The following is a 57,671-nucleotide window of genomic DNA, read 5'->3' on the forward strand; positions in this document are numbered from 1 at the left end:
TATTGGTGTACGGGTATATGGGTATCAGGCTTTCTTTATGGAGGCTATTGCTTTTTTTCATTGTACTTCACTCCACTCATCACCCTATTGGCCGTTGCGGGAATCGCTGCCATCCTGGAAGCTGCGGTACAAAGTTGGAAAACAGACTGAAGCTATAGGTAATTAGTGGAAACAAGCTCGGGTTTCTTCACATATACTAAAAAGGGAATCAGGATAAAGGAGGAAATAAAAAGTGAAGAAACCCTCTACAAATACACAGAAACAAGGAAACTCATCCACTAAGAAAAAAGGGTGCGGCTGTGGGTCAAAAGTGAAAAAAAGCTAAGACTGCTCAAATTGGGCAGTCTTTTTTTCATAAAAATTGACTTTATGAAAAAAATAAAGGTGAGTACAAACAAAAGAGGGGTCTGTCATGAATAAAAAAAGGATCATCATTCCACTTTCATTATGCGTTTTGATTGGATGTGCGAATAAGGAAGATGGAAGCGATAGTAAGATTGCACTTATGAAGAAAACCAATCCGCCCCCCATTGAATTAGTGGACAATCCAGAGACTGACAGTTACGGTCACGCCATCAAAAGGGAAATCTCCAAGATGGAGGAGCTTTATGATGTCGCTGTCATCCAGGGAAAGAAAGAAACGCTCGTTGTTTACAAGGTGAAACACTTGCACAGATTCAAAATGAAAAAGATCGAAAAGAAAATGGACCGCTATTTGGAAGATAAATATCCAAAAGAAGATTTTATATTATCCAGTGACTATAAAATCTTTCTCGAAACCATCCGCTTAAAAGAAAGACTGAAAAATGGGTCAATCTCAAAAAAGGATGCCGAAAAAAGATTCCAGGATATCGTGAAGCTGCAAAAAGAGAAAACGTAGGAGGAATGTTTCGTGGCAAAAACACAAAAAACCCCCGAACAAAAGAAGTACGAGCAGTTAGAAAAACAATATGAAACGAAGCGGCCCCTACTGAAAAATGTCGTGAAAGCATTCTTTGTGGGAGGCTTCATCTGTCTGATCGGACAGGCGGTAACGTATATGTACATCTATTATTTCAACTTCACTGAGCAGACTGCAGGGAACCCTACGGTTGCGACGATGGTCTTTCTCGCCATGCTCCTGACCGGCTTTGGGGTGTATGACCACATTGGCCAATTTGCTGGAGCAGGAAGTGCCGTCCCTGTCACAGGCTTCGGGAACGCCGTGATTTCTGCCGCCATTGAGCACAGAACAGAAGGACTCGTCCTCGGTGTTGGAGGGAATATCTTTAAACTGGCAGGATCTGTCATTGTCTTCGGGGTATTCTCAGCCTTTGTCGTAGCATTAATCAAGACCATTCTAATCCAGCTGGGGGTGATCTAATGCTGAAAGGGACACGTTCGTGGGTATTTCCTGGCAATCCGGCCATCCTTTCAACTGGTGTCGTCGGTGGGCCTTTTGAGAAAAAAGGAAATCTCACAGCCGACTTCGATCAATTTTACGATGATGTATGGATGGGGCAGGAAACATACGAGAAAGCCAACCGGACACTTATTGAAGATGCCGTTCAAATTGCGCTCGAAAAACAATCTCTGCAAAAAAGCGATATCCAATTTTTTTTGACCGGTGACCTGATCAATCAAATCACCCCTTCAAGTTTTGCAGCAAGAACCAGTGGAATTCCTTATTTCGGTTTGTTCGGGGCGTGCTCGACATCTATGGAAGGTCTCGCGCTTTCAGCGTTTTTAGTGAATTATCACGGAGCCCGTCATGTGGTTACGGGAGCTTCTAGCCACAACTCTGCTACCGAGAAACAATTCCGCTACCCCACTGAATATGGTGGCCAGAAACCCCCTACGGCACAATGGACGGTTACGGGTGCCGGCTATGCTGTAGTTGGAGATGGTACATCGGTCACCATGCCGACTCCGAGAGTGACATCCGCAACGATCGGGAAGGTTGTGGATATGGGGTTGAAGGATCCATTTAATATGGGTGGGGCCATGGCCCCGGCAGCTGTTGATACGATTGTTGGTCATTTTCAGGATCTGGGAAGGGACCCTTCCTACTATGATCTCATTATTACAGGCGATCTTGCCACAATTGGAAGGCAGACGGCTGTTGAAATGTTGAAACAAAAAGGCTACGCGATCCCTGATGGGTTATTTCAAGATTGCGGGATGCTGATATATGGTGAAAGTCAGCCGGTTCAATCAGGAGCAAGTGGGCCGGGGTGTTCAGCCACCGTACTTTACGGTCATTTATTGAATGAGATGAAAAAAGGAACGTACAAACGCATCTTGGTCATTGCGACAGGAGCATTGTTGTCACCCCTGACATTTCAACAAGGAGAGTCTATTCCTTGTATCGCCCATGCGGTGTCGATTGAATTTATGTAGATCTGAAAGGAGGAAACCAAGTGTTAGCGATGTTTTTTTGGGCCTTTACAATAGGTGGAATCATCTGTGTGATCGGTCAATTATTGTTTGATGTGGCGAAACTGACCCCGGCCCACACATTAAGTCTGCTGGTAGTCTCGGGAGCCATCCTTTCAGGCTTCGGATTATATGAGCCACTTATCGATTTTGCCGGTGCAGGAGCGACCATTCCCATCACGAGCTTTGGGAACGCACTCGTCAATGGGGCGATGCAGGAAGCCGGGGAACACGGATTGGTGGGAGTTCTTACGGGTATGTTCGAAGTCACAAGTTCCGGGATCTCATCCGCCATAATCTTCGGCTTTATTGGTGCGCTCCTGTTCAAACCAAAGGGATGATAGAGGTGAAAACAGATGCCTGAATACTTACAGGTGGCACTAAGAAGTATATTTATCCTGCTTTCCCTTTTTGCGATCACCAAATTGTTGGGGAAGAAACAGCTGTCGAAATTATCGTTCTTCGAATACATCACAGGGATTACAGTCGGGAGCATTGCAGGGACTCTTTCAATGGATTTGAACCTGCCCTTGAGTGAAGGGCTGATGAGTATCCTATTATGGTTTGCATTTCCCCTCCTGTTTTCTTTCCTGTCCCTGAAGAGCATTCGCTTTAGGAGATTTGCTGAAGGCAAGCCTACGGTATTCATAAAGGATGGAAATATCGATGAAAAAGCGTTGAAGAAGGAGAAGTATTCCGTTGATGAAATGCTTGAACAATTACGGAAAAAGGATGTGTTCCGCGTTGCCGATGTGGAATTCGCATCCCTTGACACGAACGGTGATCTAAGTGTTTTGTTGAAGAAAGAAAAACAACCCCTTGTCCGAGAAGATGTATTTGATATATCACAAAAATCCACCCCTCCCCAAGCCGTGATCACAGATGGGAAAATCGATCAAAAAGCCTTGGCTGAAGTGGGCTTTCCCTTGCCATGGTTGGTTCGGGAGCTGTCTAGACGGAAACTGAGGGTGGAGTCCGTCTTTCTGGCACAATTGGATTCTGAAGGCAACTTGACCTTCGACTTGTTCGATTGGACAAACACACAATAAAATATCCAAAAGCCCATACGTTCTCCTCTCTTAGTACATATGTTATAAGAGACTAGAGGTAAAAGAGAGGTGAAATTTTATGTATGGATATGGTTACGGTGGCTGTGGTTATGGTGCCGGCTGTGGATATGGCGGGGGGTATGGCTCAACGTTTGTATTGATCGTTGTGCTTTTCATTCTCTTGATTATCGTTGGAGCAAGTTTCTGTTAGAAAGGGGTACAAAAGGCAGAATCCTCATTGGAGAGATTTTGTCTTTTTGTTTTGTTTTTATATATTTCTTTTTTTCTAAAGAGTGACGTCACAGTTGATTTCCGCTGCAGGTGCTCGCTTTCCGCGGGGCGTGAGTTGAGCCTCCTCGGGCTTTGCCCTGCGGGGTCTCAACTTTCCCGCAATTCCCGCAGGAGTCGAGCACCTTCCGCTCCAATCAACTTAAAGCATAATGTTTAAAACATGATTAATATAAACACCTTTTCTTGAAGAACTAGGAGCTGCCTATCTTATACAGAAGTAGAAGGGTAGAGCTTGAATTCTGTAGTAGAAGTCATGTTTATAAAATTGGTTTTGTTCCTCCATCTTGGGCTCTGTCACTCTAATCCTGTTTGATGGCGAGGGGAACCGCGGAGACTCCTGCGGAAAACGGGCGTGCCGAGACCCCGGAAGCGAGAGCTGAGGAGGCTCGGCCGTACGTCCGCGGAAAGCGTAGCGGTTCCCCTTGCCATCCAACCGTACACTCATAGACAGAGCCTGAGCAGACGATATGTCTGTAAAACAGTAACCCTTGCTTAAAGGGATTTTGTTTTAAGGATGCTACATCCAATTTTTAATTATTTTGGTATTCAATTCACGCTCCTGGGTTTTTTACATATGATGCTTATAGTTAAAAGGAGGCGTGATGGAAATGAATAATAACTTTTTTAAGAATTTAGAGAAGAAGACAGGCGTTAACATGAACGAAGTGTTAGAGCTTGCAAACTCTTTACAAAATGCAAACTTTAAAGATGAAGCAACGGTTAGAAGCGTCATCAAACGTGTATCTAAAATCGCCAATAAACCTGTAAATAAGGAAATGGAAGATAAAATTGTCCAATCGATCGTGAACGATGGGAAGCAATTGGACTTTGGAACCATCTCCAACATGTTAAACAAGGGGAAAAAATAAAAGAAGACATCAAAATCAAGGAGAATGGACATAAAAAAACGTGAAGCCACGTATTTTATGTTAATTCTTCTTTCTTTTTTATAGGAAGTATTAAAGAGACAGGAAGGTATGCGTGAGTGCGTTTTTAACAATCTGAAATTGGGTAAATAAAACCAAGGAGGTCATAAAAATGGGATATATTGCGCCGATTCCTCACTATCAATACAAACAATATCAGGAAAGAGAAATCAAAGTTGATCGACACCACTTCAATTTTTTCCCCATACAACCGATTAAACCACTGAAAAATAAATCACAAGCTCACCCAGAAGGAGCAGGAGATCATGTTCCGCCTTCCATTCAAGTAAAGGTTCCATACGAGAAAATGAGTAAATCAGCCATCCCCTCCACTTTATTAGCACAGCTCACAGGAAAAGGAAAACACGTTAACGAATATGTGTAGTGAACCGATTCTATGGGGGTATTGAATTGAAACTACAGAAATTCACAGAACATTGCTTTGCATTTACAGGTGCGGTTACGATTGGTTATTGTGTAAAAGATGGGAAGGGGCTTTTAATCGATAGCGGATTGGATGATTCGGCTGTTAAGAAAGTGAAGAGGATTTTGGACGGAGAGGGACTTCCCCTCGATTATTGCGTGATCACCCATGCCCACGCCGATCATTTTGGCGGTGCCCGCTATCTTAAGAGTAAGTATGCTATTCCATTGTTTGCCCTTAAATTTGAAAAAGCGATCATTGAGAATTCCATTTTAGAACCCATCTATTTGTTCAATGGGGCTGTTCCAATAAATGGCTTAAGGAATAAATTTCTTGAGGGACAGGCAGTCGAGGTGGATGGGGAACTATTAATTGGTGAGAACATCATTGGTCCGTTTATCTTCGACGTCATTGATTTACCAGGGCATTCGCATAGTCAGGCAGGTCTTCTGGTTGATGGAATTTTATATGCAGCAGACAGTTATTTTGGCATTGAGACGTTAAAGAAGCATGTGATCCCCTTTATTGTGGATGCGGACCTTACACTGGAATCGTTAAAAAAACTCCTTCACATATCCTGTAAAGGAGCGATCCCGGGTCATGGCCGATTCGAAGAAGATATCACTCAAACAGTAAAGGAAAATATCGAGCTTCATGAAGAAAGAATGGACTCCCTTTTAGATGTGGTAAATACAAGCCCTAATGGAAGGACAATCGATCATATCATGATGGAATACTTGGACCTACATACGATCACTGTCTCGAATGTGGGGCAGTGGCTGCTATTCAGAACATCGGTCACAGCCTACCTCACAAGTCTTGAACGGAAGAAACTTCTGTCCTTTTTGATTCAAAACAATGAGCTGATCATTAAACCCCGTTAATATCCTTGTACCAACAAGGTTTTTCCATCTTCCCATTCTGCGTAAAGCACGTCTTTGGAGGAGTGGAAGCCTTGTTTTTTTATTTCACTCAATAACCAAGTATCTTCTTGTCCTGCAAGGGTCAAGTTATCATAGACAATTTCACCATCTACAATAAAGGCAAGAGGGAGGGTGGCTGCCTTGATGGGGAGTTGAAGATCCTGTCGCTGTACCATATCATATAGCGGCTTTCGGATGACGCTCAATGTCCCGTCTGATTCAAGAAGGGCATATTCACATTCTCTTACAGAAAATACATCCTTTGCCCGGAGTAAATGCTGAAGCTGATTCAAATCCAGATGATTCTTTTTGAGTTCATCATAATTAATTTGACCTTTATTGATGATTAACGAAGGCGTCCCCTCAAGCATATGCCGGAAACGCCTTGATTTTTGAGTGAAGTATTCAGTAATGAAGATCAGGCTTCCCCAAATCGAAATGGCGGCGAGAATTTGGAAGACGGTCGTTTTCCCGTCATAAAGGGAGTTTCCGACGAGCTCACCAAGAATTAAAGCGGAAATGAAATCAAAGGCTGATATTTGCGTGATTTGTGTTTTTCCTAAGACTTTAGTCAGAATGAGTAGAGCAAAATATCCGACGATCAATTCAATGGCAATGGACTTGATTTCCATAATGATCCCCCTTTCCATACCTTTCCCCATTATCGCCGGGAAGGGTGGTGAATATACGAAGGGACAAACAAAAAAGAACAGAGAATCCAGACCTGAAACTGGACTCTCTGTTCTATTCAAATGGTTTTTTTCATTGTTTTATGAGGAATGCCGGCATCGAGGAATTCCTCGGACGTAACCTGATATCCTAATCCTTCGTAAAAAGGGATGGCATATGTTTGGGCATTTAATTTCAATAGTGCTAATGGCTGCCTCTTCGCATACTCTTCAATGGCGACCATCATTGTACGCCCGGCCCCTTTTCCCCTGATGGATTTAAGGACGCAGATCCTTTCCACTTTCCCAACTCCGTCAAGAATGCGAAACCGTCCGGCCCCGACTGCCTTGTTCTGGTCATAGAGAACGAAATGCGTGGAGTCGTTTTCATACTCATCGATTTCTTCTTCCAGGGGAACCTGCTGTTCCTCTACAAAGACCGTCTTTCGAATATGGAATACCTCTTGAATCTGATCCTCTGTCTTGGCAACTTCGACGTTCACCGTTTACTGTTCCTTCCCTAATCGGAAAGTTTCGTACACGGTCCAGGAGCCGTTCTCTAACTGATAAAGCAAGTGGAAGCGGTCGATTATCTCCTCATGGTCGATGCCCAGCATGCTCAATGATCCGAAAATATCCGAATGTTCATCATTCGAAAGCTTTTGGGCAATGGTGATGTGAGGAACGAAAGCGAATTCCGGCTCGTCACCCATGAAGTTTTGATTATGCATGTCATCGTGCAACCCTTGAAGTTCAGGCTTTGACTCGACCTTGAAATAAATCACATTGTTTACAGGTTGGAAGGAACTTACTTTGTACACCTTTAAATTAAATGGATCGTATTTCTTTGAAATCACGGAAAGCTTTCCTGCGATATCTTTAATTTGATCGTCATCTGCACTAAAGACATTTTTCAATGTCAAATGTGGCGGAACCAATGCGTAATGAGGATCATAGCGTTTCCTATAAGAGTTCGCGATATCTTGTAGCTTTTTCGATGGGAAAATGACTATACCATAATTCATTTTCTTCAATCCTCCTCTATTTAACTAACATTGTCATATGTATAGTATAGCAAATTTTTCAAAAATTTAATATAGGGCGAACGAAAGAGCAATGGGATGATTACTGAAGCTTACGGCTGATCTAAAGAGACAAGGGAGGGACCCCTTGCCTTTTAGGTCAGCTAAAACATTAACTTCAATGCACGTTTTAAATCAGGCTGCCAATGCTTCCAGGTGTGGTCCCCGTCGAATTCATCGTAAAAAGAACTGAATCCTTTTTGATCGAATGTTTCATGAAGCTGTCGGTTTGGTTTTAAGAAGTCCTTAACTTTTCCATCTGTCGTCTTCACTTCGGTTTCCTGCATCCCTATTATATGGTAGATGCTTAATAGATGAGGCTGTGTGAAATCTTCCACGGCATCAAGGACTTTTTCGTTGACGAAAGGAGATTGTAGGAGAACCTTGCCGAATGTGTTCGGGTATTTCAAAGCAGTCATCAACGAGACGGTTGCCCCCAATGAATCTCCGATAAGGGCACGTCCCATCCCCATATGATAAGTCGGGTAATGCTCATCTAAATAGGGGACCAGTTCATGTGCCAGAAAACGGATATACGCATCGTTTTCCTCACCGTGGGGATGATACTTCCGTCTGCGATCCTCTACATCTTTATATGGAACCCCCACTATGATCATATTTTCGATTTCCCTGTTTGAAAGCAATTCATCCGCGAGTCGCGGAATCCTCCCGAGCTGGAAGTAATCTTTGCCATCCTGTGCAATGAGCAGGGTGTATTTATAAAGGGGAGAGTAGGTTGCCGGTAAATAAACCAGCATCTTCATCTCTTCGTTTAATTCTTTACTAAAGAGGTTTAATTCGGTTACATTTCCTCTTACAGTTGTCATGACGATAGCCTCCTAGAATCATTGTTAACGGTTACAGAAAGATTGTACCATAATCTCTTTCAGAATTCCCAAAAGCGGATTGCAATACGAAAATTCAAAAGAGTGTTATAATTTTCATACAATCAGGACTGTTTAGAAAGGGGAATAACCATGAATAAACCTGTTCATTCAAGAGATGTTACCAAAGCTGCACTCCAGAAATTGAAAGATCGTGGAGTGACCATAGAAGATATAGCCGAAATCGTCTTTGAAATGCAGTATCCATATAATCATGAACTTACGATGGACGATTGCATTGATAGTGTGAAGAGAGTCTTATTAAAGAGGGAGATTCAGCATGCCATCCTTGTCGGGGTAGAGTTGGACCAGCTTGCTGAAGAGAAGAAGCTTTCTGAACCTCTTCAATCGATCGTGGAATCGGATGAGGGCTTATTTGGGGTCGACGAGACCATCGCACTGGGAGCTGCCCTTGGATATGGAAGTATAGCCGTGACCACTTTTGGTCATCTTGACAAAAATAAGATAGGCATCATCCGTGAATTGGATACGAAAAACGGAAAGGGTGTCCATACCTTTTTAGATGATATCGTAGCAAGCATCGCTGCAAATGCATCTTCAAGGATCGCCCATAGCTTAAGGGACCGTGAAGAGAATATTTCAGAAGAAGATAAGTTGAAGTTCGAGGACGAGGAATTAATAGGCTGAAAGACAACCTGATATATAACAGAAGGGGACTGAAGAAAGAAATTCATCTTCAGTCCTTTTTGTGTGGACAAATATACGCGGAAGGTGAAAAGGAGGGTAATTCCTGTAACCGCTTTATACATTTCCTATACATTTCAAGGTTCAGGATAAAGGGAACTGTATGACATGGGAATTATATAAAAGGGTTTTTTATGAAAAATGTTAAAAGTTTATGTATTTGATTTGACAAGATTGTTACAGACTGTGTTACAATTATTTCGTTAACGTACAAAATTTAATAGGGGGGATTAGAATATGAAAAAACGCAGTTTATTTCTAAGCACTGCACTACTTCTAGTTCTATCTGTCGTTCTTGCTGCATGTGGCGGCGGATCAGGTGGAGGTTCATCATCTGATGGTGAAGGTAACAAAGAGGTTGACTTCATTGGAATTGCTACAGGTGGAACAGGGGGTACATATTACCCGTTAGGCGGAACATTCGCAAAGATCATTGAAGATGAAACCGGAATCAAGTCTTCCGCATCCACTTCAGGTGCATCTGCTGAAAATATGGCCGCTGTGAAAGACGGCAAAACTGAAATCGCTTTTACGCAAACGGATATTGCATCTTACGCGTCTGAAGGTACAGAAATGTTCAAGGACAACAAGGTAGAGAACGCAAGAGGTATCGCGACACTTTATCCAGAAACTATCCAGATCGTTACAACGAAGGATTCAGGTATCAAATCAGTGGAAGATCTAAAAGGAAAAGTCGTTTCTGTAGGTGAAGCTGGATCTGGTACATTACTGAATGCCACTCAAATCCTTGAGGTTCATGGTATCAAGCTGGAAGACTTAGAAGCTCGTAATCTATCATTTGATGATTCAACGACAGGAATCCAGGACGGTACAATCGATGCGGCATTCATCACATCGGGTACTCCTACTGGAGCGGTTGAAGGTCTGGCTGCGACAGAAGACATTGCGATCGTACCTGTTGAATCAGGAAAAGTGAGTGAGCTGATCGAGAAGTATCCTTACTACTCAGAAGATGAAATCCCGGCTGGGACATACAGTAAAGTGGATGATGCAGTGACTACGGTTGCCGTTCGTGCCATGCTTGTGACGAACGCTGATATTTCTGAAGATGTCATCTACGATGTAACAAAGGCCATTTTCGAAAACACGGATAAAATCACCCACGCCAAAGGAAAGCTGATCAAAGCTGAAGATGGACTTAAAGGTATGGGAATTGAATTACATCCTGGTGCAAAGAAATACTTTGATGAAAAAGGAATTTCAATGGAATAGTTTCACACCAGTAGATGGACGAAGGGATAGGCCGCTTAATACGGTCTATTCTTTTGTTTTGGTTCGAGCTAATTCCAAACCTTTAGCAAAATGGACAAAAAATGGAATGGTGGGGAATTCTTGATGAAGAAATTTTCATTCATGGGTGCGATTCTCCTAATTCTTTGTGTCGGAATCATCCTTTTTATACCCTTACAAACTTTTTTAGTGATAGAACCGAGAAGTACTGCGGGGGACCCGGTCCTTTTCAGCCTTCCCGACGATCATTCATTTTCGGTTCGCTACACACACTCTATTCATCTATCAGAAGTAGAGGAATTTTACCATCAAACATCTTCCAATCAAATTCAACAAACCCAATTACTCTATGAAGATACTGCCATTGGGATGCCGGCCAATGCAGAGGGAAATGAAACCTTTGAAGTGACGAAGGAAGGCAAATATTTAATTTCTAATATGGATAAAGTGTTCCCATTCATTGATATCCGGATCGGACAGGTCGTCGCCAATCACCGTCTTGTGATGGACGGAAAAGAATATCCTTTAGCCGACTATTTTGATAAAGGCTCCGTCGTTCGGGTTCAAATAATGAAACAATCACTTTATGATCAGTGGAAAGGAGTGACTGTAGTTGGAAAAAGATAAAGAATTTGAATCATTGACTGCAGAACAACAACAAGAGTTACTTGAGAAGTATGATCCTGAATCATCGACCAGGAAATTTCATCACGGGATATTCAAATGGATCATATTCTTCGGATTATTGGCATTTTCATTATTTCAATTAGTAGCATCCATCTTTCAATTCATCCCTAGGCAATTATTGTTATCCATTCACTTAGGGTTCGCTCTTTCTTTAGTGTTCCTCTTATTCCCTGCCCGGAAGAAGAATCTGAAGAAGGATAAGATCGCCTGGTATGACGTTGTTCTTTCAGTCATCTCGATTGGGATCGGTGCTTATTGGCCGATCATGCAGGATGACATCGTCAGCCGGGTGGGATTAATGACCTCCCTTGATTTCTATGTCGGTTTCGCTGCAATGATCCTTGTACTCGAAGCAACCCGTCGTGCAGTGGGGTTACCGATTACCATCATTGCTTCTGCCTTCATCCTGTATATGTATTATGGCAGACTGATGCCTGGATTCCTTGCCCATAGAGGATATGACTGGGATGATATCGTTAAAACGATGTTCTTTACAAGTGAAGGGATCCTTGGTACGCCCTTATATGTATCAGCCACCTTCATCTTCCTGTTCTTATTGTTCGGGGCATTCCTGGTGAAAACCGGCGTCGGACAATATTTTAATGATTTGGCAGTGTCCATTGCCGGGAAACGTGTAGGAGGGCCCGCAAAGGTTGCGATCTTCTCCAGTGCCCTTCAAGGGACGATCAGTGGAAGCTCAGTAGCAAACGTCGTGACGTCGGGTTCTTTCACGATTCCTATGATGAAGAAGCTCGGGTACCGTAAAGAGTTTGCAGGAGGGGTAGAGGCTGCTGCGTCGACAGGTGGTCAGCTGATGCCTCCTATCATGGGAGCTGCCGCTTTCCTGATGGTCGAGTTTATCGGGGGAATTTCCTATTGGGATATTGCTAAAGCTGCCTCGATTCCTGCCGTCCTTTATTTTACCGGGATTTGGATCATGACTCACTTTGAAGCGAAGCGTATCGGTCTTCGTGGATTATCAGATGAAGAAATGCCCAACCGTAAAGAAGTATTCAAAAAGATTTATCTGCTGCTTCCGATACTGACAGTCATCATTCTGTTGGTAAGCGGAATGAGTGTCATGCGTGCTGCACTGTGGTCGATTGTAGCCACTATCCTCATCAGTGCCATACGTAAAGATACAAGGATCGGCTTCAAGGATGCTGTGGATGCCCTTGTTGACGGTGCCAGGACTGCCTTGTCTGTAGCCGTGGCAACAGCTGCCGCCGGTATGATCGTCGGTGTTGTAACGAAAACGGGATTAGGATTGACTCTGGCAAATGGATTGGTGGACCTGGCTGCAGATCTGACCAATACAACAGAAGGTAAGCTGATCCTTACATTGATATTTACGATGATCGCGTCGATCGTACTCGGCATGGGTTCTCCGACAACGGCGAACTATGTCATAACATCCACCATCGCTGCTCCTGCGATTATTCTATTAGGGGCACCGGAGCTTGCGGCTCATTTATTCGTGTTTTACTTCGGGATCATTGCTGATATCACGCCTCCAGTGGCGCTGGCTGCATTCGCCGCGGCCGGGGTATCGGGAGGGGAGCCGATAAGGACAGGGGTCAATTCCGCTAAATTGGCCATCGCCGCCTTTATCATCCCCTATATGTTCGTCCTGTCACCTGAACTGTTAATGATCGATACGACCATTCCTAGATTACTTTGGGTCGTCTTCACGGCCGTAACGGGGATGATGGCGATCGGGGCAGGTATGATCGGATATTGGTACCGTCGAGTGTTCGTCATAGAACGTTTCCTTTGCGTAGCAGCCGGATTATTACTGATTTATCCTGAGGGGATGTCAGACATTATTGGTCTGGTATTATTCGGTATCATGCTTGCGCTGCAATTCTTTATTAAGAGAGAAGATAAAACACCAACAAGAGCAACGGCATAACACAATAAGAGGCTGTTACCCCATTCATGGGCTAACAGCCTCTTATTGATTTTGATCAAGTCTTGATATCATTCGGTCAGAATGAAAAAGGATTGGAGAAGCGGCTAGGATGTCATGAATCCTGAAGTTGCGCACATCTCGCCTGAAATAGCAATAAGCGGTGATATAATCCTTTTCAACTCTTTTGACCAGTATTCTCCTTTTTGAACATTTCAGCTCCGAAGTCATGTATATAATTTCAATGGGACATCGATCCATCAACGATCGCTCTAATATCCTCATTATGTGGAAGCCCCTCTCAGTAGGATGTATTGACATTGTATGCGAACGAATGTTCTTTTATACATGAAATCTGGAATAGGTGAATTTCTTTAGAAAAATCCATTGACAATTCTCTTGAATTTACTATAATAGAATATGTACCTTACATCGCGACTTGTTAGCTCAGTGGGAGAGCACTTCCTTGACAGGGAAGGGGTCGTGGGTTCGAATCCCTCACAGGTCATACATAGAAAAAAGGATGCATCTTATAAGATGCATCCTTTTTTTTGGACGTTTAAAAGTTAAAATTGAAAAAGGACTCTGCTGAATTCGGGTAAGAGTCCTTGTCAAAATCATATTAATAATGATAATCGTATTTAGTTCAGTTCTAACTCTTCTTCAAAATAAAATGTGCCTGGATGTTCCTTTACGATATAAGAATACCGCTTCATGTTCTTAACGTATTGCCATTTCAATATTGTCACTGTTTCTCCTGTTTCCTTGATCGTAACCATAGAACCATTACTGAACCGATTTTTTGTGGATTTCATTGGGCACTCCCTTTCATATTTACTCATTATACCACAGTTTACCCTCCATTTTAGAGTCCCATGAGTGATAAACTTGATAAAACGATCACGTTCCACCAAAAGGACCAGAAGGAAGAAGAAAGGGAAGCGCATTCATGTTAAATAGTGGAATGCACCCTCGGCAAAAAGGGTTTTAAGATGAAGGAGTTAAATTATGTCAGAGGTCTGACTTTAAAAACTTCCCTCTCAGGAACTTGCTTATTTGTTTCATTACTGTTATTCTATAGAAGAATTATTTTTGTCCGGTATACGAGGGAAGAACAAGATTTGGTTTTCACCTGATATCGCAAGAATAGTAATATATTGTGTGTAACGCACTTTAGGAGGCAACAAACATGGAAAATGGTAAAGTAAAATGGTTTAACGCAGAAAAAGGTTTCGGATTCATCGAAGTAGAAGGTGGAGACGATGTATTCGTACACTTCTCAGCGATTCAAGGTGAAGGTTTCAAATCTCTTGACGAAGGTCAAGAAGTATCTTTCGACGTTGAACAAGGTGCTCGTGGACCACAAGCAGCTAACGTACGTAAAGCATAATCTAACTTTACACATCCAAAAACAGACTCATTCGTGAGTCTGTTTTTTTTATGGATTCATGCCTGTTTGGTTCGTGTGGATCTACTCATCTAATGAATAGACGGAATTTTTAAAACTTTATATCTTTTTCCTGCATCCAACGCTAAAATAAAACTATAAGCAGGCAGATTGGAGGGAATGTGAATGGAGATGAAAAATTCTGTTGCGGTGATCACGGGGGGAGCATCCGGACTGGGAGAAGCCACGGCACGAAAAATCATGGAAGAAGGGGGAAAGGTTTATATCCTTGACCTCAATGGGGAGAGAAGCTCAACGTTAAAAAAAGAGTATGGGGACTCCATGCACTATCATGAAACCGATGTAACAAATGAAAAAAGTGTAAAAGAGGCCCTTGAGAGAGCCATGGAAGATTTCGGAGGATTCAATACAGTTGTGAATTGTGCAGGTATCGCACCTCCTGGAAAAGTGGTGGGGAGAAAAGGAGTCCATTCCCTTGAGGAATTTTCCAAAGTAATTGAAGTGAATTTGATCGGTACGTTCAATGTCATTCGGTTGACTGCAGAAAAGATGATGCAAAACATACCGAATGAGCATGGGGAAAAAGGTGTGATTGTGAATACTGCATCTGTTGCCGCATTTGACGGACAAATCGGTCAGGCTGCGTATAGTGCATCAAAAGGAGGAATTGTTGGAATGACTCTGCCGATTGCCAGGGAGCTTGCCAGGGACGGCATCAGGGTCATGACGATTGCACCGGGATTATTCCATACCCCTATGTTTGACACTCTTCCAGAAGAGGCAAGACAATCCCTTGGGAGCACGGTTCCTTTCCCTAAAAGACTTGGTTATCCATCTGAATATGCCCAGTTGGTGAAAAGCATACTCGAAAACCCGATGTTGAATGGTGAGACGATACGCCTGGACGGAGCCATCAGGATGCAGCCTAAATAACCAGTGAGTGAATGCATGTTCATTCATTTATAAATGAAAGCGCTATCCTTTAGACACCAATACGAAATGAGGGAGAAACGTATGAAACATCCTTATTTAACCGAAGAACACAGTATATTTCGTCTGGCTCTGAGGAAGTTTCTACAAAAGGAAGCTTATCCTTTTTATGAGGAGTGGGAGAATAATCGGATGGTTCCGAGATCTTTCTGGGAGAAGATGGGGGAGCAAGGGTTTCTTTGCCCGGACATTGAAGAGGAATATGGGGGAAGCGGGGTCGATTGGGGCTTTTCGGTCATCATTAATGAAGAATTGGAAAGAGTGGGTTCCGGTTTGATTGGAATAGGGCTTCATAATGATATCGTCGTTCCTTATATCTCAGAGTACGGGACAATACAACAGAAAAAGAAGTGGCTTCCTTTATGTGCGAGTGGAAAGATGATCACAGCCATTGCCATGACAGAGCCGGGGACAGGTTCTGATTTAGCCGCCATCAAAACGACAGCTGAGTCAGACGGGGACCATTATATTGTGAACGGGCAAAAGACTTTTATCACAAATGGTATTCATGGAGATCTGGTGATTGTTGCGGTTAAAACGGATCTCCACAGTAAACCGCCTTATAAAGGTGTCAGCCTGTTGGCGATTGAAAGGGATACTCCAGGGTTTTCCAGGGGGCGGAAGCTTGATAAGATCGGATTACACTGTCAGGATACAGCCGAACTCATTTTTGAAGATTGTAAGGTACCGAAAGAAAACCTGATCGGAGAGGAAGGCAGTGGCTTTCACTATTTGATGAATAAGCTGCAGCAGGAACGTCTTATTGTGGCGATTGCAGCCCAAACGGCTTCGGAAGAAATGTTTTCCCTTACGATGGAATACGTGAAGAGCCGTCAAGCCTTTGGAAGGCCCGTCAGTCAATTTCAGAATACCCAATTCAAGTTGGCAGAAATGGCCACTGATATTGAAATGGGCAGAGCTTTTTTGGATGGGTTGATAGCCGAGCATATGCATGGAAAGGACGTAGTGACAAAGGTATCCATGGCCAAGTATAAGCTGACAGAAATGGCCCGTCACATTGCCACAGAATGCATGCAGCTTCACGGTGGATATGGCTATATGGAAGAATATCCGATCGCCAGACGATATCGGGATATACCGGTTGCAAGCATTTATGCCGGTACAAATGAAATCATGAAAGTGATCATTGCGAAGAATCTGGGGTTATAGAAAGGGAGAGTGGGATGAGAGAAGTTGTCATTGTTGAAGGGATCCGTTCTGCGGTTGGAAGAAGAAAGGGATCGTTGATGGGGATGAGACCTGACGATTTGGCAGGAGAGATACTTAAAGGATTGGTAGAGAAGTCGGGTGTTGATCCGGGTTGTATCGACGATGTCATTCTTGGATGTGTCACTCAGTCTGGAGAACAGGCAGGAGATATTGCCAGGGTGGCTGCCCTAATAGCGGATTTTCCGATTGAAGTGCCCGGCACAACCATTGACCGTCAATGTGGATCGAGTCAGCAGGCCGTGCATTTTGCATCACAAGCCATCCTCTCCGGGGATATGGATGTCGTCATTGCAGGTGGGGTGGAGAACATGACCAGAACGCCGATCGGATCTAATTATCAAGGTGCAGATTTTAGTGAAAAGTTAACGGGAAAACATGAAATCATTCATCAGGGGTTATCAGCTGAACGAATTGCTGAAAAATATGGTTTTACCCGTAAAGAATTAGACCGGTTCTCCTATGATAGTCATCAGAAAGCTTTAAAGTCCCAGGAAGAAGGACGCTTCGATCGTGAAATTTATGGTGTGAAAGTACAAGGGGAAGACGGAAATCCATTCTTATTCACAAAAGATGAAGGACCAAGAAAAGAAACGTCACTCGAAATACTTGGGAAATTAAAACCTGCATTCAAAGAAGATGGCGTCATTCATGCTGGGAATGCCAGTCAAATCAGTGATGGCGCTGCAGCCCTTCTTCTTATGTCGAGGGAAAAAGCCGACGAATTGGGATTGAAAGCACGTTTTAAGATTCATACCCGTGTAGTGGTGGGATCTGATCCGACCCTGATGTTAACGGGGCCCATCCCTGCAACCAGGAAAGCCCTGCAAAAAGCGGGGCTGTCTGTCGAAGATATCGACATATTTGAAGTGAACGAAGCATTTGCCCCAGTGGCACTTGCATGGTTGAAGGAGATCGATGCGGATCCATCCAAGTTAAATCCGAACGGAGGGGCAATCGCCCTCGGCCATCCATTAGGGGCCAGTGGAGCAAGAATCATGGTGAGCATGATGCATGAGCTTGAACGCACGGGAGGAAGATACGGACTGCAAACCATGTGTGAAGGACACGGTATGGCCAATGCCACAATCATCGAGAGATTGGAAGTATAATCATTGAGAGGGACGGACCTTTAAAGGTCCGTCCCTCTCAATGATTATACTTTTTTAATGGAAATGGCATCGCGTATTTTTTGCAGGGAGGTTTTGGATAGGTCCTTCCGTTTTTTCATGATGTTCACATAAAGGGCATCTACAATGCTCAGCTGACTGATTCTTGACGCAAGGGCTTCCCCGCGGTATTCAGTTTCCTGTGAGACGGTGAATAACGGAATATCGATCCTGCTGCTCAAGGGAGACTTAGCAAAATGAGTGATGCCGATCGTGGTGACATGATTTTTCTTCGCAACCTCCAGTACTTCCAATAGATCTTTATTGGCCCCTGAATGGGAAATAAACACAATCACATCTTCTTCTGTCAGTTGAGAAGCGGATATCAGCTGCATGTGGGAGTCATTATAAGCGTTAGTGGTCATACCGGTTCGGAGAAACTTATGATGGGCATCCATGGCAATGAATCCTGAACCGCCTGTACCATAAAATTCGATCCTCCTTGCACAAATCATCGCTTCAACGGCTTGCCGGAACGTGTCTTCTTTCATGATGCGCAATGAGTCTTCAAGGCTCCTCATATTGGACCGGAACACCTTCTGGGCGATGACCCCTTCAGTATCCTCTTCCTGGATGGTTTCATGGATATCCTTGATCGGTGCCACAAGATCAGAAGCCAGTGAAATCTTCATCGCCTGGTAGCCTTTGAAGCCTAATCGTTTGCAGAAGCGGAAGACGGTGGCATCTGCAATTCCGAGATCTTCTGCCACGCCACTGATGGTTGAATGGATAATTTTTTCAGGATTAGCAATAATAAAATCAGCAATCATCTTTTCTTTTTCACTGAACTGAGAGTAATGGGACCGGATTCGTGGAAAACAATGTTGAGCCTGCTCATCCATGATGGTAGAATACCTCCTATAAGACTTCTGTGAAAATAATTTTAACCTATTTTACGAAATAAAAAAATATTATTTCATAAAAATCCACCACGGAAATTTATTTCGTATTATAATAATAACGGTGAAGTAATCTATATAATCGTACTTGAAAGGAATGATCGTAATGACAAAACAACAAATAGGAGTAGTCGGCGTCGGAGTGATGGGAAAGAGCCTAGCCTTAAACTTTGAAAGCAGGGGCTATTCAGTTTCTATATATGATGTGTCGGATGAAAAGGTAAAAGAAGTACTGGACGAGCATCAAGGAAAGAAATTGGTTGGAACACATGATGTAAGTGAATTTGTTCAATCACTGGAAGTACCGCGTAAAATTCTCATCATGGTACCTGCCGGGAATATTACGGACAAAGCGATCGATTCATTGCTTCCTCATCTGGATAAAGGGGATATCCTCATTGACGGTGGGAACACCTACTTTGAAGATACCATCCGCCGTAATAAGGCCCTGGATGAGAAGGGAATCAATTTCATCGGTGCAGGAGTTTCCGGCGGAGAAGAGGGTGCGTTATACGGACCTGCCATTATGCCAAGCGGCCAGAAAGAAGCGTACGATTTAGTCGAGCCTTTCCTCACAGCCATCGCTGCAAAGGTAAAAGGAGATGCATGCAGTACATATATCGGCCCGGACGGATCCGGCCATTACGTGAAAATGGTTCATAACGGAATAGAATACAGTGATATGCAACTCATTTGTGAAGCGTATTACTTAATGAAGAATGTACTGGGGTTAAGTGCAACAGAACTTCATGAAATATTCAAAGAATGGAACGCCGGGGAGCTTGACAGCTATCTGATTGAAATTACAGCCGATATCTTCACGAAAGTGGATGAAGAAACAGGCAAGCCCCTTGTAGATGTCATTTTAGATACTGCCGGTCAAAAAGGGACAGGAAAATGGACGAGCATCAGTTCCCTTGAATTAGGAGTGCCGTTATCGATCATCACTGAATCCGTATTTGCCCGTTTTATTTCAGCCATGAAGGAAGAGCGTGTGAAGGCGAGCAAGATCCTGAGAGGACCTAAAAATAAAGAGTTTACAGGTAATAAACAGGAATTTATCGAAATGATCCGCAAGGCGTTGTACTTGAGCAAGATCTGTTCTTATGCACAAGGATTCGCACAGCTTCAATCGGCTTCGGATGAGTACAACTGGGATCTTAAACCGGGTGAAATTTCCATGATCTTCAGAGGCGGTTGCATCATCCGTGCCGGCTTCCTGGGAGAAATCAAGAATGCCTATGATCGTGATCCAGGCTTAACGAATCTGCTCCTTGATCCATATTTTAAAGAGATTGTTGAAAATTATCAGGATGAAGCAAGGGAAGTAGTGGCAACAGCCATCAAGCTGGGCATTCCTGTACCGGGTCTCGCCAGTGCATTAGCTTACTATGACAGCTATCGTTCTGAGTCACTGCCGGCGAATCTGCTGCAAGCACAACGGGACTATTTCGGAGCCCATACGTATCAGCGTATAGACAAAGAAGGTACTTTCCATACAGATTGGTTAGCTGAATAATATAGAACCGCCCTGTGGGTCATCCACAGGGCGGTTTATTTATTCGTCTTTGGTATCGTGTTTTTTCTTTTCGTCACGCTGGTCCTTTTTTAGTTCGTCGATAGGGATGGGATCGACATTTTGTTCACTTTCATGCTGATCAAGGATACTTTCCTGATCCTGCTCGGCATTTTCCGGATTTTGATTCGTTCTTTTGGTCATGATGTACATCCTCCTTTAAATGATAGGTTCTTATACCATACCCCCGGCACAGGGAGAAAAACCTCCTATGGAAGATAGAAAAAAAGAAAGCCGCCATAAGAAGGCGGCTTTCTGACTTGTGTTAGATTTTCACATCAATTTTAGCGTTTTTCTTTAAATCTTCAACATGTTGAACAAGCTTTTCTTGCTTCTTCTGTTGTTCCAGCTGAGTCTTGATCTGTGGTTTTACATCTTCAAACTTCGGAGCATCCTTTGCTTGGTCCTGTCCTTGTTGACTTGCATATTGATCATAAAACTTCTTCATTTCATCTTCTGTTACTTCGTCGACTTTGATTTCTTTTTCAACGTAGTTGGTGTACTTAATATTTTCAGCAATCTGAGTTTTCAGCTCATCCATGGTAAATCCGGCTTTCTTCATGGCATCTTCGAATTGCTTTTCATCTTTATATTGCTTTTTCACTTCGTCGAGTTGCTTATTGATTTCATCATCCGTCGCTTTATAGCCTTTTTCCTCGGCCTGTTGCATAAGGAGTGTTTGACCGACTATGCTGTCGATGGTTTGATCTTTGATTTTTTTAACAGCATCTTTACTTGTCGGGTCCTGTCCCATTTGTTGATACTGCATCTGTGATTGAGTCAACACATTGTTGAAATCTTCACCTTTGATTTTTTCGTCGTTGACGATGGCGACGATCTTATCTTTTTCCACCTTTTGTTCATCCATTTTCTTTTGCATTTCTTCCATCTTTTTCGCTTGCTCTTCTTGAGCCTTTTTGTCAGAAGCCTCTGTTTTTGGTTTATCGTCAGCTTTTTGGCTCTCCTCATTCGAACCGCAAGCGGCTAATCCAATTGTTAATAATCCTACTAGTAAAGTCGTTAATAGTTTCTTCATAATAGACTCCTTTCAGAACTAAGGTGTGATTCTAAAAAAAATCACTTAATGGGCATTGTAAATGAAAAACCTGCAAAAAGAAAGTATTTAGGTTAAAATATATTGATTGTAATCTGGATGAAACACAGAGTATAAAGCATATTCTCCTTCCGTACATTGATATATAGGGAATACAATTACTACTAAAGTGATAAAGCAGGAGGAATATTACATAGATACGTTCAAAAAAAGAGGTTGTTTAAATCGAGTCTTTCTCCATTTAAACAACCTATCAAAAATATTGGGGACCAAAGAATACTGTCAAACAACCTTCTATTTGGATTATAGAGATGGTCTTCATATCCCTCAACCCACATATATGTAAACGTAGACGGACTACTGTCCGTTTGGAAGCACTATTCCATCATCTTCTTTCCTTTTCAGGGAAAATAATAATTATAAGCATAATCCAGACTAATTTTAGATAAGGTTTCGAAAATTTGAATTAGCGAGTAGTAGTTGATTTCCGCTGCAGGTGCTCGCTTTCCGCGGGGCGTGAGTTGAGCCTCCTCGGGCTTTTGCCCTGCGGGGTCTCAAGATCCAGCTACGGTGGCTAGCCCCTCGAGGTCATAAGCTAAATGGTCCAAGAAGTCACAAGGACGCCTTCTTAGCCCATTCATCTTATGCTTGTCGGGGCTGAGCAAGCCACCTCCGCTTTTCAAGCTTTCCCGCTATTCCCGTCGGAGTCGAGCACCTTCCGCTCCAATCAATACATTAAGATGGTCTTTTAACCTTTTGTAATAATTGTATACCCCTTCAAATCCATTCAAAAGCGAAAACCACTGATTAATAAGAGAAATATATGCTATTTATTGTACGTAGGGTTTCGAAAATCTTTGAGCTCAGTCTCCAATAGCTTAAATAGAGGGTGAGGGGAACTGCGTAGACTCCTACGGAAAAACGGGCGTGTCGAGACCCCGGAAGCGAACTGTGCTGAGGAGGCTCGACCGAACGTCCGTGGAAAGCGAAGCAGTTCCCCTCACCCTAAAGCTCATCCTCGTTGACAGAGCTACAGAACTTAGTAATTGAATAATTTACACCAATCTCTGCGGAGAGAGCAAAAATAAAAATGAAAAGATTACTTGTAAATCTATTTTGAATCATATATGATAGTTAAGGACACAACATTTGGTGTCTGTTTTTATTTTAATAACTATATATTGATTATAACCTGTAAATAAGGTGTCTGATGAGACTTAAAAGGGAATCCGGTGAGAATCCGGAGCTGTCCCCGCAACTGTATGTGCTGACGAAATAAGGAACTGCCACTGTCGTATCGATGGGAAGGCCTTAGAGTAGGGTGAAGCGCGAGTCAGGAGACCTGCCTTATTTAACACGTGTTATCTTCTTCGGGAATTGGGAGGATAAAGCGAGGATTACAATAGGCGTCAGGTCTATTTATATCTCCGTATTGTTTAAAGCCCGTCCTTCCTGAAGGATGGGCTTTTTTTGACTCCTTCCCACATTAAGAAACGGGAGGAATGAATCATGACATTCACAATGGTAAAACAAAAAGAAGTGGAAGGCATTCTCCACAGCCTTAGCAGACAGTTTCCCAACCTGGATTTCACAGATTTCGATAAGAAAATCACCATGTATGCAAATCAGCAGGAGGAATGGACCAGTGAACAGCTTCATCATTTCATGATCCTGACAGCGATCGAACGTATCACCGCACTCGAACCGGATTGGACCTATGTGGCTGCATCCTTGTACATCAAGGATTTATATGAGGGCATATCATTTTCAAGGGGGAAATCAGAAGAGAATCTATCCGGCTCATTTTATGAAATGGTCAAAGAATTAACTGAAGCTCACCTTTATTCCCCGTCACTACTGGATTCATATAGCAAGGAAGAAGTGGATTACTTAGGTTCCATTCTGGATTTCGACAGGGATCAACTATTTACTTACATAGGGATCGTTACGCTGGCTGAGAGGTATTTAACAAAGTCCCATAATGGAAAAGTGCTGGAGCTTCCTCAAGAGCGATTTATGGTCATCAGTATGACGTTATGCATGAATGAGGAAAAGGAAAAAAGAATGTCATTGATTGAAGAAGCGTATTGGGCACTATCCAATCTGTATATGACCGTGGCAACCCCTACTTTTGCAAATGCAGGAAAAAGCCATGGCCAGCTATCCAGCTGTTTCATTGATACGGTTGAGGATGACTTAAGGAGCATTTATGACAGTAATACTGACGTTTCCACTCTTAGCAAGAATGGAGGGGGCCTTGGAATTTATTTAGGGAAGGTCCGCAGCAGGGGAAGTGATATAAAGGGCTTTAAAGGAGTGAGCTCCGGGGTCATACCGTGGATGAAACAACTGAATAATACGGCGGTATCCGTCGATCAACTGGGTCAGCGCCAAGGGGCGATCGCCGTTTATTTGGATGTATGGCATAAAGATATCTTCCCATTTTTGGATACGCGGTTGAACAATGGGGACGAAAGGCAGAGGACCCATGATCTTTTCACGGGAGTCTCCTTACCGGATCTGTTTATGGAACAGGTGGAGAAGAGGGAAGAGTGGTATTTATTCGACCCTCATGAAGTGAAAGGAGTCATGGGCTTTTCCCTTGAAGACTTCTATGACGAAACATCCGGTGCTGGTACTTTTCGTGAGAAGTACTGGGAATGTGTCGCTCACCCCACCCTTTCTCGGGAAGTGGTGCCTGCCATTGAAATCTTCAAGCGCATCATGATTTCTCAGCTCGAAACGGGGACTCCGTATATGTTTTACCGTGATACCGTTAACCGTATGAATGCCAATCCACATAAAGGGATGATCTATTGCAGTAACCTGTGTACCGAAATCGCTCAGAATATGAGTGCGACTGTGATGGAAGAAGAGGTGATACAAGATGGGAAGATCGTCACATATAAGTCTCCGGGAGATTATGTCGTTTGCAATCTCGCGTCCATTTCTTTAGCCAAGACCATCCTGGATGATGAGCTTGAGAGAGTGGTGGCGATAGGCGTAAGACTGCTGGATAATGTGATTGACTTAAATGACCTTCCCGTCCTGCAGGCCCAGATCACCAATCAGCGGTACAGGGGGATCGGATTAGGGACATTCGGATGGCATCATCTCCTTGCCCTGAAGGGATTGAAGTGGGAAAGCAGTCAGGCGGTCGACTATTGTGATTCCCTTTATGAAGAGATTGCTTATTACACGATAAACGCAAGCCATGAACTGGCAAAAGAAAAAGGAAGCTATCCTTATTTCGAGGATTCGGACTGGGCGACGGGAGAATATTTTCTGAAGCGGGACTATTCAAGTGAAAGATGGATTGAATTGAAGGATGGGATTAAAGACAAAGGGATCCGCAATGGGTACTTAATGGCGGTAGCCCCCAATTCCTCAACCTCGATCATTGCGGGGTCCTCTGCGAGCATCGATCCGATATTCAGGCTCCAGTATTCAGAAGAAAAGAAAGATTACAAGATTCCAGTGACCGCTCCTGATCTGTCTCCGGAAACGACCTGGTATTACAAGACCGCTTATCAAGTGGATCAACATTGGAGTGTGGAACAGAACGAAAAGAGGCAGAGACATATCGATCAGGGGATTTCATTTAATCTGTATGTGCGTAATGACATCAAGGCTAAAGATTTACTGGATCTTCACCTGGACGCATGGAAGTCCGGATTGAAAACCACTTATTATGTAAGGTCTACGTCCGTATCCAATTTTGAAGAATGCGAAAGCTGTCATAGCTAGGGAGGAAGAGGGAAAATGGAAGAATTGAAACAGCGGGTACTGATTGACTCAATGGCCCCAAATAAATCGACGGGTATCGTAAACGGGAAAAGTTCCAATATATTAAACTGGGATGATGTGCGGTATCCCTGGGCCTACCCAAAATATAAAAGAATGCTAGGGAATTTCTGGACTCCATTTGAAATCAATATGGCAAAAGATATCAAGCAGTTCCCTACTTTGCCTGAGAACGAGCAGGAATCCTTTCTTAAGATCATAGGTCTCCTGGCGCTTCTTGACAGCGTTCAAACCGACTATGCGGGTAAAGTGGCAGATTATCTGACGGATTCGAGCCTAAACGCCCTGATGATCATCCTGGCACAGCAAGAAGTCGTACATAACCATTCCTACAGCTATGTGTTATCGAGCATTGTGTCGAAAAGAGAGCAAAATGAAGTGTTTGACTTTTGGAAGAACGATCCCATTCTGTTAAAAAGGAATGAATTTATCACAAATGGCTATAAAGGATTTGTGGAATCACCGACTGTTCAGAATCTATTAAAGTCAATCATTTATGATGTCATCCTGGAAGGATTATTCTTCTATTCAGGATTTGCTTTTTTCTATCATTTAGCAAGAAGCCAAAAGATGGTCGCAACGAGCACGATGATCAATTATATCAATCGTGACGAACAGCTCCATGTCGGATTGTTTGAAAAGATATTTAAAGAAGTTTTGAATGAAAATCCCTCTTATGAGACGGAAGAGCTGCGTACGTTCGGGATGGAAACATTTAAACAGGCAGCGCTCCTCGAAATGGAATGGGGGAGGGAGATCATTGGATCCCATGTGGAAGGGCTTCTGATGAGTGATGTAGAGGATTATATTAAATTCATGGCCAATAAAAGATCGAAGCAATTAGGTTTTGACGAACCATTCGAGGGGTACAGAACGAATCCGCTCAAATGGATCATAGCGTATCAGGAAGTGGATAGGGGAAAGACCGATTTCTTTGAACAAAAATCGAGGCAATATACGAAAACATCGGATGCCAATGGATTTGATGAGCTATAAAGGAATCATAATAAAAAGCGAGTCGGCATGACTCGCTTTTTGTTATCTCTTTTCAATAAAAGGACCATAATCCCTTCTTTTATGTTGAACGGCCACCCATTTCACCGTCGTGAATTCTTCGAGTGCCCATTCCCCGTTGAAGCGTCCGAGTCCTGAATCTTTCTCACCGCCGAATGGCATATGGGGCTCGTCATTCACCGGTTCGTCATTGATATGAATCATCCCGGTTTCCACTTGATGAGCCACATTCGTCGCTCTCTCAATGGATGAAGAATGGACTGCTCCGCTTAAGCCATAAGGATGTTCGTTAGCTAGCCCTACAACTTCTTCTTCGGAATCGAATGGTATGATGGCTGCCACTGGTCCGAAAATTTCATTCTTTGCAATCGGCATTGAATTTGTCACATGGGTCAGAACGGTCGGATATAATAAGTTCTTTTCTGCATTTCCTCCTAGGGCCACTTCAGCCCCCATTTCCTTGCTGCTTTCAATATCTTTCAATATCCGGTCTACTTGATTTTGATCGATCAATGGACCGATTTGTGTCTTTTTGTCCGAGGGATCTCCAACATGTAATTCTTTTACCCTGGAAACGAAGGCATCCACAAATTTTTCATACATCCCTTTTTGAACCATGATCCGGTTGATGCTCATGCAAATTTGACCCTGGTGATAGAATTTACCGAAAAGGGCTGATTCAACAGCCTGATCGAGGTCTGCATCATCAAGTACGATAAAGACATTATTGCCACCGAGCTCTAAAGCCGTTTTCTTAAGATTTTTCCCTGCAAGTTCCCCGATGCGGCGTCCCACTTCCGTAGATCCTGTAAAGGAAATCAAGCGGGGGATGGGGTGGGTCACGATATCATCCCCGATTTCTGACCCTTTTCCTACTACAACATTAAGAAGTCCTTTGGGAAGTCCGGCTTCTTCAAATATACTTGCAAATAATAACCCGCCAGTCACAGGGGTATGTGTAGCTGGCTTAACGACAACCCCGTTTCCGGTAGCCAAAGCAGTCGCAATGGAGCGGACAGCCAGATGGAAGGGGAAATTCCATGGGCTGATGATGCCGACGACTCCAAGTGGTGCCCTGTATACCCTGTTTTCCTTACCGGGAATTTGGGAAGGCAGGATTTTCCCTTCCATCCTATAGGGATACGTTGCAGCTTCCTTCATGCTATTAATGGAGACGGTCACTTCCCCTGCAGCTTTCATATACGTACTGCCTGACTCCTTGATGAGCCATTCAATGATTAAATCCTTATTTTCTTCAACAACAGAGACCGCCTTTTCCATAATGGCTCTCTTGGTTTGAGGAAGCTCATTTGCCCAGGATTTTTGGGCTTCCTGTGCTGATTGATACGCTTTATCGAGATCTTCTTTACTGGCAGCTTTAATGGATCCGATTTCAGAATGATCAAAAGGATTCTGATTCGGTATTGTCTTTTCACTGCTTCCATCAAGCCATTCACCATTGATGAAAAGTTTATCAAATTGTGTATTCATAAAATCCATTTCCTCCTTGTTGTTTACATATCCTGCTGGGTAGGGCGTACAATGATTTCATTGACATCTACATGATCAGGCTGCTCCACGGCATAAGAAATCGCTTTGGCGATATTTTCACTGTCCAGTGGCTTCATATCCCGATCCTTGAAAGCGGCTAAAATATCTTCGTCTGTAATGGTCTCAGTCAGTTCTGTCGCAACTGCCCCGGGACAAATAATCGTTGTACGAATGTTATGTGATGCATTCATTTCCTGTCTCAAGCCTTCTGTAATCGCCCTAACAGCATATTTGGTTCCACTGTAGACAGAACTGCCAGGCATCACTTTATGTCCGGCTACGGATGAAATGTTAATGATATGTCCTGACTTCTGATCTTCCATATAAGGAAGAACCGCGGATATCCCATAGAGTACCCCTTTAATATTGACGTCAACCATCTGATCCCATTCTTTGATTTTTCGTTTATTTATCAGTGAGAGGGGCATGAGGCCTGCATTATTGACCAATACATCAATCCGTCCGGCTTCTTCTACCGTTTTCTTTGCAAGTTGTTCCATTTCTTCGACGTTCGTCACGTCTGTGACTTGATAAAAGGCCGTTCCGCCCATTTGCTCTATTTCATCCTTCAATTCCTTCAATCGTTCTTCCCGTCTCGCTGCAAGCATCACCGTGATATTCTTTGACGCCAATTCCTTTGCTGTTGCCTGACCGATCCCACTGCTCGCTCCCGTAATGATCGCTACCTTCTTTGAACTCATACTCCTTCGTCCTCCTTAAAAGTCATTAACCTTATTTACCTCTTTATTGTTTACACGATTCATGGAGGATTCAAACAATGTAGAGAGAGTTGAGAAATTTTTTGCTACCTTTTTCCAGAGAGACTTGTTTTTGAGATAGTGTCTACGTATGCTCTGTCAACCAATATGTGTGCTGGATGGTGAGGGGAACTGCTCCGCTTTCCGCGGACGAACGGCCGAGCCTCCTCAGCTTCGCTTCCGGGGTCTCGGCACGCCCGTTTTCCGCAGGAGTCTGCGCAGTTCCCTTCACCATCTGTACAAGATTAGCGTGACAGAGCTCATTAGAAACAATAAGCAAGCGACAGAACAAGCTCTCTAACATTTGAAGCTAATATTCCTTTGCGACAACTTTATGAATGCTGGCTAGCATAATGTATAGATATATATATTTGTCTTTTTTAAAAGCTCATACATATAGAGTTGATTGTAGCGGAAGGTGCTCGACTCCTGCGGGAAACGCTGGACAGGTGAGACCCCGCAGGCGTAGCCGAGGAGGCTCACCGCCAGCCCCGCGGAAAGCGAGCACCTGGAGCGGAAATCAACCAGCACTTTCCCCTCGAAACAACATGGTTTTCGAAAAAGCCTATTCGAAATAACGAATAGAAATGTTTAACTATTCCAGCCCTGGGAATATACAAAGTAGATTAGTGAGAGGAGAGGTTGGTTGCATGGCAAATCATTCCACAGAAGAAAAGATGGAGTCGAAGGTAAGCAGTACGATGGATCGAATGTCCAATGATAAAAAAGAGGACATTCTTTCAAACTTTGATCATTTCAAAGAATACTTAGGAAACAAGGTTTCCTTAGCAGATAAGCTGGGGATGAATGAAGAGCAGCAGGCAAAGGCAGCACAGAAGGTAGGGGACTATCTTGCAGCTCATGAAGAACCGAAAAACAGGGAAGAGAAGCTGTTATATGAATTATGGAAAGCAGGAAATAAAGAAGAACAGCATATGCTTTCTCACATGCTCGTAAAACTTGTTCACGCAGAATCGTGAGCAAACAAAGAAGGGCATCCGTCCGGAAGCCCTTTTTTTGCTACATATGTATTTCTGGATCTACCTTCACCGATACATTCCCCTTGAGGGCACGGGTGATCATACATGACTGTTCAGCTTTCAGCATCAATTTCTTTGAAAGTGCGATGTCTTTTTCACTGGCAGCAGAACCGAGTGATAGGATCGGCCGATGAATGATTTCTTTATACGTGATGACCCCTTTTTCCACTTCTACAATCCCTTCAGATGTCATGGTTAAGTCTTTTTTCTCTATATGGCTTCTTTCCAGCATAGCAGCAAGCGTGATGATATAACATGTAGCTGCAGCTCCAAGGAGCATTTCATCAGGGTTTGTCCCGATTCCTGGACCGTCCATTTCAGGTGGGATCGAAATTTTCGTATGAAAATGTTCAGAGCTCAAGGTGCCTGTATCATTCCTGAGACCCGGCCATTCAGTAGAGATATGAAACGAGTGTTTTGCCATACATAGAATCCTCCCAGAAAACAAGTTAAGAATATTGTATACACATTGTGAATGGATGGCAAAGAAAAAAGACTCTACTGAGTAGAGTCTTTCGGTAAGCATAAATTATGCTTTAGTTACGTTAGCTGCTTGGTCTCCACGGTTTCCTTGAACGATTTCAAAAGAAACTTTTTGACCTTCTTCTAAAGTTTTGAATCCTTCGCCTTGAATAGCTGAGAAGTGTACGAACACGTCGTCTCCACCTTCGCGCTCGATGAATCCGAAACCTTTTTCTGCGTTAAACCATTTTACTGTACCTTCTAACATAATGTTACCTCCTCGTGTGTTCTCCACACAATGTATTACTATTCTTGCTCATGTAACTTCAAGGCGAAAAGCTTTAAAAACTTTGTCCATCCTTCCATTCCGAACAAAAATAATTCTATTACATATTATCAGGTAAATTTATTTATGGCAACCCTGAGGATTACCATAAATAAAAATAGGCTAAAAGAATGTGAATAGTACATGTATTCTGAAAACGTTTAAAAAGTATGTGTTAAAGCTGAATCAAAGGTTCGTGCGCACGTTCCAAAGCTCAGGGAAAAAGCGGTGGTCAAGCACTTTTTTTAAATACCCGACACCGCTGGAGCCACCGGTACCCATTTTATGACCGATGATTCTTTCGACTGTTTTCATATGGCGGAACCGCCATTGCTGAAGCCAATCCTCAATGTCGATTAATTTTTCAGCCAACTCATAAAGGTCCCAATATTGATCAGGATTTTTATAGACGGTTGTCCAGGCTTCAAGTACCGACTGGTCTTCGCTGTAGGGTTTTGTATAATCACGATTCTTTACATCTTCATGAATTGGCAACCCTGCACCCGCCAAAGCAAGGATGGAAACATCATAAAGGGAAGGGGCCTCATAGGCTTCGGTAAGCTGGGCCAATAACTCGGGATCTTTTTTGTAAATTTTTAGAACATGGCTGGTTTTATATCCCAGGGCGAATTCAATCATCCTGTATTGATAGGATTGAAACCCGGAGGCTTGACCAAGGCTGTCCCTGAATTGGATATACTCTGATGGGGTGAGGGTCGATAACACGTCCCATGCATGGATGATCTGGGATTGTATCTTTGAAACCCTGGCAAGCATTTTAAATGCAGGGGACAGTTCGCCTTTTTGAATGGAGGCGATGCTTGCCCTGGTTTCATGCAGGATCAGTTTCATCCATAGTTCACTTACTTGATGAATGATGATGAACAACATTTCATCGTGGTGACCGGATAAACGCTTTTGACTATCCAATAATGTATCCAGTCCCAAATATTCACCATACGTCATTCTGTTAATAAAATCCGTATATACTTCTTCATTCCCCATGGAATCGTTCTTGTTAACCATAAAGATTCTCCCTTTCTTCTATGTAGATTCAGAGATGCAACTGATTGATCCCCTTTAATATATATTTCTTGAAGGGAACACGTAAATCCTCCTTCGGTTTTAAGGCCGGTATTTTATTAAGAACCTCCATTTAATATGAAATGGTCATTGAGGATGCGCCATGTGGTCCATGAATTCAGTAAAACGGTTCAAAGTGGATTGAATCGTATCTTAAAGGGGAAAATGATAGTATCTTTTCCTGCGTAGGAGTTAAAACCATGATGATCATACAACATATTAAGACGGTGACTGCTCGATTTTTCAAGGAACGCTTCTTCGATCATTCAGCGCAGTTGGCCTATTACTTATTGTTATCCATTTTTCCATTTTTGATTTTCGTGTTTTCATTAATCAGTTATCTGCCCATATCGGAGACCAATGTGCTGCTCTTGATCAAACCATTTGCCCCTGATAAATCATACGCCATCATCCAGGATAATATTGAACGCATTCTATATGACCAGAGAGGGGACGTCTTATCGGTTTCCATTTTCTTCACCTTCTGGCTTTCTTCGATGGCGGTCCAATCGATGGTCCGTTCGTTGAATCAGGCATATAGGATTGAAAGGAAGAAACCTTTTTTCATCGCATTGTTGTATGATCTTCTATTGACTGTCGGCTTCATGATCCTCATTTCGTTTTCCCTCATCGTACCGGTTGTCGAGGAGTATGTCCGGCATGCACGATTCACAGAAGGGAAAATTAACGGAGATTGGAGTCAGGCATGGGTGATCGGCAAATGGGGATTGAGCTCTGTCTTTATGTTCATCCTCTTTGTCTTTCTGTATATGGTCGTTCCAAGTAAAAGGATATCGCTTCTCCATGTCATCCCTGGCGCATTGGTTGCGACATTCGGGTGGCAGGGAGTGTCGTGGCTGTATGGAACGTATGTGAAGTTGAATGATTATTCCCAATTTTACGGTCAGCTGGGGAGTGTCATTACGCTGGTGGTTTGGTTTTATATATCCTCAACAATCCTTCTGATCGGGGGCTTGTTGAACGGTAGTGTAGCGGAGAAAACATTGAAATAGAAATCGCCCGGCTATCGTGCCGGGCGATTTCTTGTTTTTATATATGATTTTCTTCCCTCATCATGATCACGAGTTTCTTGGATATGGTCAGCAATACAAATCCCAAGATGATGGCGGCAGCGCCAATGACGGCGAATATTTCTAAATAACCCAGTGTTGCAGTGAGGGAAGCAAGTTGACCTGCAAGTAAGCTTGCCACCCCTATGGCAGCCATCCAAACCCCCATCAGGAGGGAGGCGATCTTTACAGGGGCGACTTTACTGACGAGAGATAAACCGACAGGGGAGAGAAATAATTCCCCCAACGTATGAAGCAAATACGTAAAGACGATGAACAGGAGATTGGCTTTTACTGTGATGTTTTGTTCATCTGAACCGGTTTGCATGACCGCAGGTATGAGGACCATGAATCCCAGACCGAGTAGGATCATTCCGATTCCCATCTTTGTGGTCATATTTAAATCGCCTCTTTTTGAGCGGGAAAGTCGTAACCAGACACTTGAAAGGATCGGTGCCAGGATGACGATGAATAATGGATTGACGGACTGGAACCAAGCAACGGGAATGGTATAACCAAACACGTCACGATCAATGAAATTTTTTGTGTAAAGAGTGAAAGAGCTCCCTGCCTGTTCAAATCCTGCCCAGAAAAATACGACAAAGCATGCAAGGATGAGAATGGCAGTGGTACGCTGCTTTTCCTTTTTGGTCAAAGGTACATTCCTGTCTTCATTGGCTTCTTCCGCCAACAGTTTATTTGGTTTCAACCCTACTTCCCCCAGGTATTTATTGTTTAACGTACTAAAGATGATCTGCCCGGTGATCATTCCGATGGAAGAGGCAAGGAATGCCCATTTGAATCCATAATGCATCGTTCCGTCCGTCATGGTCGTAAGGAACAGGTCCTCTGCAAGAAAACCTGCAATGAGGGGAGCGAATAATGCTCCCAGGTTGATTCCCATATAAAAAATGGTAAAGGCGGCATCTTTTCGTTTATCGTTCCGTGGGTATAGCTCCCCTACGAGTGTGGAAATATTCGGTTTGAAAAAACCGTTCCCAAGAACGAGGAGGGCAAGTCCTGCATATAAGCCGATTTGGGAGTGGGTCAGGAAAATAGTGAAATCCCCACATGCCATGGTGATTCCACCAATGGTGATCGCTTTCCGCAGCCCGATATATCGATCCGTCAGCCATCCTCCTAATATAGGGGTAAAGTATACACTGCCGGTATAAATACCATAAATGGACAATGCTTTTGCGGGATCGACCCCCAAGCCACCGCTTACAAAGGCTGTCGTCAAGTACAGAACGAGGAGCGCCCTCATTCCATAGTAACTATACCGTTCCCATAGTTCTGTAAAGAATAACAGATAAAGACCTTTGGGATGTTTTTTACCTTGAGGTAAACGTTCTAATGTAGATGAGTTCACGTTATCACTCCTGTATTTTTAACATGTGATTAGGCCAGGCAGAAAAGGGAGATGAGTAAACTTTTTTCCAAATCCTTTCATAGTATCCCCGTTCTTTTCATAGGCATGTACAAAAAGGGCGGTGGAAAAATTGTTCACTGGGTGTTTGTATTGCGGTCATTCTAGTTTGACAGAAAACGAATTATACATGAAAGAAGAGTATGGAGAAGCAAAATGGAACGTTACGGGACAGAGAGTGGGAGGGGATATGGTCATGTATAGCTGTGATCAATGTGGTTTCCTTCACCCATTCATTAAGAAGAAACGAAAGAAGTTCGAAAGGGAAGGTATGAAAAAATCCAGGGGAATTCGATGGAATATTCGGTAAACAGCATTTGTAGTCGTGTTGCAGTTAACGGTATAATATGGGAAGGGAGGGAGACAAATGAATACATATCCAGATACGAAGAAAACCATTCAATTGATAAAGGAACTTGTGGAAATCCCAAGTCCTTCAGGAAACACGGATACAATCATGAATTTTGTTGAGGAATATTTCACCGACTTACAGGTGGAAATGAAAAGGAATCGAAAAGGTGCCCTCATCATCACCCTGCCTGGTGAAGATACATCGAGGCATCGCATGCTCACGGCACATGTCGATGCATTAGGTGCCATGGTCAAGGAAATAAAAAGTGATGGACGTCTACGGTTATCCATGATTGGTGGATTCAGATGGAATGCGGTGGAAGGGGAGTACTGCAGGATAGAAACATCTACAGGCAAATCCTACAGTGGAACGATCCTCATGCATCAAACCTCTGTCCATGTCTACAAAAATGCAGGCGAAGCAAAACGGGACGAAACGAATATAGAAGTTCGGATCGACGAAAAAGTACGGAATGCTAAAGATGTAAGAGAGTTGGGAATAGAGGTTGGGGATTTCGTTTCATTCGATCCCCGTGCTGAAATCACGGAAAGCGGGTTCATAAAATCCCGTCACCTGGATGATAAAGCAAGTGTAGGGATGCTTATGCAGTTAATACGCCATATTCAATCCGAAGGAATCACGCTTCCTTATACGACCCATTTTCTGATTTCAAATAATGAAGAAATCGGTTATGGCGGAAATTCGAATATTCCTGACGAAACGATTGAATATCTGGCAGTCGATATGGGTGCAATCGGTGACGGTCAATCCACGGATGAGTTTACCGTATCGATTTGTGCGAAGGATTCAAGCGGACCTTATCACTATGGTCTGCGCAAGCATTTAGTCTCATTGGCTGAAGAGAATGGGATTGAATATAAAGTGGATATTTATCCTTACTATGGATCAGATGCCTCCGCTGCCATACGGGCAGGGTTTGATATTGTCCATGGATTGATAGGGGCAGGGATTGATGCGTCTCATGCATACGAACGCACACATGAATCCTCCATTCTTCACACGGAAAATTTGCTTTGGCATTATGTTCGATCCAGGATGGTCATTGAATGAACAAGCAGCCTTCCATCATCTTCTTATAGGTGATGGAAGGCTTTTTTTGTTTGGGGTAAATGTAAACCGGGTATGGTGACATTTGTGTGATGAAAATTTGTTTTGATTTTAGGAGGTATTTCTCTTATCAAAGCTTAGATGTTAAGATAAAATAAAAACACTATTAACTTAAAACGAGGTAAAAGAATGATTACATATAATCTGTTAGAAAGCATTAAATTAAAAACGGTATACGGTGAACTTCCTTATGAGATAACGGACATTCACGTCGATTCCAGGAAAGTGACAGAAGGCACCATGTTTGTATGTACGAGAGGTTATACAGTGGATGGGCATGATTTCGCTGCAATGGCCGTTGAAAAAGGTGCGACCTTAATCGTGGCTGAAAAGCAGCTTGATATTGATTTAAGTAAGGCGGCATTAGTCGTAGTAAAGGATACTTTCAAAGCTTTGGCTCAATTATCGAATAAATACTATGATTATCCTTCTCAGAAACTTACCGTTTTCGGTGTGACGGGCACAAATGGAAAGACCACGGTCAGTAACCTGATCCATTCCATCCTAAAACGAGCTGGTCAGAGTTCTGCATTATCCGGAACGATCGGGTTTAATCTGAATGGGGAATTGCTTCCCAGTGAAAATACGACATGCGATAATTTAACGAATCAACAGATGATGCAAAGTGCACTGGACCGTAAGATTGAAAACTTCACCCTGGAGGTATCCTCTCACGGACTGGCACTCGGTAGATTATGGGGAATCGACTTTGATGTGGTCGCATTTACAAACCTAAGTCATGATCACTTGGATTATCATGGGACGATGGAGCATTACGGATATGCGAAAGGTCTCTTATTCTCCCAGTTGGGGCAGGACCTTCAAGATCCAAAGTATGTCATCCTGAATGCGGATGATGAATGGTACCACCGATACAGCTACATGACTCCACATGAAGTCATCAGTTACGGGCTTGACGCTCATGCAGACTTCAAGGCGGTGGATATTGAATATTTCAATGATATGACGAGGTTCACGTTGAATTCACCCCAAGGAAGCTTTGATGTCGAGATGAAGCTCTTAGGGAAATTCAATGTCTATAATGTACTGACTGCCATGGCATGTCTGTACGCAAGGGGCATGGAAATCACAAGACTTGTGGAAATCATCCGTGACCTGCCTCCGGTGAATGGGCGAATGGAAAAGGTGGACATCAAGGCACCGCTTTCTGTGTACATCGATTACGCCCATACACCTGATGCGATTGAAAATGCCATTCAGTCCGTCCTTCCTTTCAAGGAGAATAAAATTATCTTCCTGGTAGGTACAGGAGGAAATCGTGATAAGACAAAACGTCCGACAATGGCAGAAAAAGCATCACTCGCAGACTACGTCATCCTGACCACCGATGATCCAAGGTATGAAGAATACGACAGTATCTTGAACGATCTGGAAAAAGGCATGCAGCATGAACATTATGCCCTCATAGGGGATCGTGCTGAAGCCGTTAAACATGCCATCGAGGTAAGTGAACCGGGAGATATCATCATCTTCGCAGGGAAAGGGCATGAGGATTATCAAATCATCGAGAATACAAAATATCCCCACAGCGATAAAGAGATTGCTGCGGAAGAAAGCAAGCTCAAATACGGGATATCTGAATAATCCCGACTATGGAACAGACCAATGCAACAATTTTTGGTCTGTTTTTTTTGTGGATGAGGATAGACGGAATTCACAATCTTTGGTAAATTTATAATACATATTAAAAGATGAGAGAATGAAGCATATGAAGTTTTCCTTATATTTAAATGACTATGAAACAGAAAAATTGTTTTCCACTTTAAGATGGCTGTTTGTCCTGATTGCCACGCTCATCTTTTACATACCTCCATTTTCAGAAAATATTACAACGAACAAAACGGTCTTCCCTTATTTATTGGTATCAGGAATCATTTATATGCTGGTGACTCAAATTGCATTGATACGGGCGAGGGAGGACAAGCGCAGTCTTCAATTCATACTGAAGGCAGGTATCGTCTTTGATTTTCTGGCACTGATTTGGCTGATGGTCTTATCACAGGGAATACACAGTCCCCTTTATCCGATATCCATTTTATTCGTGATGCACGCGACGATTTACTGGAGGACGAAGGGGGCACTCATCTCCCTGTCTGTATTCAGTGTAGCGTATGCCGTGATGGGCTTTATGACGGTCAACATCCTTCAATTCCACCATTATTTCACTTTGACGTCCAACTTGTTCTTTCTATGGATCATCGGTTTATTCGGGGCATTGATCATGTTAAGAGAGCGGTCTCATTATGTCCAAAAAGAAGCCTACCATAACCTTGCCCATAAGGACTATTTATCAGGTTTGTTTAATCATCGTTCGTTTCAGGAAAGATTCAGAAGTAAGTTGGAAGAGAAGGAATCCTTTATCCTATTGCTGGGAGATATAGATGATTTCAAAAAAGTGAATGATGAGTACGGTCATTTGATGGGGGATGATGTCATCCGGAAGTCAGGGGAAATCTTTCGTTTTCATGCCAAAGCATACAATGGGAGAGCCTTCAGGTATGGCGGAGAGGAGTTTATCTTTATCTTACCCGAGATGGAGGAGCGTAACATCAAACGGTTTCTTCAGGAATTATATGGACAGTTAAAAGATTTGGAGCCAATAGCCATCTCTATGAGCTTCGGTCAGTCTCAATCAACCGAAACCCTGGAACCTGAAAGACTGATCTCACTTGCGGACGAACGATTGTATCAGGCAAAAAATGCGGGCAAAAAAAGAACCTGCCTGGCAAATGGTGCAATGTTCATGCCGTGTCACCCTAAACCCCATAAAGAAAAAGAAGCCATCCGCTAGTGGATGGCTTCTTTGATGAGACGGTGAATTAAATGAACATCCCGGCAATGGCAGCACTTAATAATGAAGCAAGTGCACCTGCAGCGACTGCTCTTAATCCTAAGCGGGCAATATCTCCTCTGCGGTTTGGTGCAAGGTTACCTAGTCCGCCAAGTAAAATCCCAAGTGAGGAAAGGTTGGCGAAACCGCATAATGCGAAGGAAATAATCGCGACTGTTTTATCGGACAGGTTCCCGATTTCCGGAGCGAAAGCTGAATACGCAACAAATTCATTGATGACAAGTTTCTGCCCAATGAAGTTTCCTGCTGTAACCGCTTCATGCCATGGTACTCCGATTGCGAAGGCAAGTGGTGCAAATACGTAACCAAGAATAAGCTGAAGTGAAAGGCTGTCAAATCCAAACCATCCACCCACTAATCCAAGTAATCCATTGATCAAGGCGACAAGAGCGATGAAGGCAAGTAGCATAGCTCCGATGTTTAAAGCCAGTTGCAGACCTACGCTTGCACCGTTGGCGGCAGCATCGATCACATTCGCTGATTCCGAATCCGCTTCCATTTCTAACGCTTCAGGTTCTGGAGATTCGTCTGTTTCAGGGACGAATAACTTGGCCATGACAAGTCCTGCAGGCGCAGCCATGAAGCTTGCAGCAAGTAAGTATTCCAGTGGAACTCCTAAAAGAGAGTAACCAACCAGGACAGATCCGGCTACGGATGCCAATCCTCCTGTCATGACGGCGAAAAGTTCAGATTCAGTCATTTTCGCTAAGAAAGGCCTTACGACTAATGGTGCTTCTGTTTGTCCGACAAAAATATTCGCTGCGGCAGACAATGATTCCGCTTTCCTTGTTCCCAACAGTTTAGACAAACCGCCGCCTAAAATCTTAATGAAAAATTGCATGATTTTAAGATAATAAAGAACTGAAATTAAAGCTGAGAAGAAAATAACAACAGGAAGGACATTGAATGCAAAGATGAACGCAATGTTTGATTCCTCAGTGTAAAGTCCTCCAAATAGGAACGTGATCCCCTCGTTGGAATAATTGATGATGGCATTCACCACTTCGGTCAATCCTTTAAGGGCGTCCTGTCCCCAAGACGTCTTTAACACGATAAAAGCGAAAAATAACTGTATGGCAAGTCCTCCAAGGACTGTTCTGACATTAACCCGCTTTTTGTTCTTAGAAAATGCAAATGCAATTCCCATAACGACAATAATACCCATGATACCCCATAAATATTGCAATTCTTTCACCTCTTCGATAAGTATGATTGAAACTTGATGCTTTCGGGTTTTTATTTTACAATTCTTTCAGACGTCTGACAACCTACAATTGCAAGATTTGTCGAAAGTTGTACGGACAACATCGTCAATAGTATGCGCAAATACAGCGTTTTCATGAAAGGGGATACAATAATGAAGATCAGAAAAAATTTTTTGGAAGGATTGGAACAAAAAGTATATATATATGAAAACAAGAAAGAAGAGTTCTTTTTGATTGCGGTACCTAGCATCGAATGGTCGTATTCTTTCTTTTATCAGGATGAAGAGATCCAATCCAAATTACTCCATTCATTAATGGAAAGGATTCCAAAGGAAACAGCTGAGACATTAAGTTCTCGAATTGTCCAATGGACCACTGAGATGTAACAAACGACTTAACATTCTTGAAAGCGGTAAACCATGGCTTCTTATTCCATTCTTTGTTGCATTGTTACTTTAGAACGAATATGATGAGAAAGTGAGAATGACGAGAAAGGATTTTATGAATGAAAATAGACTTTATACAGGAAGTACAGTCAAGACGGACTTTCGCCATCATTTCCCACCCGGATGCTGGGAAAACAACCTTAACAGAACAACTTCTATTATTCGGAGGAGCGATTCGCGCCGCTGGAACAGTTAAAGGAAAGAAATCAGGTAAGTTTGCAACCTCTGACTGGATGGAAATCGAGAAGCAGAGGGGGATTTCAGTCACTTCTTCTGTCATGGCCTTCGATTATGATGATTATCGTGTGAATATCCTGGATACACCAGGTCACCAGGACTTTTCCGAAGACACCTATAGAACATTGATGGCGGTTGACAGCGCTGTGATGATCATCGATTCAGCGAAAGGGATTGAAGCACAAACCTTGAAACTATTCAAAGTTTGTCGAATGAGAGGCATTCCGATCTTCACCTTCATCAATAAGCTTGATCGCCAAGGTCGGGAACCACTTGAGTTATTGGAAGAGCTTGAAGAAGTACTGGGAATTCAATCGTATCCAATGAACTGGCCGATAGGAATGGGGAAAGAATTCTTAGGAATCTATGATCGCTTCCATAATCGCATCGAGCAATTTCGAGTAGAAGAAGATGATCGCTTTATTCCATTAAATGATGAAGGTGAAATAGAGGGAGAACATCCTCTTAAAGAAAGCAATCTCTATAATCAAACTCTTGAAGATGTTTTGTTGCTGAATGAAGCTGGAAACCAGTTTTCCCGTGAACGCATAGCGAATGGAGAATTATCTCCAGTCTTTTTCGGAAGTGCATTAACCAATTTCGGTGTTCAAACATTTCTGGAAACATACTTACAGTTTGCTCCATCCCCGCAGCCAAGGAATTCCGATGCTGGAGAGATTGAGCCGACAGCAGAGGATTTCTCCGGGTTTGTATTCAAGATTCAAGCCAATATGAACCCTGCTCACCGGGACCGGATTGCCTTTGTCCGTATTTGCTCAGGTCAATTCGAGAGGGGGATGACGGTCAATCTATCCCGTACAGGAAAGTCGATTAAATTGGCGCAATCCACCCAGTTTCTTGCAGATGATCGGAGTACGGTGAATGAAGCGGTCAGTGGGGATATCATCGGGGTATATGACACGGGTACGTATCAAATCGGTGATACACTCGTCCAGGGAAAGCAGGGTTTTCAGTATGAAAAGCTGCCTCAATTTACCCCTGAACTCTTTGTCCGTGTCACAGCTAAAAACGTGATGAAGCAGAAGCATTTCCAAAAAGGGATCCTTCAGCTCGTACAAGAAGGAGCCATCCAGTATTATAAAACACGCACGGAAGATATCATTCTTGGAGCGGTTGGTCAACTTCAATTTGAAGTATTTGAGCACAGGATGAAGAATGAATACAACGTTGATGTGAAAATGGAACCGATCGGGTCTAAAATTGCCCGGTGGATTGAAAACGAAGAAGATGTCAAGGAGACTATGTCAAGCTCCAGAAGCATGCTGGTCAAGGATCGACATGATAATCTTGTTTTCCTTTTCGAAAACGATTTTGCCATGAGATGGTTCAATGATAAAAATCCTGATATCCGATTATATAGCCTAATGTAATGACACTTAGCACTTCTCCTGACACTGGAGAAGTGCTTTTTCCATTTAATAAAGTTTTATGTTTTGGTTGTGGTGCGTTCGAATGAGCGCCTGCTGGTTGATTTCCACTACAGGTGCTCGCTTTCCGCGGGGCGTGAGTTGAGCCTCCTCGGGCTATGCCCTGCGGGGTCTCAACTTTCTCGCGTTTCCCGCAGGAGTCGAGCACCTTCCGCTCCAATCAACTGACCGAGTTGAATTTTATACTAGTAAAAATATAGTCGACTTAATGTTTTTAATACCTTAATACCATCAGTTTAAAGTATTAAGAAGCAATGCATGTGAATTGTTTTAGTGCTTTTTTCTTAACTTGATTTCATTCTATTTCATATAGCTCTGTCAGATAAGGCTTAGTTAAAGGGTGAGGTGAACTGCGGAGACTCCTACGGAAAAACGGGCGAGTCGAGACCCCGGAAGCGGTTTTTGCTGAGGAGGCTCGGCCGAACGTCCGTGGAAAGCGGAGCAGTTCTCCTCACCCTATAGCATATATTAAGTTGGCAGAGCATTTATCAACTTAAAATGACGATAATCTATACGTGAGAAAAACTGAAACAGCTGATTTATGTAAAATTCACTATCATTAAGTAATTTTTCCTAAAATAAAGGGATATCACTGGTGTTAACAGGGTATTAAGTCTTAGTATATAGGTATGGGTATTTATTGACGTTACAGGGGGAAGGAAGAGATATGATGCAATACGCTTGTGCGAACTGTGGAATAGAGATGGAATATCATGAAGCAGGATTTTTATTTTTACATAACGAAAAAAGGTTGGACTTACCGCTGACAGGATCAGTTGATAGGACAGAAGAAGGCATGTATGTTTTACAATATGATAATCTTGATGAGGTCTATGGGAAATTATCAGATATAGAGACCGAATTAGTTGAGGAAGAATGGACATGCAGTTTTAATTGTTCAGAGGAGCCCGGTCCCTTCCGTCCTGCTCGAGAATTCCTGGAATTAATTAAATATAGAGAAATGGTAAAGCTGATTCAAGGGGGGCAATTTACAAGTCACCTCCAGCCAATCATTGATCTTAGCGACTTCAGTCTTTTTGGCTATGAATCGCTCTTACGCTCCAATAGTGGCGATAAGCGTATCAATCCAGGGGAGTTGTTTGAAGCCGCTTCGCGAACCGGATTTCATTCCATGCTGGATCAGAAGGCAAGGAAATCAGCAATCGAGTCGAGGCGGGGCCAAGTGGAACCTGGTACGAAGAGTTTTATTAATTTTCTTCCTTCGACGATCTATAATCCAGAATTTTGTTTGCGCCACACCTTCAAGATTGTGAATGAATGCAAAGTGGATCCTAAAGATCTTGTATTCGAAGTGGTAGAAACGGAGAAGATTGAAGATGTAGAACATTTAAGGTCGGTACTTGATGTATATAAGAGAGAAGGGATGAAAGTCGCCCTTGATGACGTAGGTTCAGGTTTTGCTACGGTTGAAATGTTAAGTCTGCTGCAGCCGGACTATGTAAAGATCGATCGATCCTTCATCAACCACTGTGATCGGGATGAGGAGAATCAGGAATTTTTACGTGAAGTGATGAAGATTGCCGGAGAATTGGACATTTTGGTCCTGGCAGAAGGGATTGAGAGAAAAGAAGAATTACTTTTCTGTAAAGAAATCGGGATCCACTATGCGCAAGGCTATTTCATAGGTAAACCACAAGAAGAAGCGCTGGAACCATTTGCAGAATCTCAATTCGTTTAATCGTGAATCCCTTCCCTGCCTATTTTCGGGAGGGGTTCTTTTTGTCAGGGGGATATTGGGGATGAAATCGTTCCTTGACAATTTGAAAGAACATGATATTATATTACTATAAAATACTTTAGTGCATAAAAGCTTAAAAGCGTTTAAGGGTAAAAGAATAGTAGAACCCTTAAACCAAATCAATCACATATCATTGTCTTGAACAACGGAGTAGGAAATAGTGCGACAGCAAACAGAGACTGGACGTCAGCTGGAAGTCCAGGTCCGCTTTTTTCCGAATTACATTGTTTATAAATTCTCTAAGTGATTTAGGGGATTTATCCAAAGACAACCTTTATGAAGTGGAAGTAAATGATGTCATGGATCAGTCGATTCTATGCATGTCATGATTTATTTCAATTAGGGTGGTAACGCGGAGAACTCTTCGTCCCTATCAGGGATGGAGGGTTCTTTTTGTCATACAATCCCATCACGGTCACATCTTACAGAAGGAAGTGTTAACATGTTAAACATTCAGAGCGTTCATAAACCGTCCGTTCCAGAAGCATCCGCAGTATTACTTGCTGTTCTGGGAATCATCAGTGTCAGCATCATCGGAGTGGGAGCGGTCCCTCATATTCCGATCATCCTTTCCCTATTCTTTTTGATGGTCTATGGACTGATACGGAAAGTGAAGTTCAAAGAAATTGAAAAAGGGATGATTGCCGGTGCGCAGGGTGGGTTAGGTGCCATTCTATTATTTTTCTTTATCGGACTGCTTGTAAGCAGCTGGTTGATCAGTGGGACCATTCCCACATTGATGTTTTACGGATTTGAATTTGTCACTCCACATTATTTTTATGCGATTGCCTTTTTACTTACATCCTTAAGTGGAGTAGCAATCGGAAGCTCACTGACAACGGCAGCGACCATCGGTGTGGCTTTAATCGGAATCGGGGAGGCTATGGGATTATCCATGGCCATCACGGCAGGTGCCATCGTTTCAGGTGCTTTTTTTGGAGATAAGATGTCTCCTTTATCGGATACAACCAATCTTGCGTCATCCATCGTCAAGGTGGATCTGTTTACCCATATTCGAAATATGGCCTGGACGACCGTACCCGCCTTTATCATTACATTGATTGTATTTGGTTTCCTTTCGCCCGGGACCAGTAAGATCGATTTGGCACAGCTTGATGCGTTGCAGAAAGGTTTAATGGAGACCGGCCTAATCCACTGGTACAGCTTGGTTCCTTTAGTGCTGCTGGTAGTGCTGATCGTATACAAAACACCTGCATTATTCACACTGGCCATCACGATAGCCGTTTCTGTGTTCTTATCTTTTTTCCACGGGACGTTGAAGGTAAATGAATTATTCCAGGTGCTATTCGAAGGCTTTACCTCGAAGACAGGGGTGGAATCCGTTGACTCACTGTTGACAAGAGGGGGAGTGAACAGCATGATGTTTACCATTTCCCTTGTCATTCTCTCACTGAGTCTCGGTGGATTACTATTTAAACTGGGTATCATCCCGGCGCTGCTTCAGAAGGTGTCTGCAATCATTCAATCTGAAAGAAGAACGATTCTTTCCACAGCTTTATCAGCGATTGGTATCAATCTTGTAGTAGGGGAGCAGTACCTGTCCATTCTATTGACTGGTGAAGCATTTCAATCTCAATATAAGAAATTGGGTCTTCATCCTAAAACCTTATCCCGGACATTGGAAGATGCAGGAACAGTGGTGAATCCTCTTGTTCCATGGAGTGTGTGCGGAATATTCCTCACAGATGTACTAGGTGTTTCAACGATGGAATATCTACCATTTGCAGTTTTCTGCCTGATCTCTCCGGTCATCACCATCCTATATGGTTTCACAGGGTGGACCATTGAGAAAGAACCTACGGAGAATAACCCTGCTATATCGAATTCATAACAATCAGCCAATGAAAAAGGACTGTCAGTCTGAATGATTCACTCTCTTAGTGTGAGGATGATTCATTTAGAAGACAGTCCTTTTTGTTGCATTTCAATATATGTGTCGAAATACCGCTGGTAATACAGGCTCCCTGCAGATATCATGATTAAATGAAATAGGGGAAGCACGCCGATCATCAAAGGATTCTTGAGCAATAATACACCTTCCTGCACCATAAATACCTCAACGGTCAAGAGAAAAAGAATGGTCCATAATGAATATTTCCAATCCCCGTTCCTAAAAAAAATAACCAGGCTATAAAAATAGGTCGTGAACCAAAAATACATGGCATTCCCTGCAATTAAATCCCTGACAGGATTGGAAAAATGATTCAGGGGGATGATATACAGCTTTAAAAGGGAAGAGAGAATCCAGGCAAAAGAAAGAGTGATGGTGGAGAGTGCAAAGAACAAAGTGATGAATTGAACATAGTGGTTGTCAGACTCATCCAATAATCTCCACCAGATTTTGGCCAGTATAACGGAAATGATAAGGAAAAAGGTTGTATAATACGATTCCCACCAATGGTGTTCGTATAACCTCGTGTGGATGAACCACGTTTCAATGAGGAAGAAGACACCGATGATGACCGCAATCCTCCATGGCGGCAAGCGATACAACACAATATAGGTTATCGCAACCGGAACCGAAAATGCCTGTGAACTGATCGATCCCAGTACGCTGTCATTGTAATTATTCGATAAAATATGGGGATGATACGTATAGCTATTAAATAATACAAAGATGACATATTCAAATACATAAGCCAACCCGGAAATGAAAAGCCAAAATAGGATGATTTGGCCAGAAATGTGACGATACTTCATCACGATCAAAGATAATGCGAAAACGCTGAAGAGGCTAAGGAATACAAAGGGAACCCAGTTCGCCATTTTAATGCTCCTTACGTTACAGTATAAAACTAGTGTATACCGATAAGGTGGAATTATTTATTTTTAACCGATATTTATCATTCACAGACGCTTTAATATTGAAGGATCTTCCTGAAGAGACTATAGTTAACAGTAACTCCTTCCAAACCGTAATGAACGCTATACATATAGAAAGGGGAGCACTTCATTGAAAATCAGTGATTTTTCCATACGACGACCGGTGTTCACCATTGTCACCATGCTGCTTATCCTTATTCTGGGAGGGGTCTCGCTCCTTAGGATCCCATTGAAACTCATCCCGGACCTCAATCCACCCGTAGGTGTCGTGGTGACCAATTACCCTGGAGCGGGCCCTCAAGAAGTGGTGGAGAAGGTAACAAAACCACTTGAAGAAAGCCTGTCCACCTTGCCGGGGATGAAGAACCTTCAATCGACTTCCAGGGAAGGTTCCAACTTTATTCTCCTTGAATTTTCATGGTCGACCTCCATCGATGAGATTGAAAATGATGTCCTGCAACGCCTCGACCAAACTCCACTTCCTGATGGAGCAGAGAATCCAAGATTTCTCAAATTTGATCCCGCCCAGTTCCCTATCATTCAATTTTCTTTACGGGAAGAAGGGGACGAGTCCAACCTAAAGACACTGTCAGAGAATTTGAAACAGGAACTGACAAGAGTGGAAGGTGTCGCAAATGTAAATGTTTCAGGTTCATTGACGGACGAAGTGGTCATTGAATTGAATCAGCAAGCGTTGAAAGATAATCGTCTAAGTCAAGGCGATGTGGTCAATGCAATCCGCGCCAACAATGTGACAGCTCCTGGTGATACGATCGAGACAGATGGACAAACATTGACCACGAGAGTAGTAAGCAAGCTCCAGTCTGTGGATGAATTAAAGGGATTGGTCCTTCAGGTGAATCCTCAAACCGGAAAGAAGCTTAAGCTTTCTGATGTCGCAAAAGTTGAACAGAGAAAACAGGATACAAACACGATCACCCGGGCAAACGAAGAATCTGCCATCCTGTTCAGTGTGCTGCAACAATCAGATGCTAACACGGCCTCCGTGTCGAAAGCATTTCAAAAGGAGCTGGATCGCCTTCTTAAGCAGGATCAATATAAATCAATCAAAGCTGATATCCTGTTCGATCAGGGGGATTACATCACTCAAGCCATCGGGAATATCGCCAATTCCCTCCTGATAGGTGGAGCGTTTGCGATGCTTGTGCTCTTCTTATTTTTGAAAAATGTAAAGAGTCCCCTTATCATTGGGGTGGCCATTCCTTATTCCGTCATTGTTACATTTGTTCTGATGTTTTTTGCAGATTTCGCATTGAATATCATGACATTGGGAGCCCTCGCTCTTGGAATTGGGATGCTGGTGGATAATGCGATCGTAGTCATTGAGAATATTTATCGCCATTTATCCCTGGGGAAAAATCCGAAGGAAGCTGCAAGTATCGGGGCAAAAGAAGTGGGGGGAGCCATCACCGCTTCCACCTTGACCACTGTAGCGGTATTCCTGCCGGTTGTCTTTATATCCGGTTTACTGGGGGAATTGTTCACCGAATTCGCCTTGACGATATCATTTAGTTTATTGGCTTCCCTCGTTGTGGCATTGACGGTCATCCCGATGCTCGCAAGCAGACTCTTGAGGAAACCAAAAGGGAATATCGAAGCAAAGCGGAGACGTTCTAAGAGCAGAAAGACATTCGCAAGGTCGGTTAAATGGGCGCTTCGTCACCGTTTCATCGTATTATTCATCACTCTCATTACATTAGTGGGTGGCGGGCTTGGCCTTACGACGGTAGGAACACAGTTTTTACCACCAACTGATGAAGGTTTTTTCAATATGAGGGTCGAATTGGATAATGGAGCTTCCGTCAATGAGACCAATAAAGTCGTCAAAGCGATTGAAGGCAGGTTGAAAAAAGAAAAAGATGTCGATGTCTTCGTAAGTCTTGTGGGTACGACCCAGGAAGAATCCTTCAGAGGAAGCGGGAAAGGGAATATTGCAGAAGTTTATGTGAAAATGGTGCCTCTCGATGAGCGGGAGAGATCGATTTTCACCTTTGCGGATGAAGTAAAACCTGAAGTGGAAAGAGCAGCACAAAAGGTGAATAAGTCTGCTGACGTTTCGTTTAACTTACAGTCAACATCCGGCTCAAGCCCTCAAACCTTGACGTTTAACTTGCGAGATACGGATCAGAATCGACTGAAGGAGTCCGTCGATACGTTATTCGCTTCGTTGAGAGAAATGAAGGATGTAACGGAAGTTTCAACTGATCAGATGGAAACGGTGAAAGAAGTACAAATGAAGGTAAACCGGGAGAAAGCACTTCAACAAGGCTTGGCACCGGCTCAGATCGGGAAGCTTGTTCAGGATGTAACCCGGGGAGTCCTGACCACCCAAATGGTAACAGGGTCTTCTGACGTTATAAATGTTCTTGTTCAATATGACAGGAACATCACGGAAAATCTGGATTCTTTAAAGAAACTCCTCATTCCAAATGGACAAGGGAAGTATATTCAGCTAAATTCCGTCGTAGACTTTTCAATTGAAGATGGTCCTGTCAGCATTCAGAGAATTGACCAGCAGCATGCTGTTCAATTCACACTCAACTATTCATCATCAACCAATCTTGGAGCCATTTCCAAGGCGGTGGATGAGAAGATCGATTCACTTGATATTCCAAACGAGACCTTGGTTTCATTCAGTGGAGACAGAGAACTTCTTGAGGATTCGATTGATGATATGGCCCTGGCACTCGGGCTTGCCATCGTCCTTGTCTATATGGTCATGGCTGCTCAATTCGAGTCATTTAAATATCCATTTGTCATCATGTTCACCGTTCCGCTCATGGTGATAGGTGTAGCAATCGCACTGGCCATTACACAGACACCTATCAGCATATCGGCGATCATCGGAGTGATTGTACTGGCTGGTATCGTCGTCAATAATGCGATCGTCATCGTCGATTACATCAATCAGCGTAAAGAGGCGGGAACGAGCAGCTTTGACAGCATCGTCGAAGCGGTTCAGGACCGGGCGAGGCCGATCTTCATGACGGCACTGACGACGATCCTCGGCTTATTGCCCCTGGCCCTCGGTTTGGGTGAAGGGACCGAAATCAATCAGCCTATGGGCATTGCCGTCATAGGCGGACTGATCAGCTCGACATTATTGACCATTTATGTCATACCGATTGTATACAGTTTCTTTGATAAAGAGACAAGAAGAATGAAGAAACCAAGAGAAACATACGTATATAAAGAGTAGAACACACAACGAGAGTTAACCCGAATGCTAAGCAGTCACCTCCTGAAAGGATGTGGTACCTTGGCCGAATGGTTAGCTCTTTTTTATTAAAATTATGGTGACAAGCGGGGGAGAAGAACGAAATGGAAAAAGGAATCTATTTGATCACGGGGTTTCCGGGCTTTTTAAGTCAAAATATCGGGGGAGAATTACTCAAACAGGAAAAGGCATCCAAGGTTTACTTACTTCACCTTCATTCAATGAGGAAGCAGGCGGAAGAAGGAATGAGGAAACTGAGATTTTTGTCAGATGCAGAGATCATCCTGATAGAAGGGGACATCACCCGAAACAATCTGGATATGGCAGAAGAGGAAATTTTCGAGATCAGGGAGGAAGTGGAATATGTTTGGCACTTAGCAGCCATCTATGATCTTGCTGTCCCCCAAGATCTTGCACAGAAAGTAAATGTAGAAGGCACACGTCAGGTGAATGATTTCTGTCAAACCCTCCGTCGATTAAAAAGATACGTGTATTTTTCCACTGCTTTTATTGCGGGATCACGTGAAGGTGAACTGAAGGAGAATGAATTGATCCGTCCTGAGCGTTTTCATAACTTCTATGAACGGACTAAATATGAAGCAGAGGTCCTGGTGGATGAATGGAAGGACAAGCTTCCCATCACAATCATCCGACCGGGTATCGTGAAGGGAAACTCAGAAACCGGAGAGACCGTGAAGTTCGATGGACCATATTTTATTATGAATATGTTTAACCGATTATCTTTCCTGCCGTGGATTCCATTTCTTGGTGAGGGTACCTCTTATATAAATATCGTCCCCGTCGAATATGTGGTGAAAGCATCCATTTATCTGGGGCATGAGGAGGCTGGCAATGGAAAGACGTATCATCTTACCGATCCAGAACCCCTGATGGTAAGGGAAGTGTATGAACAGATTTTATGGCATATGTTAAAAAAGAAACCAAAAGGGAGAATTCCGTTATCCCTTTCTAATTGGGCACTTGGATTCCGTTTTATACGACGTTATTTAAAAGTCGAACGGGAAGCCTTGGACTATTTTACACTCCAAGGCACATTCAATTGCGAACATGCCCGAAAAGACTTGGAAGGGACATCGATACGATGTCCTTCCCTTTCCAGCCAGATTGAAAAAATGGTTGAGTTTTATGTTGAACATGCTTCCAATGAACGATTGCACGTAAAGATCGATTAAAAGAAGGGATGTAACACAAGCAATCATCGTAATAATTGGGAGAGATATGGTAAAAATAAAGGGAGAAGCATCAATAGGAGGAATCTCAAGATGTCATTTTCCCTTACGCTATACCTTGGCCGAGACAAAAACAATCCTTACCATAAGCCCATTAAAAACATCGAACTTTACCACTCCTCCTGGTTTACGGGGGGCATATGAAATCATCCATTACCAAATTAGAAGGCATCCTCTGGAGTATTGCGCTGCCAGGTTTTCCTCAGTTGTTAGTCGGTTTATGGTTTAAGGGAACGTTGTTTGTCCTTCTTGAGATCATGATCAATATTCAAAGTAACTTCAATCTGGGGATCATGTACAGTTTTTTAGGCGAAACGCATAAAGCAGCGGAGATACTTGATTATCAGTGGCTCATGTTTTATCCGTGTTTATATATGTTTGCCATGTGGGATGCGTATAAAATAGCCGATGGCCAAAAGGAGCAGTACAGCTTTTTACCGTTTGTCATGTCTGCCTATACGGTAACGGTTGGTTTGATGTATTCCCCGAAGGTATATTTATTCGGTAAATTCATCGGGCCCATTTTTCTGCCGATGTTGTTTGTGATTCCGGGAGTGTTGCTGGGGTTGTTGATGCGAGCCGTCCTGATACGGGTTAAATAATTTTTTCTCTTTACGGATAAGTGTTTTTGAGTTAAAATACATCTATACAAATGAACGTTTTCTACCTGTCAAAGGGGAGTAGCTATAGGTTTCATACCTAAACAAAGTCGTCAATTCATGGTGTATGCCATCGGCTTTGTTGGCATATCCGTATGCTAAGCAAGACCTTTGCCTTATTTAGGCAAGGGTCTTTTTATTTTTATAAAATTCCTTGCCTATTGGAAAACTAACTATGTAAATAGGGAGGGACTAGAGGTATGGATGCTTCGATGTTATTGGAATATGGATGGGTCCTGCTGATATTGGTAGGTCTTGAAGGGATTTTAGCTGCTGATAATGCGGTGGTAATGGCTGTAATGGTCAAACATTTACCTGTGGAACAAAGGAAGAAGGCACTCTTTTACGGTCTTTTAGGAGCCTTTGTCTTTAGGTTCGCTGCATTATTTCTCATTTCATTCTTAGTCAATGTGTGGCAGGTTCAGGCGATTGGGGCGATTTATTTATTCTACGTGGCCATTCACCATTTTGTAAAAAAAAGGAAAGACACCGGGACAGTAGAAGAAAAACCGGCGAAAGGCTCTGGATTCTGGACTACGGTACTCAAGGTGGAACTTGCGGATATCGCATTCGCGGTTGATTCCATGCTTGCTGCCGTCGCTTTGGCCGTAACCCTGCAACCGACTGGGTGGTTCGATGTAGGAGGAATTGACGGAGGACAGTTTATTGTCATGTTCCTCGGTGGGATCATCGGATTAGTCATTATGCGTTTTGCTGCGACTTGGTTTGTTAAATTGCTGGAGAAATATCCTACTTTAGAATCAGCGGCCTTTTTAATTGTGGGCTGGGTAGGAGTGAAGCTTGCAGTGTTCACCCTTGCCCATCCTGATGTGGCCATCCTGGATCACCACTTCCCTGAATCAAAAGGGTGGAAACTTGTTTTCTGGAGCGTATTGATCCTGCTATCAGTAGGTGGGTATTTATTATCAAGAAGAAAAGCAAGACAGGAAGAAGCAAATATAGAAAGAAAAGCAAAAGCAGAATAATGACGTCATATAAAGCTAACGTGGAGTTTTCCCGTTAGCTTTTTTTGTTTGGACGAACGGAAGTTTTGACGGCTCGTTGCCGTGAAGAATTATACGATTGAGGGAATTTCTAAACTTTTATTTGGTTGAACCCCCTCAAAAAAAGTTGTTTAAACGTAAATCCTTTAATAAGGCGATCGATCGGCCAAAACAAAAAAACTTTTCAGAGGTGTTACATATGAAGAAACAATCAAAAATCATGAAATCATCCTTAGCGGTACTTGTAGCAAGTTCTATCAGCTTTCCAAGTTCATTAGCGTTTGCCAATTCTAATGACGAAAACTTTGATTCCATCAAATTAGAACAAGAGACATCAAATGAAACGGTTGTGGCGAACGATGATGCCATGCTAAATTCTGCAAAAAATGAAATCGAAAATCTGGAGAAATCTGCAGAGACTCCTTCCCTGCTTCCTGGTGACTTTTTCTATTTTGCAAAGGTAGCTATTGAGAAAATCCATCTTGCCTTTACTATGGATGACGCAAAAGAAGCTAAGTTGTTAGCTGAATATGCATCAGAAAGATTGGCGGAAGTGGAAGCGCTCTTCAAAGATGGTAAACAAGAAGAAGCCATCGATGCGTTAAATAACGCTATCGAGATGATTGAACAATCTGAAGATCAGTGGTCGGATGATGAAAGTGAAGAGGATTCAACAGTAGAAGATAAAGAAGACGCTGATTCTGATGAAGCCGTGGTAGAAGAAGACGACGCTGCTGATGAAGATTCTGTAAAAGAAGAAGAAAAAACCGATGATACTGATACAGAAGAAAAAACAGAAGAGAAATCGGATGACATGAGTGAAATGGAAGAAATGATGGCTCAAAACATCCTGTCTCTAAAAGCGAATTTAGAAAAAGTACAAAACGCTAAAGCAAAAGCGGCTCTTCAGAAAAATATTGAAAAAAGCTATTTGAAATTAGCTGAAAAGCTTGCAAAAATCGAAGAAAAAGCAGCTAAAAAGGCTGAAGCAGAAGAAAAAGTTGAAGCAGAAGAAGAGGTAAATACAGAAGAAACAACGGTGGAAAACTCTGAAGCAGTAGAGGTTGATGCGGAAGAGTCAGTTAATGAGACTAGCGAAACTACCACTGAAGTAGAAGTAAAAGAAGAAAAGGCTGCACCAGTAAACGTTACTCCTCATGTAGAGAAAAAAGAAGCAAAAAAAGAATGGAAAAATCAACATAAAGAGTTAAAGCAAGAAGCGAAAGAAGAACGTAAACATGAGAAGCAAGAAGCAAAAGAAGTACGTAACCAAGAAAAACATAAGGTAAAAGAAGCCCGCCACGAAAATAAAGAAGTAAAAAAACAACATTCAGCACCAGTCAAAGTAAATCAGCAGCACAGTGAGAACGGCAAACGAGAAGAAGGTGTTAAGGGTCATCATAAAGAATCATGATTTCGATGTAGAGTCTTAAAGTGATTGACACATCGGTCAGGAAAGGGTTGTAAAAGCAACCCTTTCTCCCTAATATCCTTTTACATTCAACACCATATGAGTATAATAGTGTGCAGGATGGGGTGAGGCTGATGCTAAATGTTCTACTATTTCTACTCGCTAAACAAAAGAAAAAGCAATCGCTTGAAGAGATGGCGATCCAGATACAAAATGGTGATGAGCAATTATTGAACATGGTGCTCGAAGACTATAAGCCATTTATAAAAAAAACGGTATCATCGGTATGCAAACGGTTCATTTATGAAAGTGACGATGAATTCAGCATCGGTCTGATTGCCTTTCATGACGCCATTTTAAAGTATAATCATCAACGAGGCTCTTCCATCATCAGTTTCTCTGAAGTGATCATTAAGCGGAAAGTAATCGATTATATCAGAAAGAATGGGAAGATCCAGGATATAAGCTTCGATTTTAGCTTATTTGAGAATGGAGAAGATTCTTCTGGTTTAACAATCGATCAGATTGTGTCCGTAGAGGAATTCGGAAAACAGGAGGAAGCCAGAAAACGACGGGAAGAGATTCTTTACTTTCAGGAACAACTGGCTCAATACAAGTTGTCCTTTCACGATCTGGTTGAACAGTCTCCCAAACATGAAGATGCAAGATTGAATGCCATAGAAATCGCCAAAAAGGTAGTCAGTTCACCAGAACTTTTAGATTATCTTACAGAAAAAAGACGATTACCGATAAAAAAATTAGAAAAACAGGTGAACGTCACCAGAAAAACAATCGAGAGAAATAGAAAATATATTATAGCCATTTCTCTCATACTTATAGGGGATTATGTTTATTTACGGGATTATTTAAAAGGGCGGTTAGAGATATGAAAAAAGGGATCATTATGGAAATCAAACAGGATATCCTGGTGATGATGACACCAGAAGGAGAATTTCTTACAGGAAGAAAGCAGCCCGATCAACAGTATGCGATAGGCGAAGAAATTCCTTTCTTTCCTCTGAGCTCAAGAGCTGATAAACCAAACACGATTTCTAAGTGGAATTGGAGAGTGTCGACGTCTTTGCTGACAGTTCTTGTCGTCATCATTGCCTTATTCTCAAGTTCTGTTCTGCAGAACAACCGGGTGTATGCCTATGTCTCGGTCGATATCAATCCCAGTATGGAATTAACATTAAATAAAGATCAACAGGTGTTGAATATCAAGCCATATAATGGTGATGCCGAGGTTCTCTTAAAGGAACTGAGAGACTGGAAAAATGAAGATGTGGGGGAAGTGACGGAGAAAATCTTCCTTTTAAGTGAGAGACTCGGGTATTTAAAGGGAATTCAAAATGTTTTCATTACTTCTTCCTTCATTGATGATTCCGATCCTAAACGTGAAACCGAATTAATGGATGAATTAAATGAGTTTGTGGAGGACTACGGTTCTGATCATTCTACGAACATCATCATGAAAGAAACATCCCGGGAATTCAGGGAAAAGGCATCTGAAAAAGGGATGACTGCAGGCTCACTGATTCGTGAAACAGAACAGAAGGACTCCACTCGAACAACGGAGCCTGTAAAAAATGATTCAAAAAAAGAAGATAACGAAGTTCAAGAAAAAATGATCAAACAAGAAAAAGAGAAGCAAAAGAAAGCGATCATTGATGAAAAAATCAAAGCTGAGAATCAAAAGGTGAATCCGCCAGTAAAAGAGAAGAATCAACCTGGGGATAAAGCTCAAAAACCTCAAAAAAATCATGATCAACGTCAAAATCCTCACCCTGAAAAGAGCGGGGAGAGGGGAAAATCCGAGAAGTCACAAATGGAGAAATCCTCAAATGGTAACAATGGGAACCGAGGGAATGACAAACCTTACAGAGGGCATGATCATTCTACACAAAATGACCAAGGATACCATGAAAACAATAATAAGCGTAATGATCATCAAAATAATCGAAACGAAGAAAAGAAACAGAATCATGAAAACAGAAAAGAAAATAAAAAAGATTAACAGGATAGGAAAAGGCTCATTCATCTGAATGGGTCTTTGTTATTGAAAACGAAAAAGGGTAGCTAGTACATGCCAGCTACCCGTATTCCAATTTATTTAGTTTGTTGTCCAGTTAATTGAGATTGAGCTTGTTTCACAAGACGCTTCGTGATTTCTCCCCCAACTGATCCATTAGAGCGGGCAACTGTATCAGATCCAAGCGTCACGCCAAACTCCTGGGCGATTTCGTATTTCACTTGATCAAGGTACTGTTCAACACCAGGAACAAGCAGTTTATTTGAACTTCTAGCCATAGTCGTTTTCCTCCTTACTGGTATACTTGAAACAATGTATGTTTCAGTACCTATATTATTTGTCATATCATCATGAACATGAATGGTAATATTTCACCGAAATTGTATTGTTTGCTTAAAGATGCTTTGAATCAAATACTTTTCGGTTTAGGGGGCTTACATTAAAGGAAGAATAAACATTAAAGAAATTAATCATTTTTCCTTTCATTCTTCGGTTTTATTCTTTAAGATAGAAAAGGAAATAACGTTGAAAGGGAAATACATACATGTGGTATAAGCTTAGATTGAATTTAAATAAATTAACTCCTGCACAAGTGATCGTAACGTATTATCTTTTGGCGGTGACGATTGCGACCATTCTGCTCAGTCTTCCCATTGCGCATAAATCCGGGGCAGAGTGGAGCTTTTTGAATGCGATCTTTACTGCCGTAAGTGCTGTAAGCGTTACGGGGCTTACCGTTGTAAGTACGGTCGACACATTCAATACAACGGGAATTTTCATCTTAATGTTTGTTCTTCAATTTGGTGGGATTGGGATCATGACCCTCGGTACGTTTTTCTGGTTGATCGTAGGGAAGAAAATCGGCTTGAAAGAACGCCGCCTCATCATGACAGATCAAAATCAGACAAGCCTGGCCGGACTTGTAAGTTTATTAAAACAAATCTTATTACTTATCATCTTCATTGAAATCGTGGGGGCATTTATTTTAGGTGTCTATTTCTTAGGCTATTATCCCACCTGGCAGCAGGCTTTTATTCATGGACTATTTGCCTCTGTCAGTGCCACGACGAATGCAGGCTTCGATATCACGGGTCAGTCACTCATTCCTTATGCGAATGACTACTTTGTCCAGTTCATCACCATCATTTTATTGACACTCGGAGCCATTGGATTTCCCGTTCTCATCGAGACGAAAGATTATCTCATGAGCAAGAAGAGAAACAAACACCACTTTTCTTTATATTCAAAGATTACAACGGTTACGTTCTTTGGATTAATGATATTCGGGACAGTGGTCATCTTTCTCTTTGAATATAACCGCTTTTTTGCTGGCATGGAGTGGCATGAGTCATTTTTCTATTCGTTTTTCCAGTCGGCTACAACAAGGAACGGCGGACTTGCCACCATGAATGTGGCCGAGTTTTCTACCCCCACCTTATTGGTCATGAGTGCCCTTATGTTCATCGGGGCTTCACCAAGCTCGGTTGGTGGAGGGATCAGGACCACGACATTCGCCCTGAATATTTTATTTTTGTTCCATTTCGCAAAGGGAAATCAAACCATTAAGATATTCAAAAGGGAAATTCACCATCAGGATGTCATTAAATCCCTGGTCGTGACGATGATGGCCATCTTTATCTGCTTCCTATCTGTCATCATTCTCACTTTCACAGAGGATCATTCCATTATGGAGATTGTCTTTGAAGTTGCTTC

At 42.7% G+C, this 57,671-nt stretch carries 56 protein-coding genes, 1 tRNA gene and 2 riboswitches (2 of these 59 cut by a window edge); of the genes, 40 read left to right on the plus strand and 17 right to left on the minus strand.

Annotated elements, in window-relative coordinates:
- From M1J35_RS10730 to M1J35_RS10775, 10 genes are all read left to right on the plus strand, one after another.
- Positions 1-150, plus strand: partial view of a DUF1360 domain-containing protein gene (locus tag M1J35_RS10730; protein WP_224520435.1) — the 3' portion only. The gene continues 207 nt to the left of window position 1, outside the view; only the last 150 of its 357 coding nucleotides appear in the window; its start codon lies beyond the left edge, outside the window; it ends in the stop codon at positions 148-150.
- A gap of 262 nt (positions 151-412) precedes the next feature.
- Entirely contained in the window at positions 413-880 is a 468-nt protein-coding gene (locus M1J35_RS10735) for a sporulation protein (protein WP_034763497.1), read from the plus strand.
- A gap of 12 nt (positions 881-892) precedes the next feature.
- Positions 893-1,363, plus strand: coding sequence for a stage V sporulation protein AC (gene spoVAC, locus M1J35_RS10740; RefSeq protein ID WP_034763501.1), 471 nt, complete (start codon positions 893-895; stop codon positions 1,361-1,363).
- A complete protein-coding gene (spoVAD, locus tag M1J35_RS10745) occupies positions 1,363-2,379 on the plus strand; it encodes a stage V sporulation protein AD (RefSeq protein WP_254653609.1) in 1,017 nt (338 codons plus the stop codon). Before spoVAC ends, spoVAD begins: the two co-directional genes overlap by 1 nt.
- 20 nt (positions 2,380-2,399) lie before the next feature.
- Positions 2,400-2,756 carry a stage V sporulation protein AE gene (spoVAE, locus tag M1J35_RS10750; protein WP_034763503.1) on the plus strand — a complete coding sequence of 119 codons (357 nt, stop codon included), beginning with the start codon at positions 2,400-2,402 and terminating at the stop codon, positions 2,754-2,756.
- Positions 2,757-2,771: 15 nt separating this feature from the next.
- Entirely contained in the window at positions 2,772-3,464 is a 693-nt protein-coding gene (locus M1J35_RS10755; RefSeq protein ID WP_224520433.1) for a DUF421 domain-containing protein, read from the plus strand.
- A gap of 79 nt (positions 3,465-3,543) precedes the next feature.
- Positions 3,544-3,675: a YjcZ family sporulation protein gene (locus M1J35_RS10760; protein WP_079534613.1), complete on the plus strand. Its 132-nt coding sequence runs from the start codon at positions 3,544-3,546 to the stop codon at positions 3,673-3,675.
- A gap of 688 nt (positions 3,676-4,363) precedes the next feature.
- The gene (locus M1J35_RS10765; RefSeq protein ID WP_034763965.1) at positions 4,364-4,624 is read left to right on the plus strand and encodes a sporulation-specific transcription regulator SpoVIF; all 261 of its coding nucleotides are present in this window, start codon (positions 4,364-4,366) and stop codon (positions 4,622-4,624) included.
- A 169-nt stretch (positions 4,625-4,793) separates the two neighbouring features.
- On the plus strand, positions 4,794-5,066 hold the full coding sequence (locus M1J35_RS10770) for a hypothetical protein (RefSeq protein WP_254653610.1): 273 nt from the start codon (positions 4,794-4,796) through the stop codon (positions 5,064-5,066).
- Positions 5,067-5,092: 26 nt separating this feature from the next.
- Entirely contained in the window at positions 5,093-5,989 is an 897-nt protein-coding gene (locus M1J35_RS10775; protein WP_254653611.1) for an MBL fold metallo-hydrolase, read from the plus strand.
- On the opposite strand, the gene M1J35_RS10780 is transcribed toward M1J35_RS10775, so the two are convergent.
- From M1J35_RS10780 to M1J35_RS10795, 4 genes are all read right to left on the minus strand, one after another.
- Positions 5,986-6,660, minus strand: a complete 675-nt coding sequence (locus M1J35_RS10780; RefSeq protein WP_034763509.1) for a DUF421 domain-containing protein — start codon at positions 6,658-6,660, stop codon at positions 5,986-5,988. The two genes, M1J35_RS10775 and M1J35_RS10780, sit on opposite strands and share 4 nt — an antisense overlap.
- A 116-nt stretch (positions 6,661-6,776) precedes the next feature.
- A complete protein-coding gene (locus M1J35_RS10785; RefSeq protein WP_254653612.1) occupies positions 6,777-7,199 on the minus strand; it encodes a GNAT family N-acetyltransferase in 423 nt (140 codons plus the stop codon).
- Between the two features lie 3 nt (positions 7,200-7,202).
- Positions 7,203-7,721, minus strand: a complete 519-nt coding sequence (locus M1J35_RS10790; protein ID WP_034763515.1) for a YjcG family protein — start codon at positions 7,719-7,721, stop codon at positions 7,203-7,205.
- 161 nt (positions 7,722-7,882) lie between these two features.
- Positions 7,883-8,605, minus strand: a complete 723-nt coding sequence (locus tag M1J35_RS10795; RefSeq protein WP_224520428.1) for an alpha/beta hydrolase — start codon at positions 8,603-8,605, stop codon at positions 7,883-7,885.
- Positions 8,606-8,755: 150 nt separating this feature from the next.
- Between M1J35_RS10795 and M1J35_RS10800 the strand changes: the two genes are divergently transcribed.
- From M1J35_RS10800 to M1J35_RS10820, 5 genes are all read left to right on the plus strand, one after another.
- A complete protein-coding gene (locus M1J35_RS10800) occupies positions 8,756-9,310 on the plus strand; it encodes a phosphatidylglycerophosphatase A family protein (RefSeq protein WP_034763521.1) in 555 nt (184 codons plus the stop codon).
- Positions 9,311-9,604: 294 nt separating this feature from the next.
- A complete protein-coding gene (locus M1J35_RS10805; RefSeq protein ID WP_034763524.1) occupies positions 9,605-10,600 on the plus strand; it encodes a TAXI family TRAP transporter solute-binding subunit in 996 nt (331 codons plus the stop codon).
- A 123-nt stretch (positions 10,601-10,723) separates the two neighbouring features.
- On the plus strand, positions 10,724-11,245 hold the full coding sequence (locus M1J35_RS10810) for a DUF1850 domain-containing protein (RefSeq protein WP_034763527.1): 522 nt from the start codon (positions 10,724-10,726) through the stop codon (positions 11,243-11,245).
- Positions 11,232-13,217: a TRAP transporter permease gene (locus tag M1J35_RS10815; protein WP_079534623.1), complete on the plus strand. Its 1,986-nt coding sequence runs from the start codon at positions 11,232-11,234 to the stop codon at positions 13,215-13,217. The genes M1J35_RS10810 and M1J35_RS10815 overlap by 14 nt, the downstream gene beginning before the upstream one ends.
- 433 nt (positions 13,218-13,650) lie before the next feature.
- Positions 13,651-13,722 (plus strand) — tRNA-Val (locus M1J35_RS10820).
- Positions 13,723-13,855: 133 nt separating this feature from the next.
- Here the strand turns inward: M1J35_RS10820 and M1J35_RS10825 are convergent.
- Positions 13,856-14,029: a hypothetical protein gene (locus M1J35_RS10825; RefSeq protein WP_179126173.1), complete on the minus strand. Its 174-nt coding sequence runs from the start codon at positions 14,027-14,029 to the stop codon at positions 13,856-13,858.
- A gap of 374 nt (positions 14,030-14,403) precedes the next feature.
- Here M1J35_RS10825 and M1J35_RS10830 point away from each other — a divergent pair, with 374 nt between their 5' ends.
- From M1J35_RS10830 to M1J35_RS10845, 4 genes are all read left to right on the plus strand, one after another.
- Positions 14,404-14,604: a cold-shock protein gene (locus M1J35_RS10830; protein ID WP_034763533.1), complete on the plus strand. Its 201-nt coding sequence runs from the start codon at positions 14,404-14,406 to the stop codon at positions 14,602-14,604.
- A gap of 183 nt (positions 14,605-14,787) precedes the next feature.
- Entirely contained in the window at positions 14,788-15,555 is a 768-nt protein-coding gene (locus M1J35_RS10835) for a 3-hydroxyacyl-CoA dehydrogenase (RefSeq protein WP_254653613.1), read from the plus strand.
- Between the two features lie 81 nt (positions 15,556-15,636).
- Complete coding sequence (locus tag M1J35_RS10840; protein ID WP_224520426.1) at positions 15,637-16,782, plus strand: acyl-CoA dehydrogenase family protein; 1,146 nt, start codon at positions 15,637-15,639, stop codon at positions 16,780-16,782.
- A gap of 14 nt (positions 16,783-16,796) precedes the next feature.
- The gene (locus tag M1J35_RS10845; RefSeq protein WP_254653614.1) at positions 16,797-17,951 is read left to right on the plus strand and encodes a thiolase family protein; all 1,155 of its coding nucleotides are present in this window, start codon (positions 16,797-16,799) and stop codon (positions 17,949-17,951) included.
- A gap of 44 nt (positions 17,952-17,995) precedes the next feature.
- On the opposite strand, the gene M1J35_RS10850 is transcribed toward M1J35_RS10845, so the two are convergent.
- Positions 17,996-18,850, minus strand: coding sequence for a MurR/RpiR family transcriptional regulator (locus tag M1J35_RS10850; RefSeq protein WP_224520424.1), 855 nt, complete (start codon positions 18,848-18,850; stop codon positions 17,996-17,998).
- Positions 18,851-19,013: 163 nt separating this feature from the next.
- Between M1J35_RS10850 and gndA the strand changes: the two genes are divergently transcribed.
- Positions 19,014-20,426: an NADP-dependent phosphogluconate dehydrogenase gene (gndA, locus tag M1J35_RS10855; protein ID WP_254653615.1), complete on the plus strand. Its 1,413-nt coding sequence runs from the start codon at positions 19,014-19,016 to the stop codon at positions 20,424-20,426.
- A gap of 39 nt (positions 20,427-20,465) precedes the next feature.
- Here gndA and M1J35_RS10860 read toward each other — a convergent pair whose 3' ends face one another.
- Complete coding sequence (locus tag M1J35_RS10860; RefSeq protein WP_167562134.1) at positions 20,466-20,627, minus strand: hypothetical protein; 162 nt, start codon at positions 20,625-20,627, stop codon at positions 20,466-20,468.
- Between the two features lie 121 nt (positions 20,628-20,748).
- The gene (locus M1J35_RS10865; protein ID WP_224520422.1) at positions 20,749-21,519 is read right to left on the minus strand and encodes a SurA N-terminal domain-containing protein; all 771 of its coding nucleotides are present in this window, start codon (positions 21,517-21,519) and stop codon (positions 20,749-20,751) included.
- Positions 21,520-22,721: 1,202 nt separating this feature from the next.
- A riboswitch (cobalamin riboswitch) is annotated at positions 22,722-22,902 on the plus strand.
- A gap of 144 nt (positions 22,903-23,046) precedes the next feature.
- On the opposite strand from M1J35_RS10865, the gene M1J35_RS10870 reads away from it, so the two are divergent.
- Both M1J35_RS10870 and M1J35_RS10875 read left to right on the plus strand, forming a co-directional pair.
- The gene (locus M1J35_RS10870) at positions 23,047-25,284 is read left to right on the plus strand and encodes a ribonucleoside-diphosphate reductase subunit alpha (protein ID WP_254653616.1); all 2,238 of its coding nucleotides are present in this window, start codon (positions 23,047-23,049) and stop codon (positions 25,282-25,284) included.
- A 15-nt stretch (positions 25,285-25,299) separates the two neighbouring features.
- Complete coding sequence (locus tag M1J35_RS10875) at positions 25,300-26,337, plus strand: ribonucleotide-diphosphate reductase subunit beta (protein ID WP_254653617.1); 1,038 nt, start codon at positions 25,300-25,302, stop codon at positions 26,335-26,337.
- A 42-nt stretch (positions 26,338-26,379) separates the two neighbouring features.
- Here the strand turns inward: M1J35_RS10875 and M1J35_RS10880 are convergent, their stop codons facing one another.
- Together M1J35_RS10880 and M1J35_RS10885 are read right to left on the minus strand one after the other, a co-directional pair.
- On the minus strand, positions 26,380-27,846 hold the full coding sequence (locus tag M1J35_RS10880; RefSeq protein ID WP_254653618.1) for an aldehyde dehydrogenase family protein: 1,467 nt from the start codon (positions 27,844-27,846) through the stop codon (positions 26,380-26,382).
- A gap of 23 nt (positions 27,847-27,869) precedes the next feature.
- Positions 27,870-28,607 carry an SDR family oxidoreductase gene (locus tag M1J35_RS10885; RefSeq protein ID WP_254653619.1) on the minus strand — a complete coding sequence of 246 codons (738 nt, stop codon included), beginning with the start codon at positions 28,605-28,607 and terminating at the stop codon, positions 27,870-27,872.
- A 734-nt stretch (positions 28,608-29,341) separates the two neighbouring features.
- Between M1J35_RS10885 and M1J35_RS10890 the strand changes: the two genes are divergently transcribed.
- A complete protein-coding gene (locus M1J35_RS10890; RefSeq protein ID WP_371928756.1) occupies positions 29,342-29,644 on the plus strand; it encodes a DUF3243 domain-containing protein in 303 nt (100 codons plus the stop codon).
- Positions 29,645-29,684: 40 nt separating this feature from the next.
- On the opposite strand, the gene M1J35_RS10895 is transcribed toward M1J35_RS10890, so the two are convergent.
- From M1J35_RS10895 to kynA, 3 genes are all read right to left on the minus strand, one after another.
- Entirely contained in the window at positions 29,685-30,128 is a 444-nt protein-coding gene (locus M1J35_RS10895) for an SACOL1771 family peroxiredoxin (RefSeq protein WP_034763564.1), read from the minus strand.
- Positions 30,129-30,233: 105 nt separating this feature from the next.
- On the minus strand, positions 30,234-30,434 hold the full coding sequence (locus M1J35_RS10900; protein ID WP_034763568.1) for a cold-shock protein: 201 nt from the start codon (positions 30,432-30,434) through the stop codon (positions 30,234-30,236).
- Between the two features lie 243 nt (positions 30,435-30,677).
- Positions 30,678-31,517 carry a tryptophan 2,3-dioxygenase gene (gene kynA, locus M1J35_RS10905; protein ID WP_224520417.1) on the minus strand — a complete coding sequence of 280 codons (840 nt, stop codon included), beginning with the start codon at positions 31,515-31,517 and terminating at the stop codon, positions 30,678-30,680.
- A 257-nt stretch (positions 31,518-31,774) separates the two neighbouring features.
- On the opposite strand from kynA, the gene M1J35_RS10910 reads away from it, so the two are divergent.
- Positions 31,775-32,587 carry a YihY/virulence factor BrkB family protein gene (locus M1J35_RS10910; protein ID WP_244886951.1) on the plus strand — a complete coding sequence of 271 codons (813 nt, stop codon included), beginning with the start codon at positions 31,775-31,777 and terminating at the stop codon, positions 32,585-32,587.
- 37 nt (positions 32,588-32,624) lie between these two features.
- Here M1J35_RS10910 and M1J35_RS10915 read toward each other — a convergent pair whose 3' ends face one another.
- Entirely contained in the window at positions 32,625-34,016 is a 1,392-nt protein-coding gene (locus M1J35_RS10915) for a peptide MFS transporter (protein WP_224520415.1), read from the minus strand.
- Between the two features lie 166 nt (positions 34,017-34,182).
- Between M1J35_RS10915 and M1J35_RS10920 the strand changes: the two genes are divergently transcribed.
- The 4 genes from M1J35_RS10920 (at position 34,183) to M1J35_RS10935 (ending at position 38,365) form a co-directional block, all read left to right on the plus strand.
- Entirely contained in the window at positions 34,183-34,383 is a 201-nt protein-coding gene (locus M1J35_RS10920) for a hypothetical protein (RefSeq protein ID WP_254653620.1), read from the plus strand.
- A gap of 57 nt (positions 34,384-34,440) precedes the next feature.
- Positions 34,441-35,496 carry a M42 family metallopeptidase gene (locus M1J35_RS10925; protein WP_224520414.1) on the plus strand — a complete coding sequence of 352 codons (1,056 nt, stop codon included), beginning with the start codon at positions 34,441-34,443 and terminating at the stop codon, positions 35,494-35,496.
- A 186-nt stretch (positions 35,497-35,682) separates the two neighbouring features.
- Positions 35,683-37,158, plus strand: coding sequence for a UDP-N-acetylmuramoyl-L-alanyl-D-glutamate--2,6-diaminopimelate ligase (locus M1J35_RS10930; protein ID WP_254653621.1), 1,476 nt, complete (start codon positions 35,683-35,685; stop codon positions 37,156-37,158).
- 124 nt (positions 37,159-37,282) lie between these two features.
- Positions 37,283-38,365, plus strand: coding sequence for a GGDEF domain-containing protein (locus M1J35_RS10935; protein ID WP_254653622.1), 1,083 nt, complete (start codon positions 37,283-37,285; stop codon positions 38,363-38,365).
- A gap of 28 nt (positions 38,366-38,393) precedes the next feature.
- On the opposite strand, the gene M1J35_RS10940 is transcribed toward M1J35_RS10935, so the two are convergent.
- Entirely contained in the window at positions 38,394-39,611 is a 1,218-nt protein-coding gene (locus M1J35_RS10940) for a NupC/NupG family nucleoside CNT transporter (RefSeq protein ID WP_034763586.1), read from the minus strand.
- Between the two features lie 171 nt (positions 39,612-39,782).
- Between M1J35_RS10940 and M1J35_RS10945 the strand changes: the two genes are divergently transcribed.
- The 4 genes from M1J35_RS10945 (at position 39,783) to nhaC (ending at position 45,372) form a co-directional block, all read left to right on the plus strand.
- Positions 39,783-40,016 carry a YueH family protein gene (locus M1J35_RS10945; RefSeq protein WP_254653623.1) on the plus strand — a complete coding sequence of 78 codons (234 nt, stop codon included), beginning with the start codon at positions 39,783-39,785 and terminating at the stop codon, positions 40,014-40,016.
- A 119-nt stretch (positions 40,017-40,135) separates the two neighbouring features.
- A complete protein-coding gene (locus tag M1J35_RS10950; RefSeq protein ID WP_079534265.1) occupies positions 40,136-41,704 on the plus strand; it encodes a peptide chain release factor 3 in 1,569 nt (522 codons plus the stop codon).
- 724 nt (positions 41,705-42,428) lie between these two features.
- Positions 42,429-43,460 carry an EAL domain-containing protein gene (locus M1J35_RS10955; RefSeq protein ID WP_371928729.1) on the plus strand — a complete coding sequence of 344 codons (1,032 nt, stop codon included), beginning with the start codon at positions 42,429-42,431 and terminating at the stop codon, positions 43,458-43,460.
- A 502-nt stretch (positions 43,461-43,962) separates the two neighbouring features.
- On the plus strand, positions 43,963-45,372 hold the full coding sequence (gene nhaC / locus M1J35_RS10960) for a Na+/H+ antiporter NhaC (RefSeq protein WP_254653624.1): 1,410 nt from the start codon (positions 43,963-43,965) through the stop codon (positions 45,370-45,372).
- A 62-nt stretch (positions 45,373-45,434) separates the two neighbouring features.
- On the opposite strand, the gene M1J35_RS10965 is transcribed toward nhaC, so the two are convergent.
- Positions 45,435-46,307: a hypothetical protein gene (locus tag M1J35_RS10965; RefSeq protein WP_254653625.1), complete on the minus strand. Its 873-nt coding sequence runs from the start codon at positions 46,305-46,307 to the stop codon at positions 45,435-45,437.
- A 187-nt stretch (positions 46,308-46,494) separates the two neighbouring features.
- Here M1J35_RS10965 and M1J35_RS10970 point away from each other — a divergent pair, with 187 nt between their 5' ends.
- From M1J35_RS10970 to M1J35_RS11000, 7 genes are all read left to right on the plus strand, one after another.
- Positions 46,495-49,584, plus strand: a complete 3,090-nt coding sequence (locus M1J35_RS10970; protein ID WP_254653626.1) for an efflux RND transporter permease subunit — start codon at positions 46,495-46,497, stop codon at positions 49,582-49,584.
- 122 nt (positions 49,585-49,706) lie between these two features.
- Positions 49,707-50,795, plus strand: a complete 1,089-nt coding sequence (locus M1J35_RS10975; protein ID WP_254653627.1) for an SDR family oxidoreductase — start codon at positions 49,707-49,709, stop codon at positions 50,793-50,795.
- A gap of 197 nt (positions 50,796-50,992) precedes the next feature.
- Complete coding sequence (locus M1J35_RS10980; protein WP_224520406.1) at positions 50,993-51,454, plus strand: hypothetical protein; 462 nt, start codon at positions 50,993-50,995, stop codon at positions 51,452-51,454.
- 61 nt (positions 51,455-51,515) lie between these two features.
- A riboswitch (yybP-ykoY riboswitch) is annotated at positions 51,516-51,611 on the plus strand.
- 100 nt (positions 51,612-51,711) lie between these two features.
- Positions 51,712-52,497, plus strand: coding sequence for a TerC family protein (locus M1J35_RS10985; RefSeq protein WP_034763606.1), 786 nt, complete (start codon positions 51,712-51,714; stop codon positions 52,495-52,497).
- Positions 52,498-52,714: 217 nt separating this feature from the next.
- Positions 52,715-53,929 (plus strand): hypothetical protein, encoded by a 1,215-nt coding sequence (locus M1J35_RS10990; RefSeq protein ID WP_254653628.1) that lies wholly within the window; start codon positions 52,715-52,717, stop codon positions 53,927-53,929.
- 131 nt (positions 53,930-54,060) lie between these two features.
- Complete coding sequence (sigI, locus tag M1J35_RS10995; RefSeq protein ID WP_224520403.1) at positions 54,061-54,816, plus strand: RNA polymerase sigma factor SigI; 756 nt, start codon at positions 54,061-54,063, stop codon at positions 54,814-54,816.
- Positions 54,813-55,943: an anti-sigma factor domain-containing protein gene (locus tag M1J35_RS11000; RefSeq protein WP_224520402.1), complete on the plus strand. Its 1,131-nt coding sequence runs from the start codon at positions 54,813-54,815 to the stop codon at positions 55,941-55,943. Before sigI ends, M1J35_RS11000 begins: the two co-directional genes overlap by 4 nt.
- A gap of 92 nt (positions 55,944-56,035) precedes the next feature.
- On the opposite strand, the gene M1J35_RS11005 is transcribed toward M1J35_RS11000, so the two are convergent.
- Entirely contained in the window at positions 56,036-56,236 is a 201-nt protein-coding gene (locus M1J35_RS11005) for an alpha/beta-type small acid-soluble spore protein (RefSeq protein WP_034763616.1), read from the minus strand.
- A gap of 266 nt (positions 56,237-56,502) precedes the next feature.
- On the opposite strand from M1J35_RS11005, the gene M1J35_RS11010 reads away from it, so the two are divergent.
- On the plus strand, positions 56,503-57,671 hold the 5' portion of the coding sequence (locus M1J35_RS11010; RefSeq protein WP_224520401.1) for a TrkH family potassium uptake protein. The gene runs 184 nt beyond the window's last position; 1,169 of the gene's 1,353 nt are visible here — the first part of the coding sequence; the start codon lies at positions 56,503-56,505; its stop codon lies off the right edge, out of view.

It is taken from the genome of Rossellomorea sp. KS-H15a (assembly GCF_024195245.1).
Classification (GTDB): domain Bacteria; phylum Bacillota; class Bacilli; order Bacillales; family Bacillaceae_B; genus Rossellomorea; species Rossellomorea vietnamensis.

Bases quoted from the DNA above. Each gene is read 5' to 3' on its own strand.
- M1J35_RS10825 (WP_179126173.1), bottom strand. From the start codon at position 14,029: ATGAAATCCACAAAAAATCGGTTCAGTAATGGTTCTATGGTTACGATC.
- M1J35_RS10900 (WP_034763568.1), bottom strand. From the start codon at position 30,434: ATGTTAGAAGGTACAGTAAAATGGTTTAACGCAGAAAAAGGTTTCGGA.
- M1J35_RS10910 (WP_244886951.1), top strand. From the start codon at position 31,775: ATGATGATCATACAACATATTAAGACGGTGACTGCTCGATTTTTCAAG.
- M1J35_RS10945 (WP_254653623.1), top strand. From the start codon at position 39,783: ATGAAGATCAGAAAAAATTTTTTGGAAGGATTGGAACAAAAAGTATAT.
- M1J35_RS10875 (WP_254653617.1), top strand. From the start codon at position 25,300: ATGGAAGAATTGAAACAGCGGGTACTGATTGACTCAATGGCCCCAAAT.
- M1J35_RS10975 (WP_254653627.1), top strand. From the start codon at position 49,707: ATGGAAAAAGGAATCTATTTGATCACGGGGTTTCCGGGCTTTTTAAGT.
- M1J35_RS10840 (WP_224520426.1), top strand. From the start codon at position 15,637: ATGAAACATCCTTATTTAACCGAAGAACACAGTATATTTCGTCTGGCT.
- M1J35_RS10950 (WP_079534265.1), top strand. From the start codon at position 40,136: ATGAAAATAGACTTTATACAGGAAGTACAGTCAAGACGGACTTTCGCC.
- spoVAD (WP_254653609.1), top strand. From the start codon at position 1,363: ATGCTGAAAGGGACACGTTCGTGGGTATTTCCTGGCAATCCGGCCATC.
- M1J35_RS10810 (WP_034763527.1), top strand. From the start codon at position 10,724: ATGAAGAAATTTTCATTCATGGGTGCGATTCTCCTAATTCTTTGTGTC.
- M1J35_RS10865 (WP_224520422.1), bottom strand. From the start codon at position 21,519: ATGAAGAAACTATTAACGACTTTACTAGTAGGATTATTAACAATTGGA.
- M1J35_RS10735 (WP_034763497.1), top strand. From the start codon at position 413: ATGAATAAAAAAAGGATCATCATTCCACTTTCATTATGCGTTTTGATT.
- M1J35_RS10980 (WP_224520406.1), top strand. From the start codon at position 50,993: ATGAAATCATCCATTACCAAATTAGAAGGCATCCTCTGGAGTATTGCG.
- M1J35_RS10935 (WP_254653622.1), top strand. From the start codon at position 37,283: ATGAAGTTTTCCTTATATTTAAATGACTATGAAACAGAAAAATTGTTT.
- M1J35_RS11000 (WP_224520402.1), top strand. From the start codon at position 54,813: ATGAAAAAAGGGATCATTATGGAAATCAAACAGGATATCCTGGTGATG.
- M1J35_RS10965 (WP_254653625.1), bottom strand. From the start codon at position 46,307: ATGGCGAACTGGGTTCCCTTTGTATTCCTTAGCCTCTTCAGCGTTTTC.
- M1J35_RS10760 (WP_079534613.1), top strand. From the start codon at position 3,544: ATGTATGGATATGGTTACGGTGGCTGTGGTTATGGTGCCGGCTGTGGA.
- M1J35_RS10770 (WP_254653610.1), top strand. From the start codon at position 4,794: ATGGGATATATTGCGCCGATTCCTCACTATCAATACAAACAATATCAG.
- M1J35_RS10795 (WP_224520428.1), bottom strand. From the start codon at position 8,605: ATGACAACTGTAAGAGGAAATGTAACCGAATTAAACCTCTTTAGTAAA.
- gndA (WP_254653615.1), top strand. From the start codon at position 19,014: ATGACAAAACAACAAATAGGAGTAGTCGGCGTCGGAGTGATGGGAAAG.
- M1J35_RS10800 (WP_034763521.1), top strand. From the start codon at position 8,756: ATGAATAAACCTGTTCATTCAAGAGATGTTACCAAAGCTGCACTCCAG.
- M1J35_RS10790 (WP_034763515.1), bottom strand. From the start codon at position 7,721: ATGAATTATGGTATAGTCATTTTCCCATCGAAAAAGCTACAAGATATC.
- M1J35_RS10895 (WP_034763564.1), bottom strand. From the start codon at position 30,128: ATGGCAAAACACTCGTTTCATATCTCTACTGAATGGCCGGGTCTCAGG.
- M1J35_RS10780 (WP_034763509.1), bottom strand. From the start codon at position 6,660: ATGGAAATCAAGTCCATTGCCATTGAATTGATCGTCGGATATTTTGCT.
- sigI (WP_224520403.1), top strand. From the start codon at position 54,061: ATGCTAAATGTTCTACTATTTCTACTCGCTAAACAAAAGAAAAAGCAA.
- M1J35_RS10805 (WP_034763524.1), top strand. From the start codon at position 9,605: ATGAAAAAACGCAGTTTATTTCTAAGCACTGCACTACTTCTAGTTCTA.
- M1J35_RS10955 (WP_371928729.1), top strand. From the start codon at position 42,429: ATGATGCAATACGCTTGTGCGAACTGTGGAATAGAGATGGAATATCAT.
- kynA (WP_224520417.1), bottom strand. From the start codon at position 31,517: ATGGTTAACAAGAACGATTCCATGGGGAATGAAGAAGTATATACGGAT.
- M1J35_RS10925 (WP_224520414.1), top strand. From the start codon at position 34,441: ATGAATACATATCCAGATACGAAGAAAACCATTCAATTGATAAAGGAA.
- M1J35_RS10755 (WP_224520433.1), top strand. From the start codon at position 2,772: ATGCCTGAATACTTACAGGTGGCACTAAGAAGTATATTTATCCTGCTT.
- M1J35_RS10890 (WP_371928756.1), top strand. From the start codon at position 29,342: ATGGAGTCGAAGGTAAGCAGTACGATGGATCGAATGTCCAATGATAAA.
- nhaC (WP_254653624.1), top strand. From the start codon at position 43,963: ATGTTAAACATTCAGAGCGTTCATAAACCGTCCGTTCCAGAAGCATCC.
- M1J35_RS10985 (WP_034763606.1), top strand. From the start codon at position 51,712: ATGGATGCTTCGATGTTATTGGAATATGGATGGGTCCTGCTGATATTG.
- M1J35_RS10885 (WP_254653619.1), bottom strand. From the start codon at position 28,607: ATGAGTTCAAAGAAGGTAGCGATCATTACGGGAGCGAGCAGTGGGATC.
- M1J35_RS10845 (WP_254653614.1), top strand. From the start codon at position 16,797: ATGAGAGAAGTTGTCATTGTTGAAGGGATCCGTTCTGCGGTTGGAAGA.
- M1J35_RS10870 (WP_254653616.1), top strand. From the start codon at position 23,047: ATGACATTCACAATGGTAAAACAAAAAGAAGTGGAAGGCATTCTCCAC.
- M1J35_RS10880 (WP_254653618.1), bottom strand. From the start codon at position 27,846: ATGAATACACAATTTGATAAACTTTTCATCAATGGTGAATGGCTTGAT.
- M1J35_RS10990 (WP_254653628.1), top strand. From the start codon at position 52,715: ATGAAGAAACAATCAAAAATCATGAAATCATCCTTAGCGGTACTTGTA.
- M1J35_RS10850 (WP_224520424.1), bottom strand. From the start codon at position 18,850: ATGGATGAGCAGGCTCAACATTGTTTTCCACGAATCCGGTCCCATTAC.
- M1J35_RS11005 (WP_034763616.1), bottom strand. From the start codon at position 56,236: ATGGCTAGAAGTTCAAATAAACTGCTTGTTCCTGGTGTTGAACAGTAC.
- M1J35_RS10830 (WP_034763533.1), top strand. From the start codon at position 14,404: ATGGAAAATGGTAAAGTAAAATGGTTTAACGCAGAAAAAGGTTTCGGA.
- M1J35_RS10765 (WP_034763965.1), top strand. From the start codon at position 4,364: ATGAATAATAACTTTTTTAAGAATTTAGAGAAGAAGACAGGCGTTAAC.
- M1J35_RS10930 (WP_254653621.1), top strand. From the start codon at position 35,683: ATGATTACATATAATCTGTTAGAAAGCATTAAATTAAAAACGGTATAC.
- M1J35_RS10860 (WP_167562134.1), bottom strand. From the start codon at position 20,627: ATGACCAAAAGAACGAATCAAAATCCGGAAAATGCCGAGCAGGATCAG.
- M1J35_RS10835 (WP_254653613.1), top strand. From the start codon at position 14,788: ATGGAGATGAAAAATTCTGTTGCGGTGATCACGGGGGGAGCATCCGGA.